Source organism: Sinorhizobium chiapasense (assembly GCF_036488675.1).
Lineage (GTDB): Bacteria > Pseudomonadota > Alphaproteobacteria > Rhizobiales > Rhizobiaceae > Sinorhizobium > Sinorhizobium chiapasense.
On record NZ_CP133148.1, the window covers coordinates 343,836 to 401,506 of the forward strand.

A 57,671-nucleotide genomic window follows, 5' to 3' on the forward strand; every position below is an offset into this window, starting at 1 on the left:
AGCCGCTGCCTCTACGAACTGACGATGCTCCACCGTGATGCCATTCCCGGCGAAATCTCGCCGGCCTTCGTTTCGCAGACGCGCCATTTGCGCAACAAGCTGCAGATCAATTCCCAGAAGGTCGAGGCGCATCTGGAGGCGGTGCGTTCCGTGGTCGATCTTCTCAAGACGGCTGCCCAGGATGCCGACGCGGATGGCATCTACACCGAAGCGCAGTTCCGCTATAGCGATTTCTGATGTTGAAGCTCGTTCTCACCGGGGTCTGGGTCTTAGCCGTTACGCTCGGATCCGTCTATTTCTCGATGCAATACGCTTCCGCGCCTGTCGTGTCGGAGGCCGACGCCGACAGACGTGCATCCGAGGAATACGTACCGGGAGAGATCATCACTGTCCCGGTCATCAAGGAAGGGGCGGTGCAGGGATATTTCCTTGCGAAGCTGTCCTTTTCGGCCACCAAGGAAGGCATTGTGAAGCTGCACGCACCGCTTCGACAGGTCGTGACGGATGAGCTTTATGACATGCTCGTCGGCTCGAAGTTCGTGGACCTCGCCGACACCGGATCGTTCGATCTGCCGACCTTCAAGGTCGCGGTGAAGGACGGCCTGAACAAGAAGCTCGGCAATGAGGTGATCACCGAGGTTCTGGTGGAACAGCTCGAATATCTCACCAAGGATGATGTCGAACGCGTCGCCAACAGCCAGAACAGGCCATACCAAAAGCCGGTTCCCGTCGTGGACAAGAATGGCAACATCGCCGCGGACAAGATTCCCGAAGGGGCGGTGAAGGCGAACAGCAGCAGCGCTCATTGACCGGTGCTACAGCGCCGCGCGTCCAATCGGACGTGCTAGAGCAATTCCAGGAAAAGTGTGTAACGGTTTTCCGTCCGGAATTGCGTAATTTCAAAGAGTTAGATCATTTCACTGTTTCAAAGAAACAATGAAATGATCTAAGGTCGCTGTAGCACTTTGAATTGCTGCATGATTTTGTCCTTAAATCGATTCTGATCTAAGGAATCATGCAGTAGCGGCGTTTGCGAGCCGGCATTCAGGTGACGTTACGCGTCCGGTCTTGCGCCTCGGCGGAGCCGATCTTCGCCGTCAGCCGGCCGACGGCGACATAAAGCGGATAGAGGCTTGCAGCGGCAAGTCCAGTCTCCGCCCAAAGTTTGAGGCCGACCGGCAGAGAGGTGGCGATGAGCGCAAGCGATTTGCCGAGCGATTTCAACCGTCCGGAGAATGTCGGATCGCGCTGATGCTCCAGGAGTGCCGAGATCGCGCCGTTCTCAAGGCTGCGGGTGCGGATCCACGACCTTGTCGTGTGATAAGCGGGAACCGTTTCCGTGACCCAGGCCTCCGTTGCCCAGGCAAATGTGAACCCCTTCGCCTTGCATCGATCGAAGAAATCCGCGTCGCCCACTCCGACGACATTGAGCGTCGGATCCAGAAACGGCTGGGCCATCCCATCGAGCGCCGGCCGAGCTATGAGGACGTTGCCTGCCGAATAGAGGATCGGTACCGGTCCGCTCTCATTGTAAGGAGGCGTGAAAACGGGGTGCCGCTTCCACTTCTGTTCGCGCGGATCCTCGAAGACGGGCAGTTGCGGCCCGCCGACGATATCCGCCCGATGAGTTTCCTGGGCCGCAATGAGGCAATCGAGCCATTCCGGAGCGGCAACTTCATCGTCGTAGATGATGGCGAGCGCGCGGAGGTTGGGATAGAGATCAAGCGCCGCCGCCCATCCGGCGTTGCACGCATGGGCATGTCCGCGGTGGCGAACGACGACAACGGCGGAATCGGACGGATGTCCGAGAAGGAAACTTTTCGCCGCCTCCGCGCCGGTGAGCCCATCGGCGTCATTCTCCACCACGATCGTCGCGGAGGGAACGTCAGGCCGTTGCGAAACGATGGTTTTCAGCGTGGTGACGATGTGACCGGGGCGGCGGAAGGTCGGCACGACGACCACAAGTTCGATATCCGCCGCATCTTCCCGCTCGGCCTGGAAATAGACGGTGATGTCCTGACCGTTCGGCGTCATCTTGAGACCCGTGCGCGCAGATAGCCGGCAAGCACTACAGCAAAACTTCCTAAACAGATGTTGAATCCGGAAAACGGCTTTTGAATGAGAGCCTTAAACGCCGTTTCACTGCAAGCGGCTAAAATGAGAAAAATAGTCTCTCATCCCATGTGGCAACATGTTTCCGATACCGGTCTTTTCATTGAATGCCGTTTCACGCATTGCCGCTATTACATCCAAGCGGATCGCTGCCGGCGCGCCGCCTCGCGATTTCGGTTGGGCCGATGCCTTGGCTTTCGCGGACACGGTCGTCTCCCGGCCCACGTGGCATGCGATCGTGACCGAGCGCATGTTTCCGACCAATCGGGATGCCATGGCCTTCGTGCCCGCACTACTGACCTATATCGAGAAGCCGATGCGTGTCGCGCTGATCGGATCGCACCGTCATATCGCGGAGCACGCTGCCGAGGATTTCCGCCGCCACGCGCCCTGGCACCAGTTTATCGCTGCCGGTGGTTTCTCCGGTGAGGCGAACGCCCTCGATAAAGTGCGCGCGCTTGAGCCCGATATTCTTCTCGTGGCGGTCGAGAGTTCGAAACAGGAGAAATGGGTCGATCGATATATTGCTCCCGAGCACGGCCGGCTCGTCATCACCGTCGGTGATTTTGCCACTCGGGAATTTTCTCGCACGCCCGCTCTCCATCGCTCGCTCGAGCGGCTCTATCGGCGCCTGGCCGAGGCAGGGCGGCGGCGCACCTACCACGCTTTTCGGTGGAGGCCGATGGAGCGTGGTCGCGATCTCGCCAAGGCTTACGGGCCGCCGACACATTTCGAACCGCATGCGTATCGCGGCGGTCGCGGCATCTCGCGCGAATGAACCCCAGCTTTGCCGGATGATCGTCGGCGAAAGCTGCTCTCGCCGGTGGGGCGGGTCCCTCCGACGTTGCAGGCGGGGCGGATCCCGATCTTTCAGCGATGCAAGGAAATGCGACACTCGTTCGCCGGATTGCCGTTCCGGCTTCGTCGGCTCTTGCATTTATGCGTTTGGAACAGCATAGGGCGCATGCAGGCAATCGCTTGATGCCGTGCGAACTAGAGTGTGCCGCGTGAAGGACAAGCCGGGAGATACGCCGTGACGACTGTGATTGATGGCAAGGCCGTTGCCGCTTCGGTCATCGAAACCGTGAAATCCGCCACAAAGACGCTGGAGGCGGAAACCGGCGTGCGCGCCGGGCTCGCGGTGGTGATCGTCGGAGACGATCCGGCAAGCCACACCTATGTATCGGCGAAGAGCAAGATGGCCAAGGAATGCGGGTTCCTTTCGGTCCAGCACACGCTGCCGCAGGAGACATCGCAGGAGGAACTGGCGGCGCTCGTCGCCGAGCTCAACGCGGACGCTTCGATCCACGGCATTCTCGTGCAACTACCGCTGCCGAAGCATCTTCGCTCGGAGCCGATCATCCAGTCCATCCTCCCTGAAAAGGATGTCGACGGCTTGCATGTCGTCAATGCGGGCAAGATCGCGACCGGAGATCTCGAAGGCGGGCTCGTGTCGTGCACGCCCGCCGGGGCCATGGTGTTCGTGCGCCGCACACATGGCGAAGATCTTTCGGGATTGAACGCCGTCGTCATCGGCCGTTCGAACCTCTTCGGCAAGCCGATGGCGGCACTGCTTCTTGCCGCCAACGCGACCGTAACCACGGCGCATTCGCGCACGAAGGATCTGCCTGCCGTTTGCCGCAATGCCGACATTCTGGTTGCCGCTGTGGGCCGCCCGGAAATGGTCAAGGCCGATTGGGTGAAGCCCGGTGCGACGGTGATCGACGTCGGCATCAATCGCGTCCCGGCGCCGGAACGCGGTGAGGGCAAGACAAAGCTTGTCGGCGACGTTGCCTTTGAGGAATGCGCCAAGGTCGCGAGCGTGATCACGCCGGTCCCCGGTGGTGTCGGGCCGATGACCATTGCCATGCTGATGGCGAACACGATCATTGCCGCCTGCCGCAAGGCCGGCCGCAAGCCGCCGAAATTCTGAGACGATATGGGTGGGACGGCCCTCTGCCGCCCGCACTTCGATTACGATTTGCCTGGTGCAGGCCCCGTCGAGGCGCGAACGATCAGTTCTGCGTGCCAAAGCTCCTGATCGGGGTAGGTGCCGCGTTCCAGGATGCCGCCAATCAGCCGGCAGGCGACGCGGGCGCCGGCGGCCCTCAGGGACGAGCGCGTCGTCGTCAGCGGTACGCTGAAATTTTCCGGCTTCAGCATCGGCAAAACATCGTCGTGAGCGATGATCGAGATGTCCGTGCCGACCGTGAGGCCGGCTTGATTGATCGCGCGCACGGCGCCGAGTGCCAGAACGGTACTCGAGCAGAGAACGGCTGTCGGCGGATTCGGTTGCATCAGGAAGCGCTGCATGCTGCGATAACCGTATCCATCCGTCATGACCGAGTGGTGGACCAATGTTTCGTCGAGATCGAGACCCCACTCCTTGAGCGCGCGCATCACACCCTTTTTCCGGCGAATGGCGAAGGCCAGGTGCTCCTGCCCGTTGATAAGCGCGATCCGCCGATGGCCGAGCTGGATGAGAAGCCTCGTCGCCTCGTAGAAGGCGGCGGTGTTGTCTATGTCGAGGAACGGATAATCCTTCGAGCCGCCGATCGATCGGCCATGCACGATAAAAGGGATAGACAGCGACTTCAGCATGGCGATGCGCGGGTCATTGGCGCGCATATGGGCAAGAAAGAGGCCGTCGACATTGCCGCTGGCCGCCAGCCGTCGGAACGTCGACTCTTCGTCCTCGGGCGCGCTTGGGTTCAGCACGAAATGAAAATCATGCTTGACGGCCTCTTCGGCGAGACCAGCGAGAAATTCGCCGAAATGAATGTCCGATCCGATGCCGGATGCAATCGGCATCACGAGGCCGATGGAGTAGGCCTTGCCGGTCGCGAGCCGCTGCGCGGCACGGTTCGGCCTGTAGCCCGTCTCACGTACCGCTTTCAGAACTCGCTGACGCGTCTTGGCGTTGACTTCCGGGTAGCCGTTGAGTGCTCGGCTGACCGTCGTCTGCGACAGGCCGAGCAGCTCTGCTAGCTGCTTAAGTTTGACCGGCATGGCCTTCTCCCAAAGCGCTTTGGATACCCCTTTCATTTAGGTTGTTCCGGTCAGCGCCCCCAATGTCATCTATCACCCGTTCCATGCCGGAAAAAGCCGAAAACCGCGCTTTCGCGCTGCAAAATGTTGATGCATAGCAATATCCACACCGCCTTGAGGCGAGTGGAAGGAAAGCGCTTGACTCTTCGTCCGCGGCGATGATTTCTTAGCGAACTCAAAGCGCTTTGAATTTGCGCGTAGATGATCCGCCCGCGGCGCAACGTCCGGGTTCATGTTGGGAGGACGATAACGTGAAGAGATCATTCCTGATGGGCGTGGCTGCGCTCGCCCTGGTAGTGGGGGCTGCCGATGCTGCCGAGCTGAAATTCAAGCCCGGCGAAGATTCCAAGTTCAATTGGGCGAGCTTCGAGGAGTTCAAGAAGGGCCACGACCTCAAGGGGCAGACGCTGACGATCTTCGGCCCCTGGCGCGGCGAGGACGAGGCGCTCTTCAAGAGCGTCTATGCTTACTTCGTCGAGGCGACCGGCGTTGACCTCAAGTATTCGTCCTCCGAGAACTACGAGCAGCAGATCGTCATCGACACGCAAGCCGGCAGCCCGCCGGATGTCGCGATCCTGCCGCAGCCGGGCCTCATCGCCGACCTCGCCTCGAAGGGCTATCTGACGCCGCTCGGCGACGAAACCAAGCAATGGTTGCTCGACAACTATGCCGCGGGTCAATCCTGGGTCGACCTCTCCACCTACAGCGGCAAGGACGGCAAACCGGCGCTCTATGCATTCCCCTACAAGATCGACGTGAAGTCGCTGGTCTGGTACGTGCCGGAAAACTTCGAAGACGCCGGCTACGAAGTGCCGAAGACCATGGAAGAGCTGAAGGCGCTGACCGACAAGATCGCCGCCGACGGTCAAAAGCCATGGTGCATCGGTTTGGGTTCGGGCGGTGCGACCGGCTGGCCGGCGACCGACTGGGTCGAGGACCTGATGCTGCGCACGCAGCCGGCCGACGTCTACGACAAGTGGGTCAAGAACGAGATTCCGTTTACCGATCCGGCGGTCACCGGCGCATTGGACGAGTTCGGCTGGTTCGCGCGCAATGACAAGTTCGTGGACGGCGGTGCTGCGGCCGTGGCCTCCGCCGACTTCCGCGACAGCCCGAAGGGCCTCTTCGCCTCGCCGCCGAAGTGCTACCTGCACCACCAGGCTTCGTTCATTCCGTCCTTCTTCCCCGAGGGCACGGTGATCGGCGAGGACGCCGACTTCTTCTACATGCCTCCCTATGAGAGCAAGAAAGACCTCGGCAATCCGGTGCTGGGTGCTGGCACGCTTGCGATGATCACCAAGGATACCCCGGCCGCACGCGCCTTCATCGAGTTCCTGCAGACGCCGATCGCGCATGAGGTCTGGATGGCGCAGACGAGCTTCCTGACGCCTTACAAGAGCGTCAACGTTGAGACCTACGGCAATCCGCCGCTGAAGAAGCAGGGCGAGATCCTGCTCAATGCGACGACCTTCCGTTTCGACGGGTCCGACCTGATGCCGGGCAAGATCGGTGCAGGCGCTTTCTGGACAGGCATGGTCGATTACGTAGGCGGCAAATCGTCCGCCGACGTCGCAGCCGGCGTGCAGAAGGCGTGGGACGCCATCAAGTAGGACTAAAATTGACGGCGGGCGATGCTTATCTCGTCCGCCGCTCCTTCATTTCCGGATTGCCTCAGCAATCGGGTAATCCCAATCAAGAGCGGTAGCCGCCATCACGTGATGCGCCTGGAGCATCCTGCTCGGGAGCGCGTTTAAGGGGAGGGATGTGTCATGCAGCAGCTACTCGCTGCCCTTTTGACGATGATTGCCGGTGTCCTGGCCTGCGCGGCCTATTTCTGGGGCACCAATTTCATTCTCGACTGGATTTTCCCATCGAAGGGCCTCTCCGGCAAGGCCGCATCCCGCAACCTGCGCATCACCAACGCCATCCGGCCTTGGCTGTTTCTGGCGCCGGCGCTGTTCGCGCTGACGATTTATCTCCTCTATCCGGTCATCGAATCCGTGTGGCTCAGCTTTCATGACCGCGGCGGCCAGAATTTCGTTGGCGCGCGCAACTACGGCTGGATGATCAACGACGGGGAATTCCGCCAGTCGATCTTCAACAATTTCCTCTGGCTGCTCGTCGTGCCTGCGCTGTCCACCTTCTTCGGTCTGGTGATTGCCGCGCTCACCGATCGCATCTGGTGGGGCAATATCGCCAAGACGCTGATCTTCATGCCGATGGCGATCTCCTTCGTCGGCGCGGCCGTCATCTGGAAGTTCATCTATGACTACCGTGCGGAGGGGGCGGAGCAGATCGGGCTCCTGAATGCTATCGTCGTCGCCTTCGGCGGCGCGCCGCAGGCCTGGATCACGCTGCCCTTCTGGAACAATTTCTTCCTCATGGTCATCCTCATCTGGATCCAGACCGGATTTGCGATGGTCATCCTCTCTGCGGCACTGCGCGGCATACCGGAGGAGACCATCGAGGCCGCGGTGATCGACGGGGCCAATGGCTGGCAGATCTTCTTCAAGATCATGGTGCCGCAGATCTGGGGCACGATCGCCGTCGTCTGGACCACCATCACGATCCTGGTGCTCAAGGTTTTCGACATCGTCCTGGCGATGACGAACGGGCAATGGCAGAGCCAGGTGCTTGCCAACCTCATGTTCGACTGGATGTTCCGCGGCGGCGGAGACTTCGGTCGCGGCGCGTCGATCGCCGTGGTGATCATGGTCCTCGTCATCCCGATCATGATCTGGAACATCCGCAACGCGACCAAGGAAATGAGGAGCCACTGAGATGAACCCAGCCACGCGCTCCCCGCTGATGTGGGCGGTCCATCTCTCGGTGCTTCTGCTCGTCGCTCTCTGGACGATGCCGACCGCCGGCCTGCTGATCTCGTCGCTGCGCGACAAGGACCAGCTCGCCGTTTCCGGATGGTGGACGGCTCTTGCCACGTCTTCACGCAATGATGTCGCGCGCGCTCCGTCGGCCGACAGCCAGGTCGAACGGGACGGCAAGTTCGTCATCTCGGGTAACGTTCTTGCCGGTCAGGCCGGGCAGATATCGGCCTTCGGCTTCTCCAGTCGCGAACCGGCGGCGTTCAAGGCCGGTGAGACCGCTGATCTGAACGGCGGCGAGAAGCTGACAGTGCAGGCGGACGGCAGTTTCGAAATCGTCTCCGATACCAGGATGGAAGGCTCGCGCGGCCAGCGCATCTTCTTCACCGCCGCGGCACCACCGCGTTTCACCCTCGACAACTACAAAGAGGTGCTGAGTGCGGAGGGCATCAGTGCGTCCTTCATCAACTCGCTGACGGTTGCCGTTCCATCGACGGTTATCCCGATTCTGATCGCTGCTTTTGCAGCCTATGCCCTGGCCTGGATGCCTTTTCCCGGGCGCGCAATCCTGATCGCCGTGGTTGTCGGGCTGCTGGTCGTGCCGCTGCAGATGTCGCTCATTCCGCTCTTGAAGCTCTACAACGGCGTTGGCGCATTCTTCGGCGTTCCGGCCAAGACCTATATGGGCATCTGGCTTGCCCACACCGGGTTCGGCCTGCCGCTGGCGATCTATCTCTTGCGCAATTATATGGCGGGCCTGCCGCGCGAGATCATGGAATCCGCGCGCGTCGACGGCGCCAGCGATTTTGACATCTTCGTCAAGATCATTCTGCCTTTATCGTTCCCGGCGCTCGCCTCCTTTGCGATCTTTCAGTTCCTCTGGACCTGGAACGATCTCCTGGTCGCGATCGTCTTCCTCGGCACCGGCCAGGATCAACTCGTGCTGACGGGGCGGCTGGTCAACCTGCTCGGCTCTCGCGGCGGCAACTGGGAAATCCTCACCGCCTCCGCCTTCATTACCATCGTCGTTCCTCTGATCGTCTTCTTCGCTCTGCAGCGCTATCTCGTGCGCGGTCTGCTCGCGGGATCGGTCAAGGGCGGCTGACAGATTTCAGGACAAGGATCTCTTACACGAATGAACATGACCGAAACGGCCGGCTCCATCCTCAGGCCCGACAAGGACTGGTGGCGTGGAGCGGTGATCTACCAGATTTACCCGCGCTCCTTTCAGGACACGAACGGCGATGGCATCGGCGACCTGAACGGGATCACCGCCCGGTTGCCGTATGTCGCGGCGCTCGGCGTCGATGCGATCTGGATTTCGCCCTTCTTCACCTCGCCGATGAAGGACTTCGGCTACGACGTTTCCAACTACAGGGATGTCGATCCGATCTTCGGCAAGCTCGAGGATTTCGATGCACTGATTGCCGAGGCGCACCGGCTCGGCCTGCGGGTCATGATCGATCTCGTCCTGTCGCACACGTCTGATCGGCATCCATGGTTCGTCGAAAGCCGGTCGAGCCGTAGCAATGCGAAGGCCGATTGGTACGTCTGGGCCGATTCAAAGCCCGACGGAGCACCGCCGAATAACTGGCTCTCGATCTTCGGCGGCTCGGCCTGGGCCTGGGATCCGACGCGGCAGCAATATTACCTGCACAACTTTCTGACCTCGCAACCGGACCTCAACCTGCACAATGCGCAGGTGCAGGAGGCCCTGCTTGCTGTCGAACGCTTCTGGCTCGAGCGCGGCGTCGACGGCTTCCGCCTCGACACCATCAACTTCTATTTCCACGACAAGCAGCTGCGCGACAATCCGTCCTTGGCGCCGGAGCGGCGCAATGCCTCGACGGCGCCGGCCGTCAATCCGTACAATTACCAGGAACACCTCTACGACAAGAACCAGCCGGAAAACCTCGAATTCCTCAAGCGCTTCCGGGCGGTGATGGACGAATTTCCAGCGATCGCCGCCGTGGGCGAAGTTGGCGACAGCCAGCGCGGGCTTGAGATCGCCGGCGAATACACGTCCGGCGGCGACAAGATGCACATGTGCTATGCCTTCGAGTTTCTGGCTCCGGATCCCCTGGCGCCGGACCGCGTGGCCGAGGTGCTGCTCGATTTCCAGAAGGCGGCGCCCGAAGGCTGGGCCTGCTGGGCGTTCTCCAATCACGACGTCGTCAGGCACGCCAGCCGCTGGGCTGACGGCGTCAGCGACTACGGCGCTCACGCCAAGTTGCTGGCAAGCCTTTTGATGTCGCTGCGAGGCTCGCTTTGCATCTATCAGGGCGAGGAACTGGCGCTGCCAGAAGCGGAGCTAGCCTACGAAGATCTCCAGGATCCTTACGGCATCCAGTTCTGGCCCGACTTCAAGGGCCGCGATGGCTGCCGCACGCCCATGGTATGGGAGAGCATGCCGGACGGCGGGTTCAGCGACACCAGGCCGTGGCTGCCGGTTCCCGAGAACCACCTGGCTCAGGCCGTCGCCGTTCAGGAGGCCGATCCGGCCTCGGTGATGCAGCATTACCGTCGCTTCCTGCACTTCAGGAAGGGGTATCCGGCCCTTGCAAAGGGCGCGATCGAGTTTTTCGAGACTGAGGCGCCGCTTCTTGGTTTCCTGCGCACCCAGGGCAATGAGAAACTGCTTTGCCTGTTCAATATGAGCGAAGGTCTCGCGACCGCGGTGTTGCCGAGCGAACGACTAGAAGCGCTCGAAGGCCATGGTTTCGTTTCGGAGATCAAGGACGACAAGGTCAATCTTCCGGCTTGGGGCGCGTTCTTCGCGCGTCTCGCCTGAGCCTCTTCAAGCGAAATGGATACCAGTTCGAATGAAGAGAGTGCATTATGAAGAAAGAGCGAGGGGAGGGATGCGATGACAGGCCTGCTGCTTAAAGATATCCGCAAGTCCTATGGGGCCGTTGATGTCATTCACGGCATCAACCTCGACATCAAGCAGGGTGAGTTCATCGTTTTCGTCGGACCGTCAGGCTGCGGGAAATCGACGCTGCTGAGGATGATCGCCGGCCTCGAGGCGATAACTGGCGGCGACATGTTCATCGACGGCGACCGGGTGAACGATGTGCCGCCATCGAAGCGCGGCATCGCCATGGTGTTCCAGTCCTACGCGCTCTACCCGCACATGACGGTTTACGACAACATGGCTTTCGGCATGCGGATAGCCAAGGAGTCGAAGGAGGAGATCGACCGCCGTGTGCGCTCGGCGGCGGAAATCCTCCAGCTCACGAAATATCTCGACCGCTTGCCAAAGGCGCTCTCCGGCGGCCAGCGCCAGCGCGTCGCGATCGGTCGGGCGATTTGCCGAAATCCCAAGGTCTTCCTCTTCGACGAGCCGCTTTCCAACCTCGATGCTGCCCTGCGCGTCGCCACGCGGATCGAGATCGCCAAGCTCAATGAGCAGATGGCCGATACGACAATGATCTATGTTACCCACGACCAGGTGGAGGCGATGACGCTAGCCGACCGCATCGTCGTGCTTTCTGCAGGCCATATCGAGCAGGTCGGCGCGCCGCTCGACCTTTATGAGCGCCCGGCGAACCTATTTGTCGCCCGCTTCATCGGTTCGCCGGCGATGAACGTCATCCCTTCGACGATCTCGGCCACAGGCGCGCAGACGACTGTGACACTCGCAGGCGGCAAGTCGGTGACGCTCGACATCGCCACGAACGCCTCCGAGAACGGAAAGAAGGCGAGCTTCGGCGTGCGGCCGGAAGACCTCCAGGCGACGCAGTCCGAGGATTTCCTGTTCGAAGGAACGGTTTCGATCGTCGAGGCGCTCGGTGAAGTGACGCTGCTCTATATCGAGGGACTGGTCGAAAACGAGCCGCTCATCGCTAAGATCCCCGGCATTCCGCAGGTCAACCGGGGAGACAAGGTGCACTTCACTGCAGACAAGGCGAGGCTTCACCTCTTCGATGCCGAAGGACGGAGCTATCGCGCCTAGAGCGGGATGAGGAAAAGTGTGTGCGGTTTTCCGCCCGCAGGCTGCATCACCGGATGTGCGTGCAATCTGAGAAATAGCGCGCTCTCTTCTCCATCTCAGTTAGATGGATTTAACCATTTCTCACCCGTCCGGCGCTGTCGGACGGGTTTTCCACATGCGTTTGGCAAGCCAAACTCTCTGTTAAATTTCATGGGTTAGCGTGGCCGCAGATTGAAATGCGAAAGGCGAATTCGATGAGCGGCGCGGCCCCCGTGGTGCACCAGCACTTCCTCAACAAGGAAGAGTCCTTCATGTACGATCGGGAAGCGAATTTCCCAATGGAGGACACTCGCAACGAGGCGCGCATCGAATTCACCGAGAAGGGCATGCAGCACCTCTCGTCTCGCCGCTGCGAGATCATCAAGCTTTCCAAAAGCAGTGCACTCATCGGCATCATGACGCAGTTCCAACTGCCGCGGAACTTCTATCTTGATATCCCGAGTGCACGCATCCCCCTGATCGGCTGCCTGCTCAAGCGCGTCCACGGCAACAATATCATCGAAGCTCGCTTCCTGCGGCTTTTGACCGATCGCGATCTGAACCGGATTTTCGTCTACAGCATGCATCCGAACCACCGCAACCGCACGCTCGATATCTACCGCTGAAACCGAAAAAAGTGCGCCGCGTCTTGCGCTCGTGTGGGCATTGCGCTCCGTCTTGACGGGGCTGGCTGCGTCGTCGAGACTCGCGCTGTGGTGACTGTAGATCGAGAGAACCGCTGTGCAGCGACCCTATCGCCTTTCCTGTCATTGCGGCGACATCTGTGTCGAGGTCGACGCGGAACTATCGCGATTGGTCGAATGCAATTGCTCGACGTGCCGGCGTTCCGGTTTCCTGCATTGGAAGGTGGATGCCGCCGCTATCAGGCTGATCACTGAAAAGCGCCGCCTGTCGACTTACATCTGGCGCGGCATCACCGAAGGCCATCACTTCTGCCCGACATGTGGCACCGCGATCCTGCGAAGCGGCTATCCGGGCGACCGCGTTTCGCTCAACGCCCGCTGCATTGAGGGCGTGGATGTGTTCACGCTCGAGATCGAGCGTTACGACGGGCGAAACGATATGCCCCCCGGTCCGCTTCCGTAGCCGGACCGGCCAGAATTTGGGCGGCCCGGAGCGTCCGTCTGCTCACTGGAAGAGGACACTTGCCCCATGATCGGCCGCGCCCGCGATCCGGCGGAACGGCGCGAAAAGCTCGCGGCCCATGCCGAATTCGTTGTCCGAGAGGTCGATATGGGCCGGCACGCGCGTTTTCAATGCAATGTCTTCGACCAATACCTCGATCGTTCCGGCAATCGCGTCGATGCGGACGATGTCACCTTCCTGGATGCGCGCGATCGGCCCGCCGTCCTTCGCTTCCGGCGTCACATGGATGGCTGCCGGGACCTTGCCGGACGCGCCCGACATGCGGCCGTCGGTCAAGATGGCGACCTTCTGGCCGCGGTCCTGCAGGATGCCGAGCACGGTCGTCAGCTTGTGCAGCTCCGGCATGCCGTTGGCCTTGGGTCCCTGGAAGCGCACCACGGCGACGAAATCGCCCTCCAGCTTGCCCGCCTTGAAAGCGGCGTTGAGCTCGGCCTGATAGTGAAAGATCTTCGCGGGCGCTTCGATGACATGGCGATCCGGCTTGACGGCCGAAATCTTGATAACCGCCTTGCCGAGATTGCCGGCGAGCATCTTCAGCCCTCCGGTGTGCTGGAACGGTTGTTCGATCGTTGTCAGCACCTTCGGATCGGCGCTCTCTTTCGGCGCTGGCTCGCGGTGGACGCCGCCGTTGGCGCCGAGCTTGACGTCGATGGCGTAGGCGTCGAGGCCCTGGCCGAACACCGTCCGAACGTCGTCGTGCAGCATTCCGCTCTTGAGCAGTTGGCCGATCAGGAAGCCCATGCCGCCGGCGGCGTGGAAATGGTTCACGTCCGCGAGCCCGTTCGGATAGACGCGTGCCAGCAGCGGCACGATGTCGGAAAGCTCGGAGATGTCCTGCCAGGTGAGCAGGATGCCCGCGGCGCGCGCCATGGCAACGAGATGCATGGTGTGATTGGTCGAGCCGCCCGTCGCGTGCAGGCCGACGACGCCGTTGACGATCGATCGCTCGTCGATCATTTCGCCGGCAGGGGTGAACTCGTTGCCCATGGCGGTGATGGCGAGCGCCCGTTTTGCAGCCTCCTTCGTCAGCGCGTCGCGCAGCGGCGTGCCGGGATTGATGAAGGAGGCACCCGGCAGATGAAAGCCCATGATCTCCATCAGCATCTGGTTGGAGTTGGCGGTGCCGTAGAAGGTGCAGGTGCCGGGGCCGTGATAGGACTTGGATTCCGCCTCGAGCAATTCGTCGCGACCAACCTTGCCCTCGGCGAAGAGCTGGCGGACGCGCGCCTTTTCGTCATTCGGCAACCCCGTCGTCATCGGCCCGGCGGGAATGAAGACTGCGGGCAAATGGCCGAAGGTCAGAGCTGCGATGACGAGCCCAGGGACGATCTTGTCGCAGACGCCGAGATAGACAGCGGAGTCGAACATGTTGTGCGAGAGCCCGACGCCGGCGGCCATCGCGATCAGGTCGCGCGAGAAGAGCGACAACTCCATGCCGGGCTGGCCCTGGGTGACGCCGTCGCACATCGCCGGCACGCCGCCGGCGACTTGCGCCACGCCGCCCGCCTCGCGAGCCGCCTCCCGGATCAGTGCCGGGTAGGTCTCAAAGGGCTGATGCGCCGAGAGCATGTCGTTGTAGGAGGTAATGATGCCGAGATTGGGGACGCGGTCACCCGCGAGCGCCGTCTTCTCGGCGGGGGAACAGACGGCAAACCCGTGTGCGAGGTTGCCGCAGCCGAGCACGCTGCGATGCGGCCCGTTTGCCGCGGCGCTGCGGACGCGACCGAGATAGGCGTCGCGCTGGGGTTTGGAACGCTCGACGATGCGGGCGGTGATGGCGGCAACGCGGGAATCGGCGGACATGATACATCCTATTCCGGAGCCTTGAAGGCTCCTGTCTTCATCCTGTCATCGGTCTACAGCGGCCGGGCGGCACCGCATCGGCGGCTGTAACAGTTTGAATTGTTGCGTAATTTAACACCCCAGTTCGATCGCGAAATGGGGATAAATCACTCAACACGACCTGCGCACTCGACAGAACGCGCAAGGAAAGCTCTGGTTCGGGCCTCTATCTACCTTGGCGGGCGTTCCCCGAAGGGAGCACTCGCCGTGTTACGGCGCCCAGTAGATCTGCAGCGGCGATGTTGCGCGCCGCAACATGGCGCGGATCGGCATCTCCGCCTCATCGCCGGGCGCCTCCGCTCGGGCAAGAACCTCCTTCTTGCCGTCACCTTCGATATGCAGGACGAGCAGCCCGGCGTCCTCGAGGCTGGAAAAGGTAAATGTCAGCCGCGTTTCGCCCGCGCCGTCCGCTTCCATGGTGATCACGCCGCGTGGCGTCGCCGGATCGATCGCCTCTTTAAGACGCGTCCCTCCCGGGAAGAACGAGGCGGTGTGCCCGTCCGTTCCCATCCCGAGAACAACGACATCGAAGGGCGCACCGACCGCGGCAACCGACTGGCTCGCCATGGCCGCTGCTTCCTCGGCGGTCGCCGCGGCATGATAGAGCGGCACAAAATGCGCCTTAGCCGCCTTGTTTCGCAGGAGGTTCTGAGCGACGAGGCCGTGGTTGGAGCGTTCGTTTTCCGGCCGCACGAACCGTTCGTCGACAAGGGTGACGGTCACTTTCGTCCAGTCGAGTTCACGCTGCGACAGGGCCTGGAAGAACGCCTTTGGTGTCGATCCGCCGGACACCGCTATGCTCGCGGCGCCGCGAGCTTCGATGGCCGCGGCGAGCTTGGCGCTGACGGCGTCCGCGAGCCCTTCCGCCAGGACAGCTCCATTCTCAAATGTGTGCACGGTGGTGTTCATGAGCCGGTCCTAGATTGTATCGTTCCAGGTGCGGCCGTCGCGCTCGATCAGTGCGATCGACTGGCTCGGGCCCCAGGTACCTGCCGTGTAGCCCTGCACTTGTTGTCCGGTCGTTTCCCACGCTTTGAGGATAGGGTCGACCCATTGCCAGGCGGCTTCCACTTCGTCGCGGCGCACGAACAGTGTCTGGTTGTTGCGGACGACATCGAGCAGCAGCCGTTCATAGGCATCGGCGTTGCGCACGGCGAAGGCTTCCGCGAAGCTCATGTCGAGCGGGACGTTTCGGAGGCGCATGCCGCCCGGTCCCGGGTCCTTGATCATAAGCGATTGCTTGACGCCTTCGTTCGGCTGGAGGCGGATCATCAGCTGGTTCGCCGATATGCGTCCGGCACTGTGATCGAAGATCGAGTGGGGGATCTGCTTGAAGGTGATGACGATCTCTGACATGCGCCCCGCCATGCGCTTGCCGGTGCGAATATAGAAGGGCACGCCGGCCCAGCGCCAGTTGCTGACTTCGGCCTTGATCGCGACGAAGGTTTCCGTGTTGGAAACGCCGCCTTCGAGCTCCTCGAGATATCCCTTTACCGGACCGCCCGCAGATGCGCCTGCACGATATTGGCCGCGCACCGTCACCTGCTCGACATTGGCCGCGGTGATCGGCTTCAGAGCGCGAAGCACCTTGAGCTTTTCGTCGCGCACGGCTTCCGCGTCCATCGAGGTCGGCGCTTCCATGGCGACGAAACAGACGAGTTGCAGGATGTGGTTCTGCACCATGTCGCGGAGCGCACCGGCCTTGTCGTAATAGCCGGCGCGGTTTTCGAGGCCGACGGATTCCGAAACGGTGATCTGCACATGGTCGATATGCGCCGAGTTCCACAGCGGCTCGTAAAGCGCATTGGCAAAGCGCAGGGCCATGAGGTTTTGCACCGTCTCCTTGCCGAGGTAGTGATCGATGCGGAAGATCTGCTCTTCACGAAACACCCGGCCGATCGTGTCATTGAGTTCCGTCGCCGTGGCGAGGTCGCGTCCGATCGGTTTTTCGACGACGATCCGGGTGTTCTTGGTGATGAGCTTGTGGTCGCGAATCTTTTCCGAAATATCGCCGAAGATTGCCGGGCCGACGGCGAGATAGAAGGCGCGGATGCGATCCTTTCCCTCTTCGAGGATTTTCTTCAGTTCGTCCCAGCCCTGATCGGATTTGGCGTCGACCGAGATGTAATAAAGCCGGGCCGTGAACTTCGCCACTTCGGCTTCGTTGAATTCGCCCTGTTTCAGATGCTCCTTCAAGGCGTCGGTCGCGAACGTGCGGTATTCCTCGTGGGTCAGTGCCGCGCGTGACGCGCCGATGATTCGCGTCGGCTCGCTGAATTGACCTTCGATCTGCCGGTGATAGAGCGCGGGCAGAAGTTTGCGCTCCGCAAGATCGCCGGTGCCCCCGAACACCACATAGTCAAACGGGTCGACGGGAATGATCTGGCTGCTCATGGGATATCTCGATCTCGTTCAGGTCAGGGGTGGTATAATCTAATCGATTTAAAAACGCTAGGGTGCGGCGCAACAAAATGCGTCCGCACGCGGCATTTTAGAGCCGGTCGCGCAAAGCATACCAGCTGAGCGCGAGGAACAGGAGCGCCGAGCGGAATCGCATTCCGCCCGGGAAAGCAGGTATTTTCAAGGCCTTGAGAAGATCCAGCTCCGTCTGTTTCCCCAGCACAAGGTCAGCATAGAGCTTGCCGCAATAGTTGGACAGCATGACGCCATGCCCGGAATAGCCGCCGATGCTCGTGACCCCCGGCATGACCTCGCGGCAGAAGGGCTGGCGCGGCATGGTGATGCCGACCGAACCTCCCCAGGCGTGGGTGATCTCGACGTTGGCGAGTGCCGGATAGATCTCGCTGATCTGACGGCGGATGTGGCTGGAAATGTCGCGTGGATTGTCGGCCGTATAGGCTTCGCGCCCCCCGAAGAGCAGCCGTCCGTCTTTCGATTTGCGGAAATAGCGCACGACGAAACGGGAATCGTCGACCGATTCGCCGCCGGGCAGCACATCGGGATGGTCGGAGAGAATCTTGGTCGCGCCGATAAACGAGCGGATGGGCATGACGTGGCTGGCGGTTACAGGCTCGAGGTTGCCGATATAGGCATTGCAGGCGATCAGCGCCCGGTCGGCGGTGATCGTGCCGCGATCGGTGTCGATGACGATCGCGCCGCCCTTTTTTTCGATCTTCAGCGCCTTCGTCTGTTCGTGGAGGCTGGCGCCGGTACGGGCCGCCTGCGTCGCGAGGCCCATAAGCAATTTCATCGGGTGGATGTGCCCGGTGCCGGTGTCGCGGATGCCGAAGTGATAATGGTCCGATCCGAGCCGGCTTGCGGTCTCGTCCCGTTCCATGAAGGAGAGGTGCGGATATCCGAAACGCTCCGCCATCGCCTCGACATGGCGACGGTAGTCCGTCTCGAGACCTTTCTTGTGGCCGACGGAAAGCTGACCGGGGACGAACTCGATGTCGATTCCGTGTTCGCCGGCGAAGCCCAGCACGTAGCGCTTGGCGTTTTCCGCCATCTCGAACAGCAGCTTGGCACGTTCGTGGCCAAGCGCTTCCTCGGTATCCTCCGCCCAGGCGCGCTGTCCTGTGCCAAACTGGCCGCCGTTGCGACCCGAAGCGCCGTCGCCGAAACGACAGGCGTCGATCACGGTCACGTCTGTTCCGCTTTTCGCGAGATTGTAGGCGGCTTGAAGTCCCGTGTAGCCGCCGCCGACGATGGCGACGCCGGTTTTCCGCGAACCTGCCAGCGCTGGATAGACCGGACGCTCAGGGATCGTCGCCTCATACCAGGAAATTCCGGGCGAGATCGGGCTTTGCCAGGGCATGAGGGCGCCTTTCGGTCAGACGTTCAGAAGCAGGAATTCGCGTTCCCACGGACTGATGACCTGCATGAAGGTCTCGAATTCGCCACGCTTCACGCCGGCGTAGATGGCGACGAACTCAGGTGTGAACACATCGGCGAGCGAGGGCGCCGATTCGAGCAGCGAAACCGCTTCCAGCAGACCGCGCGGCAGGTCGATCGCGCCTTCGTTGGCCGTGTCCTCTGTCGGTGGCGTGGGCTGCAGGTCTTCGATGATGCCGAGATAGCCGCAGCCGAGCGAGGCCGCGAGCGCCAGATAGGGATTGGCATCCGAACTCGGCAGGCGGTTCTCGATGCGTCGCGCGGCCGCGTCCGAGACGGGGATGCGGAACGCCGTCGTCCGGTTGTCATAACCCCAGGCGGTGTTCACCGGTGCTGACATGTCGGGCGTCAGCCGCCGGTACGAGTTCACGTAGGGCGCCATCATCGCCATAGTTTTCGGCACGTAGTGCTGCATGCCGCCGATGAAGGAGAAGAATTCCTTCGATGGCGACCCGTTCGCATTCGAGAAGAGGTTGCGACCGGTGTTGATCTCGACGACCGACTGGTGAATGTGCATCGCCGAGCCGGGTTGGCCCTGCATCGGCTTCGCCATGAAGGTCGCATAGATGCCGTGCTTCAGTGCGGCTTCGCGAATTGTGCGCTTGAACAGGAAGACCTGATCGGCAAGCTCGATCGGGTCGCCATGCCTGAGGTTGATTTCGAGCTGTGCCGGCCCCTCTTCATGAATGAGGGTGTCGATCTCGAGGCCCTGCTTTTCCGAGAAATGGTAGATGTCATCGATCAGTTCGTCGAATTCGTTGATGCCGGCGATCGAATAGCCCTGGCCGCCGAGGATCGAGCGGCCGGAGCGTCCCTTCGGCGGGCGGAGCGGATAGTCCGGGTCGTCGTTCTGGGCGACAAGGTAGAATTCGATCTCGGGCGCGACGACCGGCTTCCATCCCTTCTGGCGATAGAGGTCGACGACGCGCTTCAAGACGTTACGCGGCGTATAGTTGATCTGCTCGCCCTGCGAGCCGACGATGTCGCAGATGACCTGCGCCGTCGGGTCGGTCTCCCAAGGAACAATCGAAAGGGTTGAAAGATCGGGCAGCAGCTTGATGTCGCTGTCGCGCGAATCGTAACGGAACTGGCCGGTCTCGTCGGGATATTCGCCAGAAATCGTATGACGGTAGATCGCCGAAGGCAGAGCAAGCGAGGTGTTCGAGGTGAACTTGGAGGTGGGCATCATCTTGCCGCGCGGTACGCCGGCAAGGTCGGGCGTGATGCACTCGATGTCCTCAATGCCGCGAATCCTAAGCCAGTCGACCGCTTCCTTCCAGGTCTTCACGCCTCGCGGCGAGTGCAGGGCGGCTGGTATTTTCGAACTCTTGCTGATCTTTGCTGCTTGCTGGGCGACACTTCTCTTGGAGGGCATAAATCACCGGTTTTGGCTTCGGATAGCGCATCATAACCGGAGTTTGGCGATTGGCTAGAGCAGCGCGACGGATCACGATTGACTTTTGGTTCTGCCATCGGAAAGGAAAGCTGAAACGCAAAAAGGGTCTTCCGTGGCAGAAAAACACGATGTGGTGATCATTGGCGCAGGTGCCGCCGGCATGATGTGCGCGATCGAGGCGGGAAAACGCGGACGCCGTGTGCTCGTGCTCGACCATGCCAAGGCACCCGGCGAGAAGATCCGCATCTCCGGCGGCGGTCGCTGCAACTTCACCAATATTCACGCCGGACCGAAGAACTTCCTCTCCGAGAATCCGCATTTCTGCAAGTCGGCGCTGGCGCGTTACCGGCCGCAGGATTTCGTCGCGCTCGTCGAGCAACACGGCATTACATGGCACGAGAAGACGCTTGGCCAGCTCTTCTGCGATCATTCGGCGAAGGACATCATCCGTATGCTGCTTGCCGAGATGCAGGAGGCGGGCGTGGCGCTGCGGCTTGCAACGGCGATCTCGGCGATCGAGAGAGTCGCATCCGGATTCCGCGTGACGACGGATGAGGGTGCCGTCGAGGCCGCGTCACTGGTGGTCGCGAGCGGCGGCAAGTCGATTCCGAAAATGGGTGCCACGGGTTTTGCCTATAGGACCGCCGAACAGTTCGGCCTGCCGATTGTCGAAACGCGGCCTGCGCTGGTTCCGTTGACCCTCGATCCGGCGCAACTTGATAAGATCGGCGAACTGGCGGGCGTTGCGGCCGATGCCGAGGCGCGCTGCGGCAAGGCCGCCTTCCGCGAAGCGGTGTTGCTCACCCACCGCGGCTTGAGCGGACCCGCCATCCTGCAGATCTCCTCCTATTGGCGGGAGGGCGCGGAGATCGTCCTGCGGCTGATGCCGGATATCGATATCGCGTCCATTCTCAAGGGGATGCGCCGAACGAACGGGCGCCAGGCCGCGCATACCGCCTTAGCCGACATCCTGCCGCGACGGCTGGCGCATTTCTTCGCGGAAGAAGCAAAGCTGGCGGGGCGGATGCTCGCCGACCTTTCGGACAAGGCCATCGACGCAGTGTCGGCTTCCATCCAGAACTGGACGCTGAAGCCCGCCGGGTCGGAAGGTTACAGGACCGCCGAAGTTACTCTCGGCGGGGTCGATACCCGTGCGCTCGATTCCCGGACGATGCAGGCGAGGGAAGTTCCGGGACTTTATTTCATCGGCGAATGCGTCGATGTCACCGGATGGCTCGGCGGCTACAATTTCCAATGGGCCTGGGCCTCCGGTTTCGCCGCCGGTCAAGAGGTGTGACCACACGGAAGAATTGGTGATTTGCCTTTTCAGCCATTGTTAACGGAAATGGCTGAACCTGAATTTATGGCTGCATAGCCTGCACAGGACTGGGGGCGGTCCCTAAACGGAAACCACACTGTTTCCATTTCATGGACTTTCCTTGGCCGCAGGATGAATGCACCATGATGTGCATGGTAGCCGGGTTGGCTGCCAGCAATTCAAGGGTTACAGCGTCCTTTGCGGTCGGAAAAACGCGCGGCGCTGTAGGACAAGGACAGGATGCCATGACCCACTCACGCCGTCCCCGCGCTGTTGCGATCGCCCGCACCGAGCAGGGCCACCTGCACCACGAGCTGATTGCTTTCGGTGCTGTTATCGCTCTCTTTCTCGTTGTGACTTTCGCGACGTTCGCCGCGTTCTGAATGCAAGTCAGGAAGGCGGAAGCGCCTTCCCAGGTGAGCGAGTTCACCTGATCCAAATTGCGGTGCCTGTGATCCGGGCGAAACCGCATGGCCGTTGTCGCAAAATCGTCCTCGCCCTATCGCCGCGTCATAACCGCCGGCCGCTTATACAAATCTTAATCGTTCAAATTGACTATGGCGCCCAAGTGAGTCCCGTCAGGGCCTCGCTGCCCGCACACGGGTAGCGCGGGCTCCGCAATGATTGCCGGCGGACTGGCGGCGTGCGCCGCATGTTTCCCGAAAAACATCAGCCTGTTTGCGCATCGGGTGGCCTGTTCCTCCACAAGCAATCGCTTGGGGCGGTACGCCGGGCCATCGGGGGAAGCGAAACGCGAGCTGCGAGCCAAGGTGTTTTCAATGTTCATTGATAGAGTTCTTGCCCGGTTCAAGATTCAGACGAAGGTTCTGTTCTTCATCCTGCCGTTTGTCGTCAGCATCTCGGCTGTCGGCATTACCGGCCTCTACGCATCGGGTCTGCTGCAGGGGCGCATGGAGATTTCAAACAGCGTCCTGCAGACGCTGAGCGGCTTCAAGGACGTCTATGCCGGGATGAACAATTTCCTGTACAGGACGACCGAGGAAAGCCGCGATGCGGTTCGCGCGACGATCGCCGCGCAGAAGGACATCCTCGCTGAGACCGCCGCGCAGGTTGCCGGCCAGAACGGACAGGACGAGCTGACCGCTGCGATCGCTGCGACCGGCGATATCGAAGCGCGTATCGAGGGTCTTTGGACGTTGCATGTCGGCGAGCAGGAACTGCGCGCGGCTACGGCGGCCAATCTGGAGCGCCTGGTGGCCGAACAATCGAAGATCAATGAAGAGACGAACCGGCTGCAATATGCCGTGCGCAAGGACGAGAACGCGGCGAAGACGATGCTCCGGAACGCCGAAAAGCTCCTTCGCGCCAGCCGCTTCTTCACGGAGTTTGGCACCGAGGTCGCCAAGGCGACCACGGTCGAAGAGAAGCTGAAGGAGGTCAAGGATCGCTTCCCGGCGATCGGCCGCACGCAGCGCGAGATCTTCACCCTGCTGCCGAAGGGCGAAAAGTCTCTCGCCGACACGGTGAATTCAGCATCGAGCGAGATCGGCTCCCTGATCAAGGCCCCGGTCGGACCAGAAACCCTGGGCAACATTTCGAAATACGTCGATCGCTTCCGTACCGCGAGCTTCCGCCTCGAAGCCGCCTCCGTCGGCAAGATGCGCGAGGCTACCCAGATCTTCAGCGAGCTGGACGAAAAGATTGCGAGCACCGAATCTGTGCTGACCGCGACACGCCGGCTTTCCACGTCGATCACCGACATTCAGATCGCCGCGGCGGCCTTCCTCGGCACCACGACCGAGGAAAATCGCAAGAGGCTCCTGGATAAGTTCCTTGCTGTTCAGGCAAATTTGACAACGCTGCGTGGCGTCGCGAACGGGATGAGCTTCTTCGATACCACGGCGGATGCGCTCCTTCCGATCCTCGACGTGATGAAGAAGGATGGTGTTGCGTTGGTCGCGAGTTCCGAAAAGCGCAATTCCGAGTTCAATGCTGCCGGTGAATCGATCAATGAGATCTGGGGCGATCTGACCGAGTTCGCGGAGCAGCAGAAAGTCGCAGCCGGTACCGAACGGGACGAAGCGAACCAGATCTCCGTTGCTGCGACGGTCGGCGGCGTCATCATCGCATTGCTCGCAGGCATCGCGCTGACCCTGACGCTGAAGAAACCGATCGGACAGATCACCGCCGCCATGCGCCGCCTTGCCGACGGCATGCTCGATACGGCGATCGACGGCGATGCGCGGCGCGACGAAATCGGCGACATGGCGCGCGCCCTCGGCGTGTTCAAGGAAAACGCCCTTTCCAAGGTGCGCATCGAGGCGGAAAGCGAAGAGCAGCGCGCTCGTGCCGAAGCGGAACGCAGCCGGAACGACGCCGAAAAACGCGAGCTGGACCAGCAGATCGATCTTGCCGTCAGCGAACTCGCCGCTGGCCTCGGGCGTCTGGCGCAAGGCGACCTCTCGCACCAGATCGAGGTGCCTTTCCACGGGCGGCTCGAGCAGTTGCGCACGGACTTCAACGGATCGCTCATCCGGCTTCAGGATACTCTGGCCCAGATCCGGTCGAACGCCCAGGCGATCCAGCAGAGCGGCGCGGACATGCATCAATCCGCCGACTCGCTCTCCAAGCGCACCGAAGCTCAGGCGGCTTCGCTCGAGGAGACCGCGGCCGCGGTCGACCAGATCACTGTGACGGTGCGTTCCTCGGCAGAGCGGGCGCATGAGGCGAACCTCGCCGTTTCACAGACCAAGAAGAGCGCCGACAGCTCGGCGACCGTCGTCACCAATGCCATCGCCGCGATGGGACGCATCGAAGAGGCTTCACGCCAGATCGAGCAGATCATCGAGGTCATCGACGACATCGCCTTCCAGACCAACCTGCTGGCGTTGAACGCCGGCATTGAGGCGGCACGCGCCGGCGAGGCGGGCAAGGGCTTTGCCGTCGTCGCGCAGGAGGTCCGGGAGCTGGCGCAGCGGTCCGCCGAGGCGGCTCGGGAAATCAAGGGACTCATCAACAAGTCGACTGAAGAGGTCAATTCGGGCTCTCATCTCGTCAAGGAGACCGGCGCAGTCCTTGCCTCGATCAGCGCTCAGATCGTCTCGGTCAGCCAGCATGTGGACATGATCGCAACGGCAAGCCGCGACCAGGCAGCGGCGCTGAACGAGGTCAACGGCTCCGTCAACCAGATGGATCAGATGACCCAGCAGAATGCCTCGATGGTCGAGGAAGCGACGGCCACCAGCCGCGCACTCGCAAGCCAGGCGGATACGCTGATGATGCTCGTCGAGCAATTCCGGCTGGAGCCGGAAGTGGCGACCGGCCAGACCTACCGCGCCGCCTGAGCGGCAGCGACCAGCCGCGGCGGGCTTGCTCGCTTACGGTAATGCAAGGACTGAATGCCGTGCGCTCGACCGGGCGCACGGCATTGTCAATTGGGGTCGCCGCGGTGCGAAGCTCAAACGGGGCCGCAGTCCGAGCGGCGCTTTTTCGGCGGCGACTTCCGGGCGATTGCGGAAATCAGGCGGCCCACGAGGGTCTTGCGCGGCGGCCGGAGCGGCTCGAAGGCCTCGTCCCAGCGGCGATTCTTGGAAAGCATGTCGAATAGATAGGCCATTGCCATCAGGTCCATGGTGATGCTCCTCGTTTTCGGGCATCCCCTCTTTTATGCACTCAAAACTGTTTTACATACGGCCTAATTCCCCATATGTCTTTCACGTATGAAAAACATGGACTGGGACATCTACCGCTGTTTCATGACCGTGGCGCGCGCCGGCGGCCTGACCGGTGCGGCGCAGGCTACCGGCTTGAGTCCAGCAACCATTGGCCGCCGGATGCTGGAGATCGAGGAGCGTACAGGGCGTTCGCTCTTCGTGCGCAGCCAAACCGGATACGTGCTGACCGCCGACGGGCGCCTCCTGTTCGAGCAATTGCAGGAAATGGAGGCGGCGGCACGCAAGGTCGAGAGCTGGCAGAAGGAAGGCGAGGGGATGCCGCTCGTGCGTATCGCGGCCGGAACATGGAACGCGTGGCTGATCGCGGAAAATTTTCCGGCGATCTGCACCGAGCGCGACGCCTTTGCCATATCGCTTTCGATCGGGGAGGCAAGGGCGAATCTTGCCTACCGCGAGAGCGATATCGGCTTGCGCGCCTTCCAGCCGGACGAGACCTATCTGGCGTCGCGGCTGATCGGCGACGTGGCCTATGCGGCCTATCGGCAGAAAAATGCGCCGGGCGGCGGGCCCGAGCGCTGGGTTGCGGTCGCCGAGGAAGAGGCGATCTCTGCCTATCTGCGCTGGCCGCACGACCAGGCGGCCGGCCGGATCGTTGCGACGGTTGGTCGGCCCCGCTCCTTGCTCGATCTCGCGCGCGCCGGGGCCGGAAGTGCGGTGTTGCCCTGCTTCGTCGGCGATCTCGATCCGCTGCTCGAGCGCGCGGGCGAGGAAATAGAGCCGCTTCGACATCGGCAATGGATCGTCATGAACAACGAGGACCGGCACAGGCGGGAAATCCGCACTGTCGTCGATCGGATGACACGACTGCTGCGCAGCCACGTGGACCTGTTTGCCGGCAAGCGCCCGCGGCGGACCTCGTCCGCATAGGACGGAAAGGACCACCGGCCGATTTACCGTCGGCCGGTGGTTTGTTCATGGGAAGGAAGAGCTTTCTCGTCAGCGACCGCGAACGACGGCGACGGGGATCTGCCGTCTGCGGGACAGAAGCTCGTGCCAGTACCCGCCCGAAAGCGTGAGGATGAACGCGATTGCCGTAAGCGCTAACATCACTTCCGTCCTTGTGTGACGATGACCGGAATGAGCAGGTCGCCCCAGTTGCCTTCGCCGCCGTGATGGCGTGCCGAGCGCACGAGCTCGACCGAAACGCCGGCATCGACGGCCTTCATGACCGACTGATTGAGCCGATGCAGGTCGTTCGCGACCATGCGGATCGCCGCCTGCTGGTCAGGGGTCATGGCCGACGACTGTTCCTCGGCCCGTTCCTTGACGCGTGTCTGTACTGTCATTGACGTTGCTCCTTTGGAGGTTAGAGCCGGATGCGGGCACTCCGCTTTCGGTTCGAGGTTCTGTTGTTTCCGGGACGCGCGACGGGCAGGGATGCCGCGCGCCCCGGCCTTTCAATCCGCGTCCTTCATTCTGCCGCCGGGCGGAACTGGTCGTGCTCGGTCGATTCCTTCATGGCGGTGGTCGACGACTGGCCGCCGGTGATCGCCAACGACACAGCATCGAAGTAGCCGGTGCCGACTTCGCGCTGGTGTTTGGTTGCAGTGTAGCCGTTGGCCTCTGCTGCGAATTCCGCTTCCTGCAGTTCCGAATAGGCGGCCATCTGCCGATCCTTGTAGCCGCGCGCCAGCTCGAACATGCCGTAGTTCAGCTGATGGAAGCCGGCGAGCGTGATGAACTGGAACTTGTAGCCCATCGCGCCGAGCTCGCGCTGGAACTTGGCGATCGTCGCGTCGTCGAGGTTCTTCTTCCAGTTGAACGATGGAGAGCAATTATAGGCGAGCAGCTTGCCCGGATGCGCGTTGTGTACGCCTTCGGCGAATTTGCGCGCCTGCTCCAGATCAGGCTTCGAGGTTTCGCACCAGATGAGGTCGCAATGCGGCGCATAGGCGATCGCGCGCGCGATGCAGGGCTCGATGCCGCTCCTTACCTGATAGAAACCCTCCACCGTGCGGCCGGCATCGTAGTCGACGAAGGGCCTGTCGCGCTCGTCGATATCCGAGGTCAGGAGCTTTGCCGCTTCCGCATCGGTGCGGGCGATGACGAGCGTTGGTGTTCCCATGACGTCGGCCGCAAGCCGCGCTGCGTTCAAGTTGCGGATATGCGCGGCGGTCGGGATCAGCACCTTGCCGCCGAGATGGCCGCATTTCTTTTCCGAAGCAAGTTGATCCTCATAGTGGACACCTGCCGCACCAGCTTCGATGAAGGCCTTCATGATCTCGAAGGCGTTCAACGGCCCGCCGAAACCCGCTTCGGCGTCGGCGACGATCGGCGCGAACCAGGTCTCGACAGAAAGCCCGTTTCCTTCCGAGGTCTCGATCTGATCGGCGCGCTGCAGGGTGCGATTGATGCGTTTCGCCAATTCCGGTGCGGCATTGGCCGGATAAAGCGACTGATCCGGATACATCGCCGAAGCCGTGTTGGCGTCTGCGGCGACCTGCCAGCCGGAGAGATAGATCGCCTTCAGGCCGGCGCGAACCATCTGCATCGCCTGGTTGCCCGAGAGCGCGCCGAGCGCATTGACGAAATCCTCATCGTGGATGAGCTTCCACAGGCGGTTGGCACCCATCTCGGCAAAAGAATAACGGATTTCCACCGATCCCCGCAGCCGCTTCACATCTTCGGCGGTATAGGGTCGCTGGATACCGTCGAAACGTCCCCGCGGTGCGCCGGGAACCAGTTTGTAAAAATCAGTCATCCTGTCCTCCTCGTAAAAACCGATAGCTCTTCGACTTTGGTCTTACGCCAGTTTTGGTCGTAAGTTCATGTGACATTTTTTACATTGCAGTGCATGAGAAGGCTATGGAATTCGCAGAATTGGCCGATTCAAAAGGGTTATCTTGTCTTGTGTTTGACAGTAGAAATCGGTAAAATTGTAAAAGTTGTCAAAGCGATCGCGGTGCCGGATTTGTAAAGGGAGTTACAAATGGCCGAAAACAAGATCTTCGCCGGGCCGCGCGTCAGACGTATCCGCAATGGTCTTCAGTTGACGCAGACGGCGATGGCGGAGGCGCTCGGCATCTCACCCTCCTACCTGAACCTCATCGAGCGCAATCAGCGGCCGCTGACGGTGCAGCTGCTCCTCAAGCTGTCCTCGGTCTACAAGGTGGACCTCGACGAGCTGCAGGGAGAAACCGGTAGTGGTCTGGCACACTTGCGCGAGGTCTTCGCCGATCCGCTCCTGGCCGGCGAACTGCCCGGCGACCAGGAACTGATCGAAATCGCCGAAGCGGCGCCCAACGCCTCCGGCGGCATCGTCAAGCTCTACCGCGCCTATCGCGAGCAGGCGTCACGCCTGAAGGATCTCGCCGATCTCCTGGCGGGACAGGGGCACATGGCGGCGCTTTCGGGCACCCGGCTGCCGATCGATGAGATGCGCGAGGCGTTCGAGGCGCGGCCCAATCATTTCGCGCGGATCGAGGAGGCAATGGAGGCGTTTCATGCCGCGCTTTCGCCCGGAGACGATCTCACGGGAGCGCTGAAGGGCTGGCTCAAGAAGGAGCATGGCCTCGTCGTCAGAACGCTGCCGGTGCACGCCATGCCGAACCTGCGCCGCCGGTTCGACCGGCACTCGATGCGGCTCTTTATATCCGAACGCCTGTCACCTTTCGACCAGACGCGGGAAATCGCCATGGAAGTGGCGTCGATCGCCTGCCACGAGGCGATCGACGCCGAGCTGGAGCAATTCCGCTTCTCGACCGCCGAGGCGCGCCGCATCGGTCGCTTCGAACTCGCGCGCTATGCCGCCCATGCCTTGATGATGCCCTATCAAGCGTTTCTAGCCGCGGCGCAGCGCGCGAAATACGACATCGATATCTTGCGATCCCGCTTTCAGGTGTCCTTCGAACAGGCGGCCAATCGACTGACGATGTTGCAGCGCCCCGGCGCCGCGGGCATCCCGTTTTTCCTTATGGAGATCGATAATGCCGGCCATCGGCTGCGCCGTGCGGGCGCGCTTGGCTTTCCTGGTGCGCGTTTCGGCGGCGCCTGTCCGAAGCTCAATATCCATGCCGCCTTCGCCGTGCCCGGGCAGGTTCTCGTCGACCGCGTCGAAATGCCGGAGGGCAGCGAATTCCTTGTCGTTTCGCGGACGCTCGACGGACCGCAAGCGGGCTTCCAGGAGCGGGTGAGGCGCACGGCACTGCTTATCGGCTGCGATGCCGGCTTCGCGGAGGAAGTCGTCTACGGTGCGTCGAGAATGCCGGCAGTCCCTGTTGGCGCAGCCTGCCGCCTCTGCGAGCGGCAAGGCTGTCTGGCGCGCGCAGAACCACCTGTCACCCGCCCGCTTGGCCTGGACGAGATGGCGACGGGCCTCAGCGTTTTCGACTTTCAATAGCCGGTCAGTAACTCGCCGGATGCTGATTGGGCAACAGCGGTGCCCCGGGCGCGAAGCATTCCGCGGCGAGGCCGGTGGTATAGCCACGTGTAATGTGGGCCTTCGCCGCATAGGTCTTGTTTCGCATCAGGATAGCGTGCAGATCCGGCAGATTGTAGTAGGGCACGCCGGGATAGAGGTGGTGCTCGAGGTGGTAGTTGATGTTGTGGGGGGCGAAGAAAAGCTTCTCCCAGGCATGCGGATAGACGGTGCGTGAGCTCGTCAGTTCGTCGCCGTAATCCATGCTGCCAAAATGTTCGGCGACGCTGCGCACGTAAAGAAACAGGCAGAAAAAGGTGAAGAAGGGCACGAGCCAGTAGAGCACGAATTCGCGCCAGATGCCGAGGATCGTGAAAACGACCGCTGCCGAAAGGTAGAAGCCAAGCCTTAGCGCCTTGTAGGCCGGTGTCGAGCGATCCGTCGTCGAGATCCTCTTGGCCATGTGAATAAGGTCGCGGATCGAATTCACCGCGACGAGGTAGCCGAGCAGTTGCGCAATACCGCGTGCCAGTTTCTGCGGGAAGGTAAACTGTGTGAGGTCGCGCTTTGCCACCCAGTCCGGGTCGTCATCCGTATTGGCGTGCTGGTGGTGGGCAAGGTGGTTCTGGCGATAGCCGTCAACTGTCGCCAGCACCGGCCAGGCCAGCAGAATGTCACTCATCCAGTCGCTGAGCTTGCGATCGCGAATGATGCGGTAGTGGGCAGCCTCGTGCACCATGCAGCCCAAGGCGTGCATTCGCCCGGCGATCACAGCGATGGCGATCACGTAGACGAGGATATTGTCGGTGTATTCGCTGACGGCGATCGCCGCCGCGATGACGGCCCAGTCCGTGGCGATTGCCGTTAGTGATTTTCTCGGCTGCAGGACCGAAAGGCGCTTCAATTCCCTCGGGTCGATCCTGCGGTTTCGCTCGCTCATAACGTGGTCCGGACGCTGATACACAACCGTCGGCAAACTCGCACTTCCACTAAGGTTAATCAATCGTAAACGCGGCCCGTGAGTCGGCATGTTTGTACGATGGTTAACGCGTGGCTCGTCCCCGATTGGCACAGTGTTCCCGAGCCCCATGTCATAAGTGCCCGTTTTCGCTTGCGCTTGCCAAAGTGCATTAGGCACGGGATCGTGCCTGAAACCCGAGCGAAAGCGCTTGAGGTTGGCGAGAAAGATGCCTAACCTCCCCGTCGGGCCGACTGGGACCGCACGGGTTGGCGGGTCCGGCCGAGAACCGACAATAATGAGGGAACTGAATGTCCAAAATCGTGATCGCAACACTGGCAGCCGCGGCGCTCGCGGGATCGACCATGCTCGCCTCCGCGCAGGAGCGGGTCGTCAATGTCTATAACTGGTCGGATTATATCGACAGCAGCATTCTCGAGGACTTCACCAAAGAGACCGGCATCAAGGTGGTCTACGACGTCTTCGATTCCAACGAAATCCTGGAGACGAAACTGCTCGCCGGCGGCTCCGGCTATGACGTCGTGGTGCCGACGGCCTATTTCCTGCAGCGCCAGATCGCGGCCGGCGTGTTCCAGAAGCTCGACAAGTCGAAGCTCCCGAACCTGCCGAATATGTGGAACGTTATCATGGAGCGTACGGCGAAGTACGATCCCGGCAACGAATATGCCGTAGACTACATGTGGGGCACGACCGGCATCGGCTACAATGTCGACAAGATGAAGGAGATCCTGGGCACGGACGAGAAGCCGAACTGGGACGTCATCTTCAAGCCTGAAATAGCCGCGAAATTCAAGGATTGCGGCATTCATCTCCTCGACTCGCCGACCGATATCGTTCCTTCCGCACTTGCCTATCTGGGCCTCAATCCCGACAGCCACGAGGCGGCCGATCTTGAAAAGGCGGCCGAGTTGCTGACGAGCATCCGTCCCTATGTGCGCAAGTTCCACTCGTCCGAATACATCAATGCGCTCGCAAACGGCGATATCTGCCTCGCTGTCGGCTTCTCCGGCGATATCTTCCAGGCGCGGGACCGTGCTGCGGAGGCGAAAGCCGGTGTGACGGTCGATTATTCAATCCCGGCGCAGGGCGCGCAGATGTGGTTCGACATGCTGGCGCTTCCCGCCGATGCGCCGCATGTTGCCGAAGCGCACGAGTTCATCAACTACATGATGAAACCGGAGGTCATTGCCAAGGCCTCGAACTATGTCTTCTACGCCAACGGCAACAAGGCTTCTCAGCAGTTCCTCGACAAGGAAGTCTTGGAAGACACGGCTATCTATCCGTCGGACGAGGTGATGCAGAAGCTGTTCACCATCACGCCGTTCGAGCCCAAGGAGCAGCGGGTGTTGACCCGGCTCTGGACCAAGGTCGTCACTGGCCAGTAAGAGCGGAAACGAATTGCCCGGCCCCAAGATCCGGGCAATTTTTTTGGAGCGGGACGAGGAAGGACGAGTTGTTGTTCGCCCGTCTTCCGCTCGGCGTAAGATTGCAGTGGGCGCCTGCCGCGTGTTTCCTTAGATCGAGCCCGATATAAGGATGAAAGCATGCAGCAATTCAAAGTGCTACAGCGTCCTTTGCGCGTCTGGTAAGGCGCGCGGCGCTGTAGGTCAGGACTGTGCGCCCATCGGCTGTGTCATTCGGGGATAGATGATGAAGTCTCTAGGCAGTATCCGGCGGTCCTTCGCCCCATGGGCGGATCCGGCCTCCAAACCATTCATTTCCTTCAAGAACGTAACCAAGAAGTTCGGAGACTTCACCGCCGTCGACGACCTTTCGCTGAACATTTACACCCGGGAGTTCTTCGCCCTTCTGGGTGCCTCGGGCTGCGGAAAATCGACGTTGCTGCGCATGCTTGCCGGTTTCGAGCAGCCGACGTCGGGCGAGATCATTCTCGACGGCCAGAATCTCGCGGGCATTCCGCCGTATCGGCGACCGGTCAACATGATGTTCCAGTCCTACGCGCTATTTCCTCATATGACCGTCGAAAGCAACATCGCCTTCGGTCTGAAGCAGGACGGCATGCCGAAGCCGGACATTGCCGAGCGCGTTGCGCAGATGCTGAAGCTCGTCAAGCTCGAGAAATTCGCCAAGCGCAAGCCGCACCAGCTTTCCGGCGGCCAGCGCCAGCGCGTGGCGCTCGCCCGCTCGCTTGCCAAGCGCCCGAAGGTGCTGTTGCTCGACGAGCCGCTGGGCGCCCTCGACAAGAAGCTGCGCGAGGAAACCCAATTCGAGCTGATGGACCTGCAGCAGGAACTAGGCCTGACCTTCGTCATCGTCACGCATGACCAGGAAGAGGCCATGACCATGGCCGACCGCATCGCCGTCATGAGCCACGGCAAGGTCATTCAGGTGGCGACGCCGGCGGAAATCTATGAAGCGCCGAATTCGCGCTTCGTCGCGGACTTCATCGGCGACGTGAACATTTTCGACGGCACGGTTGCCGCTGCGGAAGAGGGCAGGGTTCGCGTCGAGACGGCGGGCGGCGTTCCGATCCGGATGGCCTCGTCGGCGAAGCTGTCGACGGGAGCCAGGGCTGCCGTTGCGGTTCGGCCGGAAAAGATCCGGGTCACCCGGCAGGCGCCTGCCCACGCGCCGCTCAACGCAGCCGAAGGTGAGATCTGGGACATCGGCTATCTGGGCGACATGACCGTCTTCCACATTCGTCTGAAGGACGGCAAGGTCATCAAGGCATCGTCGCTGAATGCCGTGCGCGCCGTCGAGGATCCGCTTGGCTATGACCAGCAGGTGTGGATCTCGTTCAGCGAAGACGCGGGCGTGGTGTTGAAGGATTGAAGCCATGGCAAAAATTGCGTCAGCCTTCGTCAGCCGTCTGGTCATCATCGTTCCCTATGCCTGGCTGCTCTTTTTCTTTCTCATTCCCTTTTTCATCGTCTTCCGCATCTCGCTTTCGCAGACGGCAGTTGCCATGCCGCCCTATACGCCGGTCTTCGATCTGGCCGACGGCCTTTCGGGCATCCTCGAAGGAATGCGCGAGTTCTCCCTCGACAACTATGTCTGGTTGACCGAGGACGTACTCTATTTCAACGCCTATATTTCGAGCCTCATCATCGCCGCCGTTTCCACTTTCCTGACGCTTTTGATCGGCTATCCGATCGCCTACGGAATGGCGCAGGCGCCGCGTTCCGTCCGTCCGACACTGTTGATGCTCGTGATCCTGCCCTTCTGGACGAGCTTCCTGATCCGGGTCTACGCCTGGATCGCGATCCTGAAACCGGAAGGTCTGCTCAATCAGTTCCTGATTACCATTGGCGTCATCGATCAACCGCTCATCATCCTCAACACCAACTGGGCGATCTACATCGGCATCGTCTACTCCTATCTCCCCTTCATGGTGCTGCCGATTTATTCGGCACTCGAGAAGATGGATCAGACGCTGACGGAGGCGGCTCAGGACCTCGGCTGTACGCCGATCACCGCCTTCTGGCGGGTGACGTTCCCGCTGTCGCTTGCGGGCGTCGTGGCCGGCTGCCTGCTGGTCTTCATTCCGGCGGTCGGCGAGTTCGTCATCCCGGACCTGCTTGGTGGATCGGAAACTCTCATGATCGGCAAGACCCTTTGGAACGAATTCAATGCCAACCGCGACTGGCCCGTTTCCTCGGCGGTCGCCACGCTCCTCCTGCTTATCCTGGTTCTCCCGATCGTCTATTTCCAGAATGTGCAGGCAAAAGCCGACAGCGAGGGGAGATAGACGATGGAAAAGTGGTCGCGCTTCAACATCGTCTCCATCGTCCTCGGCTTCGGCTTCCTTTACCTGCCGATCGTGCTTCTGGTGATTTTCTCGTTCAACGAGTCCAAGCTCGTCACCGTCTGGGCCGGCTTTTCGACGCGATGGTACGGCCAGCTCTGGCACAACCAGGCCCTGCTTGATGCTGCCTGGGTGACCATTCGCGTCGCGCTGCTGTCGGCGACTGTCGCGACGGTGCTTGGAACGCTGGCGGCGATCGCGCTCGTGCGCTACACCCGCTTTCGCGGCCGGGTGCTGTTCTCTGGCATGGTCTACGCGCCGCTGGTGATGCCGGAGGTGATCACCGGCCTGTCACTGTTGCTGCTGTTCGTCGCCATTGGGTTCGATCGCGGCTTCTGGACGATCACGCTCGCCCATATCACTTTCACCATGTGCTTTGTCGCCGTGGTGGTTCAGTCGCGTCTCTTGAGCTTCGACCAGTCGATCGAGGAGGCGGCGCTCGATCTCGGCGCGACGCCGGTCAGGACGTTCTTCGAAATCACGCTGCCGGTGATTGCGCCAGCGGTCTTTTCCGGCTGGGTGCTTGCCTTCACCCTGTCGCTCGACGATCTGGTGATTTCGAGCTTCACGACGGGGCCGGGTGCCACCACCCTGCCCATGAAGATCTATAGCCAGGTGCGCCTCGGGGTGACGCCGGAAATCAACGCGATCTGCACGATCCTGATCGGCGTCGTCGCGTTCGGGGTGCTCGTCGCCTCGATCGTGACGAAGCGTCGGGAGGTGCAGCGGGAGAGGGACGAGCGCGCTGCATTTGCCGTGGTAGGCTGACCGCCCGAAGCGGGATGAGGAAAAATGTATCCCGCCCTACATCGCCCGAGCGTCTATCAGACGCACCTATTGCGGCTCAACGAGGACGGAGAGCGGCGAGATGACCGCATTCGGCCAGGACCCACCGACGAAGAAGCGCAGCGGTTGGTTGATCGTCTCCGTGTTTTCCAGCATTCCGGCAAGCGCGAGGCTTCCCGTGCGGTTAGGGATGACGCCGGTAACTGACAAGCTACCTGACGGTCCGGCAAAATTCGCTCGGTTCAGCCGGGCCACGCCGCCGCCGAAGGTGGCGTCAATCTCGGCCGCCTGGAAGTCGAACACCCCGGCACTCGCCTGCGAGAGAGAAAAGAATTCCCCCCTTCGGATGAGATCGATGAAGGCATTCGCATCGAATCCGGCGAGGCTGCCATTTGCCAGCGAGAAAGTCAGGCTGCCCGAAAGATCGGCAGCGCTGGTCGCCCAGACGGCTTGGTCCGTCGCAAGGTCGAGAGTGAGCGTGCCCCTGCCGCTCGGCGTCGGGCCCTTCAGACCGAAACTGTTAAGTACGGCGGCGAAGTCGGCATCCTTGAGGCTCATCTGCAGCCTACCGCCATGTTCCAACCCCTTGTCCGAGAGCACCAGGCGGCCGCTGAGAACACCGTTTGCGTAGGTACTGTCGCCGATGTCGAGCGATGCCCGGTTGCGATTGATGATGACACCGGCCGCTACGTCGGTGAGACGCAGCGGACCGACGAGTACTTCCTGCGATGAAAGCCGCACATCTGCGCGCCAAGCGCCGGTCAGGTTCTCCGCCACCCGCCATTGTGGGGCGCTTGCGTCCGCTGGCTTCGCAGTCGGGAGACTGAGGCCGTTGAGATCGATGCTGTCGAAGGCGAGCGTTCCCTCGATACGCGGCGTGTCGCCGGCCGGGAAGGCGACGTCCAGGACGCCGGTCGCGGTGGCGCCACCCATCGCAAGTTGCAACTCATCGAGCTTGAGCGTCGTTTCGCCGGTCGCCACCATGGCATCGATGCTGAAGGCACCTGCGGGAAGCACTGCCGACGAACCGCCCCGATACCAGGCAAGAAGCGCTGACAGCGAGGGGGCGGATGCCTGCAGATGGCCGGAGGCAAAGGGATACATAGAAAGATTGCCGATACCTTCGAAGGAGAAGGTCAAAGGGGTGGAGGTCAGCGAGGTCCTGAGCGACGCATTGCCGCCGGCAAAGAGGGCCAGCGGTTGGTCGCAGATCAACGCCCAGTCAATAGCCTCGCCGCCGATGGTCGTCGAAAGCTGTGCGCTGATGCGCTCGGCAAAGGACGGCCATTTGACAGTTCCGGAAATGGCCGGAACGTCGATGTTCAGGCCACCGCCGGCCATTTGGTCGAGGATCCGCACCCGCCCGTTTTCGATCGTTATGTCGCCGAAGGGTGTATCCTCACCGGTCGTCGTCTCGGTGAGGCTCAGCCAGTGCGGCCGTTTCCAGTTGACCGTTCCGTCGGCGGCGCGCTCGATGGTGACGACCGGATCGACGAATCGGATATCGTCCAGCACCGGATCGCCGCGAAGGGCTGCGAGCAAGCTGAAGGATGCGGTGATGCGGCCGACATGGGCAAGCAGGCGCGGGTTTGGCTCGTTCGATTCGATGGTTGCGGAGGGTAGAGTAATTTCAGGCTCCGGCCAGAACCGGACCTCGGGTTCGCCGCCAATCCTGCTTTTACCGCCCGACCAGGCATCGAGCATCCGTTCCATCGTCGCGCGGGCATCCGTCGTCGAAATGACCAGCGGCAGCGCGGCGTTGTAGGCGACGGCGAGGCCGACGCCGACCGCGGCGGACCAGACGAGGTGGCGCCGGCCGATCCGCGACCAGAGGCCGGAACTGCGCAATATCTGCAGGATTTGTCTCGTCATTTCGGTTGGGTTGCCGTTGCCTCTCGGGTCAAGCCGTCTGGATAGGCCTTCGGCCTGGAGAAAGCAAATCCGACTGGCATGGAAATGTCGTCATCGCGATGCCGAACCTGGCGCGTGCTGTTTATTTTGCGTTGCAGCATGGTATAGAAACACGCAGAGGAGTGGAGGAGAGCATGCAAGCAGATCGACCTTTGTGGGTTCCTAGTGCCGAGGTTCTCGAGCGAAGCCCGATGGCGCAATTCATGGCGTGGTGCGGGCAACGTTTCGACCGGAATTTTGCCGACTACGACTCTTTCCATGACTGGTCCGTGGCCGAGCGAGGTGACTTCTGGACCGCGGTCTGGGACTATTGCGGGGTCGTCGGCGACCGCGGGGAGAGAGCGCTTATCAATGGCGAGCGAATGCTTGATGCCCGCTTCTTTCCCGACGCAACGCTGAATTTCGCCGAGAACCTGCTGCGCAAGAGCGGCGATGGCCTCGCGGTGGTCTTTCGGGGTGAGGACAAGGTCGCCTGTCGCCTTTCCTGGGATGATTTGCGCGCCCTGGTGTCGCGCCTGCAGCAGGCAATGAAGGCCAAGGGCATCGGCAAGGGGGACCGCGTCGCTGCGATGATGCCGAACATGCCCGAGACAATCGCATTGATGCTGGCGACCGCTTCGATCGGCGCCATCTGGTCGTCCTGCTCGCCCGATTTCGGCGAGCAGGGTGTTCTCGACCGCTTCGGTCAGATCGGCCCGAAACTGTTCATCGCCTGCGACGGCTATTGGTACAACGGCAAGAGGCAGGACGTCGCCGGTAAGGTGGGCGCCGTCGCCGCCACGCTGGGCGTGCCGACCGTCATTGTTCCTTATGCGGGTGATAGCGCCTCGGTGGCAGCGGCGACCGAAGGCGGCGTCACGCTGGCCGATTTCATTGCCCCCTTCGAGGTCAAACCGCTGGCGTTCGAGCAGCTGCCATTCAGCCATCCGCTCTATATTCTGTTTTCCTCCGGTACCACCGGCGTGCCGAAATGCATCGTGCATTCTGCAGGCGGAACGTTGCTGCAGCACCTCAAGGAACACCGCTTCCACTGCGGCTTGAAGGAAGGCGAGAGGCTCTTCTACTTCACCACGTGCGGCTGGATGATGTGGAACTGGCTGGCATCGGGTCTGGCGGCAGGAGCCACGCTCTGCCTCTTCGACGGCTCGCCCTTCTATCCGGACGGCAATGTCCTCTTCGACTATGCGGCGGAGGAACGGTTCGCGATCTTCGGCACGTCGGCGAAATATATCGACGCCGTGCGCAAGGGTGGCTTCACGCCGGTGAGCACGCACGACCTGTCGGCGCTCCGTCTGTTGACGTCCACCGGTTCGCCGCTTTCTCCGGAAGGTTTTTCTTTCGTCTACGAAGGCATCAAGTCGGACATCCAACTTGCCTCGATCTCTGGCGGCACTGACATCGTATCCTGCTTTGTGCTCGGCAATCCCCTGAAGCCGGTCTGGCGCGGCGAAATCCAGGGCCCCGGCCTGGGGCTTGCCATGGATGTCTGGAACGACGAGGGCCAATCCGTGCGCGGCGAGAAAGGGGAACTCGTTTGCACCAGGGCCTTTCCTTCGATGCCCATCATGTTCTGGAACGACCCCGAGGGCGCCAAGTACCGCGCGGCCTATTTCGAGCGTTTCGACAACGTCTGGTGTCACGGCGATTTTGCCGAATGGACGCCGCATGGCGGCATCATCATTCATGGGCGTTCCGATGCCACGCTCAATCCGGGTGGCGTGCGGATCGGCACGGCGGAGATCTATAACCAGGTCGAGCAGATGGAGGAGGTCGCCGAGGCCCTCTGCATCGGCCAGGATTGGGAGGATGATGTACGGGTCATCCTCTTCGTCCGGCTGGCGCCGGGAGCCGAATTGACCGACGAACTGACAAAGGTCATCAAAAACCGCATCCGCGCCGGTGCTTCGCCGCGTCACGTGCCGGCGAAGATCATTGCCGTCGCCGATATTCCGCGGACCAAATCGGGCAAGATCGTCGAGCTTGCGGTTCGCGACGTCGTGCATGGCCGGCCGGTCAAGAACAAGGAAGCGCTCGCGAACCCCGAGGCGCTAGACCTGTTTGCCGGGCTCGATGCATTGAAAAGCTGATTATTTGAGCGGAACGGCGGCTTCTGCGCCTTGCCGCCTTCCGATCGCCAGTCATGCGGTCGCGCGTTAACCAGTTCGCGTCCCGCGAATTAACCAAATCATCGGAGTTGCGCGCGACTGCCTAAGATTGTTGGATAAAAAAGTAAGATCTTGTTTACATTTGGGGGTGCATGGTCGAACCAACTTGAGGCCGACCAGTCAAGGGCCGGTGCCGCAGCAGCGATGTTGCTGCAGACATGATGTCACCTTTTCTCGAGCATTTGTTGGTTAGCATTGACTTCAGAGGCGGCTTTCGGCTGCCTCTTTTTTTGTCTGTTTTGTCTGCGAGCGGCCGGCTTCCGCTGTGACGGTTAGAACAACGCAACTCCGGACGGAAAACCGTTACACACTTTTCCTGGAATTGCTTCAGAGCGCCGTGCGTTCAAGTGAACGCACAAAGGACGCTCTAGCACTTTGATTCTAGAGCATCTTATCCGCTTTCAGTGATTCCCCTTGAAAGCGGGATGCTCTAGGGACGGCGTTCCAGCGATCTCGACACCAGGATCACCGGGATCATGCCGGCGATGACGATGATCATCGCCGCGACGGAGGCGTCTTCGACCTTGGCGCGCGAGGCGTCCTCGTAGACCAGAGTAGCAAGCGTGTTGAAGTTGAACGGTCTCAGCATGATGGTCGCCGAGAGTTCCTTCATCGTCTCGATGAAAACGAGCAGGGCCGCCGTCAGCACCGCCGGTCGCATCATCGGCAGGAGCACTGTTCGCAGCGTCTGGCCGCTCGTGCGTCCAAGTGCGCGCGCCGCCATGTCGAGATGCGGCGACAATTTCTGGAAACCGGCCTCGAGCGTGCCTTCCGCCATCGTAAGGAAGCGGACGGTGCAGGCGTAGACGATGGCAAAGCCGGTGCCGCTCATCAGCAGGCCGGTCGAAATTCCGAACGTATCTCTCATCTGCGCATCGACGGCGTTATCGAGCGCTGCCAGCGGAAAGAGCACGCCGATCGCGAGAACCGTGCCGGGCACACCATAGCCGAAGGAGGCCAATCGGCCGGCTGCTTCCGTGGTGCGCGAACGCCCGGTGCGGGCGGCATAGGCAAGCACAAATCCCAGAAGCACCGCGACGAGCGCTGTCAGGGCGGAAACCAGAATGCTGTGCAAGAGCGCATTCAGAAGGCGCGGGGCCAAAAACTGATCCATGCGGTTCAGCGCGTAATTTCCGAGAATAAAGAAGGGAACGCCGAAGCCGGAGAGCACCGGCAGCAGGCAGGCGATCGTTGCCGCCCATTTTTTCCAGCCCGACAGTGTAAGCCTGGCAAGATCGTGGACGGCGGCCGTTGTCTTCTGGCTGGAGAAGCGCTGCCTGCGACGGGCGGCGCGCTCGACCATCATCAGGGCGACGACGAAGAGCAGCATGATACAGGCAATCTGTGCGGCGCCAGCCAGGCTGCCGCGGTTAAGCCAGGTATCGAAGATCGAGAAGGTCAGCGTCTGGACGCCCAGGAACTCGACCGCACCGATGTCGTTAAGCGTTTCCATGGCGACGAGCGTCAGGCCGATCATGATGGCAGGCCGCGCCATCGGGATCTGGATCCGGAAGAACACCTTGAGCGGGCCGGCGCCGAGCGTGCGCGCCACGTCCGCGGCCGCGCGCCCCTGCATCAGGAACATCGAGCGGCAGGCGAGATAGATATAGGGATAGAGCACCGAGCTCAGCACGAGCACCGCGCCGCCGAGCGAGCGCACGTCCGGAAACCAGTAGTCCCGGCTCGTCTGGAAGCCGAAGATGAGCCGGATCAACCCCTGGACCGGACCGGTGAAGGTGAGAAGTTCGCCGAATGCGTAGGCCGCGAGGTAGGCGGGTATCGCGAGTGGCAGTACGAGCGCGGCAGAAAGGAAGCGGCGCAGCGGAAACTCGCAACTCGCCACCAGCCATGCAGTCAGGATACCGATAAAAGCTGTTGCCGCACCCGTAAGCGCGACGAGCAGCAGCGTTCGCCCCGTCGCGCGCGGGATGACGTTCTCGATAAGATGCGGCCAATCGGCGCTGCCGCCGGAAACGGCAAGCCAGCCAATCGCGAGCATCGGCATCAGCACGATCGCCGAGGCGAGCACGGCCCAGATTGCGAGCAACGGATGACCAAGGCCCGTCCCGGAGCGGGCATAGCGTCTTCTGAGGCTCTTGGATGTGGACTGCAAGCGATCGGTTCCGAGGCGAAGCGGCAAGGTGGCGACTGCCGGAACCGGCAAACTGGCTCCCGCGAGTCAACATTTCCTTACAGCATTCGTGCTCAGTTCGCCAAGACGCGTTGCGATGGGAAGGAAATTTCGACAAGCGTGCCTTCGTTCGGCGTGGAGTTGATCGAAAACTGTGCGCGGTTCGCCTCGGTCATCGCCTTGGTCAGCGGCAGTCCGAGGCCGGTGCCGTCGCCGCGCTTGCGCCCGCCGGTCGTCACCTGACGGAAGGGCTTCATCGCCTGGTCGAGCTCGCTGCGTGTCATGCCGATCCCGGTGTCGCGGATCCGCAGGATGACGCTTCCATTCCCCTCGTAGGACGTAGACACGACGATCTGGCCGCCGGACGGGGTGAAGCGGATGGCGTTCGCGAGAATATTGAGTGCGATCTGCTTGATGGACCGGCCGTCCGCGACGACCGCCGGAACGGACGCCGAGAGCGAGGTGCGGATGATCACGCGCTGGCTGTTGGCCTGTGGTTGCACCAGCGACACCGCTTCGGAAACCGCATCGTTGATATCCACGGCACTGAAATCGAGGTCCATCTCGCCAGCCTCGATCTTCGAGATGTCGAGCAGATCGTTGACGATGTCGAGGACGTGCCTGCCGGAGCGGCCGATATCCCCGGCATATTCGATGTAACGGGGATGGCCGACCGGGCCGAAATGCTCGCTTGCCATCATGTCGGAAAAACCGATGATGGCGTTCAGCGGCGTGCGGATCTCGTGGCTTACCCTCGCCAGGAACTCCGTCTTGTGCGCGTTGGCCGTTTCGGCGGCGCGCTTGGCATTCCGCAGTTCCTCCTCGGTCCGCTTCCATTGCGTGATGTCGCGGATGACGGCACAGTAACCGTTGGACGAAGAAAGCCGTCCGATGGTCATGAACAGCGGGATGAAGCCTCCATTCGCCTCGCGGCCGATCACTTCGCGGCCGTCGTTGAGCACGCTCGCGACGCCATGGCCGGCAAGACCCTGCAGATAGTCGAGCACCGCTTTCTGGCTCTCATGGGCGAAGAGCGCGGCGAAGGGTTTTCCGCGGATCTCGTCTTCGTCGTAGTTGAAGAGCGCACTTGCCGAACCGTTCATCGTCCGCACGTCGCCTTCCTGCCCGAGGATGACGACGCCGTCGGTCGCAGTCTCCAGGATGGAGCGAAGCTCGTCGATTTCCATCCGCAGGCGGCTTGCTTCGCCCGCAGTTCCATCGCCATCGCGTGTCGCTTGTGCGCCGTCGCTCCCGTTTGCCGGGGCGAGCGCAAGCATGAGCGCGCTTTTCCCCTCCCATCGGATCGAATGAAGATGCGCGTTCACCGATGCAAGTTGGCCGTTCTGGCGGATCAGCGTCATCGTTCCGTCCGGCTCATCGACGATGTCGCCGCCGTGGGCGAAGAGCGCGTCAAGGCCGCCTTCCCGCGAGAAGCTCTCAAGATCGCTATATCCCGTCAGCTGGAGGAACTCCGGGTTGGCATGCAGCAATTCGTCGCCGTAGTGCACGAGAAGACCGACAGGCAGGCGGTCGAGGATCTCGCTGCTCATTCCCACGGCCGGGCGCGGGGTAGGAAGCGTTTCATCGTCGGCTGGAGGTGCTTCCTGAGCGACGGTCGCTTTCGTCTCATCTGCCTCTTCGGTATCGGGGGCGGCGCTCGAGGGCGGCTCCTTTGTCGGCTTTGTCGGCGCCGATTCAGAGGCCGGTTCCTCGATGTCCTCGCTCTCCCCGCGTGTTCCGAAATGTTCGCCGAGTTGCCTTGCAATTTCGCGAAAGGCGGCTTGTTCGCCCCGCGTCAGCGTCCCGGCCGTCCCCGGCCTGCGCTCGTCGAGGTCCACAATCTTGCCGGACGATGGGCGCTCGGGCGCGTCCACGACGCGCAGTGCCGGACGCTCGCCGTGGAAGGGATCTTCTGGCTCGGCCGAAACCGTTGCGGAGTCGAAGTCCACCCATTCCTCGTCGCGATCGGGCGCCTCGTCGTCGGCCGCGACGTCGGAACCAGGTCCTGCTCCGGTCTCTGTCCGCTCTCCATGAGCGATGGTCTCGTCCTCGCTCTCCGGTGGCAGGGCAGCCGGCCGAGGCTCAGCGGTGCGACCGAGCTCCATTCCTCTGGCCCTCTCGTCGATGACCGCGTCTGCGACTCGGACGATCCCGAAGCCGCGAAAGCCGTCGAATTCCCGAGACCGTGAATAGGTGGGAAGCGCGGCGAGGTCGACGGGCACCTTCAGGCTCGTTCCCTCGACCGGCCAAAGAATCGTCTTGCCCGACCAGGTGTCGCGCCGGCGCAGGAGCTCGTTGATCCGATGGTCCGGGTCGAGACCATAGCGCTGCGCGAGATCGGCAAATGTCTCGCCGATCACATCGGCAGCCTTGGGACCGACGGCCGAGGCAAACTCCTCCGAGATCTCGCTGAACCGCCCCTCCGCGTCTATTTTCCATACGAAGCGGACGGCACGACCGCCGGGCGTGAATGCAAAGCCGGGAGCATGGGTCTCGCCGGCATCGTCGCGCTTTGCGGCTGGCTCGGTTGCTCCGGCAGGCTCATCGGGATTGGCAGGCTCCGCGGCGGCCGATGTCGTTTCGTCCGGCCCAAGCGCCAATTCACCTTGATCGTCCGGCGCGCCCGCACCGTCATTCGCATCCTGCTCCGCATCCGCCGGCACCGTCGCCGTGTCCGGGAGTCCCGGGCGAGGCGGCTCCTCCATCGCCGGCAGGTCGTCGGCGGCAGGTTGGTCGAGGCTTTCTGTCGGCGACGGCAGATTGTCGTCCGTTCCTTCCGATGCCGCTTCGGAATCGAGATCCTCGAAGACGGCTTCCACCGCGAACAGAAGGTGCAGGGTCGGGTGGTCGGATATCTTGCCGATCGCAGCGGGAAGCTCGCCCTTCCTGGTCAGGACCGGGCGCTTGATCAACCGGTCTCTATCGCGCGCAACGTCCGAAACGAGTGTGCGGCGAACCTCCTCCGACAGACCCAGTTCATCGAAACCGGAAGACTGCGCAAGGATCGCGCCGTCGCCGTCGAGCACGGCCATATGCGTGTCCGGTCCGTCGAGCCCCGCGATCATCCGGGCGGCGCGCTCCTCGGTCGTCAAGGCCTTCCCGTTATGAGGGGTGGTGAAGAGCACCGCATCTTCGCCCGGGCGGATGCGGATCAGTTCCACGGACGCATTCAAGGGCAGGCGCCTGAAGCCGGCGGATATCCGAACCAGCAATTGCCGGCGGTCGCCGACCGCTGAGAGCTGCGTCGCTGCTGTACGCAGCTGGCGAAGCGAGAGATCGTTCGGATCGAGAGCAGCATCGATGAAATCGTAGACGGATGCGATGCCGAACAGGCTCGCGCCCTGGTCGTTGGCCCACAAGACGCGACCGAGATCCCTCGAAAACAGGACAGACGCATCCCCCTTGGCAAAATGATCGCGCACCCGTGCGTGCACGGCAATGTCGATGAAGGGATACTGTCTCTCGGGCATGGGCAGGCCTATTGACGGATCGCTTGCGCGTTAACAGTCTATTAATACCCGGCCCGTCCGCGAGGGTCCAGCAATGGCGCGCCGTCGACAACGCCTTTTGCCGCGCAAGGTTAATAGGCCTCAGGTTAATGAGCCTCGATTTGTGCAATGCACAATTTTTGTTGCAATGCACAACGAAATCGTTTATATAATGGGCAGCAACCAACCGGCGCCTCTGAAGAGGGCCACACCAAGGAGCGCTTACCATGGCTACCAAGAAGACCGACGATGCATTTTCCCTTTCCTCCTTCGACCCGGCCAAGTTTGCCGACAGCTTCCGCGAATTCGCCGAAAAGGGCGCCACGCAGTCGAAGGAAGCTTATGCCAAGATGAAGACCGCTGCCGAAGAAGCGACCAAGGCCGTGGAAGCGACGCTTGAAAACGCTCAGACCGGCACCGTCGAACTCGGTCTCAAGGCCATCGATGCGCTGCGCACCAATGCCGAAAATTCCCTTTCGCACATGGAATCGCTGCTCGGCGTGAAGTCGCTTTCGGAACTGGTCGAACTCCAGACCGCCTTCATCCGTAAGCAGGCCGAACTTGCCGTCGAGCAGGCGAAGACCATGCAGGACGCGACGAAGAAGGTCGCCGAAAACGTTGCCAAGCCGGGCAAGGACGCCGCTGAAAAGGCGATGTCGAACCTCAAGAAGGCCTGATCGGCTGCTGCATGATTCCTCAGATCGGAATCGATTTGAGGACAAAATCATGCAGCGATTGAAAGTGCTACAGCGACCTTTGCGCGTCTCAAAAGACGCGTGGCGCGCCTCACATCATCAGAAAGACCGGGTGGCTTGCCATCCGGTCTTTTTGCAGGATAATCACAAGTTAAGGCTTGCAAATCAGCGGCAGTGCCCGTATGTGAGCCGCCAAGCGACACATGTCGCATTCCAAGTGCGGTTGTAGCTCAGTTGGTTAGAGCGCAGGTTTGTGGCACCTGAGGTCGGTGGTTCGAGACCACCCAACCGTACCATTTCTTTCCAAGCCCACATTATTCAATAAATCAACGGTTTGAATGCCGTCCTCCCTGCCTCAAAAAGTACCGTCAAATCGCGTGAAAATCGGGGTGTTATGAAGGCCCATAACATTCCCATAACATTTCTTCAGTGTTGACAATAAAGAACGGAACGGGATCGGAGGCGTCTCATCGCCTGTGCGACTCGCAAATGTCAGGTCGACATCACCCTGATTCTCGTTCAAACATCGCAGGGCTGAGGACCTGCCGACCCCGGCACGGCTGCGGCTGCTCTCGCGGGCGTGACGGTAAGTTGGGGACGGATACCGGCCGACAGCGATGATGACGAGCTAACGGTGGAAAAGGCTCCAGTCGAACCCAAGGTCGATCCGCGCGCCGAAACCAATCAATTGCTCAAAGGAATCAAGACTGCTGTCTGGGCATTGTTCGGCGTCGTGGCGGCGGCCGCCATACTTCACCTCCGGTGAGCAACGGCGATGCCGAACTCGTGGACCTTACTCAAAGACAAGCGCTGTCCCGCATGTAACCGACGACGACCGCGCCGTGCGAGGGTATCGATTGATCGACACCTTGACTCTTTTGGCAAGGAGAACAAGATAGGAATAAATTCTCAGGGCGGCAATGAAGTTCCAACTCGACAATGAAGCACCGAAGCAGCATAGACCTTGCAGACCCCGTGCAAGACGACTGGGGACCACTCGAGCACATCTATGCGGTGGAAGTCTGGACCGATATGCCGGAGTCTGGAGGCGAGCGTCTGGAGACCATTTCGCGAGCTACCGATTTCCAGGTGTCGATTGCCGCCTATAGGGCCGCTATGAGGCAGCGGCCAGGGAAGGCGATCATTCACCTCAACGGCCGGCACAGGATGTCATGCCAAACCGCCCCGGACCCACCGCTCCCTCTCGGGGTCGGCCGACCAGGCGGCGGGATCGGCCGTATCCAGACCACAGCAGTCACGAAGAGACCGCCTCAGGCTTTCCGAACTCGAGGAGTGGTATCTGCTCGGGGGCAGGTGTTCGAAGTGCAGACACCAGGGCTGGCTTGATCACAGTGCCATCGGTCGCCGCTTTGGGAAGAACGTAATCCTCGTGTCTCTCATGCCGAGGCTCCGCTGCACCGCATGCGGAAACAGGCATAGGAACACCCTGTGCGCAGGCAAGATCAAACGGCGAGCGATTACAGCGCTGAGTAGATCGCCCACGCAGTACCTCCGAGGACGGCCGCCGCCGCGATAAGCGTGAAGTACGCCTCAAGATACGGTCGCTTCCGCTCTTTCCAGGCTTTCATCCGGCGGGCGTTTGACTTCCTGACGAGATCGCCTGGATCGTCTTCCGGGATAGGCTGCATGACAGGTGGCGAATCCTGGTTGAGGTCGATCCAATGCTCGATAATTTTGGGATGCTTCAACTTCAAGATTCGTTCGCCCGGTTTCGCCCTGCCTCCGTTAACGGTTCGATCGCCAAAATCAAGCAGTAGGCTTGAATTCGCAACCTATCCGCGTCATGTGTGATGAAGACAACTTCGTTGACGGAGGCATCACATGGCTAATTTCGGCAATCCCGCGTTTGGCGCTGCCATGGGCAACGCGGGCGGAATGGCTCTCATCGCGGCCGGAGCGGTAGGCCTCGCATCTGCTATCGGCGACGGGCTCGCGGCCGCGGCTGAAGCCCGCTACCAGGGGCGCTACAATGATGCCCTAACGACGGCTATCAATCATGCCGGGGAAATGGAAGCCATGGCCCGCAAGGCTATGGAGCTGCTGGCCGAACTCGAAGCGGAAAACCATCGTCTCCGCGCCGCATGCCGCCAGCGCCAGGAGGTCATCGACCTCCTGAAGGCCAAGGCGCGCGCATAATGTCGGATATCAGTGAAAAAGAATGGCAGCGCATCCGGCAGCATTACGGCGATCTCGCGTATGAGCATCCGGAGATGCATAGCATGATGCTCGATCTCCTCGATACGGACGCCCTCGACAAGGCGCTCGGGACGGATGAGCCGCGCACGAACTTCAAACGCAGCGTGTTAGGAGCATACGCTGACGGCCGTCTCTCTGAGCAGCAAGCTATCGACGCACTCGACCCGAGGGATTCCGCGGAGCTGCTCGTCGCGCTCGGAGATGCCGGGCTACCGATGCCGCAGCCATCGGCAGCCGAAGTCCGCGGGCAGGCAGAGACCGTTGCAAGGTTCTTTCTCGAAAACCGGGAAGCCAAGGTCTCCGAGGTTCTGGAAATCGTATCGAGAGCGCCGGACGTTACGGCCGATCCTGATGACGAACTGAAATGAAAATGGCCCTCGACGACATTGAGCAAGCCATTCGCACACTGATTCGACAAGTCGACGAGCTCGCGGTGCGGATGACTGACCAACTCGCGGCTTTCGGTAGGCTGCAAGGTGAGCGGACGGCATTGCTTGGCGACCTCAACGCGCTCCACCGCGAAAACCGGGCTGCCGCTGGACGCATGAGAGCGCGGCTCGAGCACATTGCGGATGGCATCGATGCGATCCGCAATGCCCTCATACTGACATCCTGAAAACTCGGGACTGCTCGGATTTGAGCATTCTCGACCTGACTTTCCAGAGCATGCGTTCCTCGGCCGTCACTTGCTTCGGCGCAAGCTCGGCCGCCGAAGCCCGCGGCTTGATAACCGGAACACCGTGGATTCCGTGATCGCGAGCTTCGACAAACTTCCTGACGGCTCCGAGTCCTGCCTGCGCCAGAGCGCGCAATTCGTTGTCGTCCATGGTGAGCAGGGTCGCTCGTACGTCCGCCTTCAGTCCGCCCAAGTCGATTGTCGTGCGCGCATGTGCCGGAGCCTTGGCGTACTTGATGACGCTGGAAACGCCGTCGCGATCCTGATCGTGAACAGCGGCCCGCCGCGCACGTGCCTCCTCGAACTCGTCGAGGATCTGGCTCGCGCTGACATCTGGTTTGTAATCCGAGTTTGGCATGCCGCCTGCGCCGCTACCGAACACCAGACTGAACGGCCAGCGGACCAACTGCTCGGTCCAGCGCAGGACGCCCAGCGTTCCGCGCCATAGGCTTGCCAATGCAGCTGCAATCGCTTTCAACATTCTATGCTCTCTCCGCCTCTGTTGTTGCAGACAGATTGTTGTCGTGTCGGCGGCAAGCAACAAATCGTCGGGGAGTTGCGTCAAGAACTGATCCATCCCCTGCTGAAAAACGCGTCGTTGGCCATATGGCGACTGGGTCAGCTGACCACATCCATGCTAGGTAGAAACATGAACATTTCAACGCCGCTATTTCTGCCATCGTCCGATACGTACATCGATCTCTGTAGGACCCTGAGGGATATTCACCTCGCAGGTGATCTCACCGATGATGTCGATCTGCTGCGGATGAAGGACCGCGGGGTAGGGCACACGTGGGAAAACCTCGTAAATGAGAAGCGCGTCGTCGTCCTTGCCGAAGCCGGGGCGGGCAAAACCTGGGAAATAAGGGAATTAGCGCGGAAGCTCAGAGACGAGGGCCGGGAAGCATTTTTTATCAGGCTCGAACTTATACCGCACAATTTCGATATCTCTTTCGAGGAAGGGATGTACGCACGCTTTCAGGCGTGGCTCAGTGGACAAGACGAGGGTTGGCTGCTTTTGGATTCGGTTGACGAGTCTCGGCTACGCGACCCCGGGGACTTCGAAATTGCTGTCCGCAGGCTGTCGAGCGTCCTCGGCCCCGCGAAAGTTCGCTCGCACATCGTGCTTACGAGCCGGGTCGGCGCGTGGCGCCCCAAGACCGATCTTTCACTTTGCAGTACGCACCTGCCGCATCCATCGCCCGCGGCGGTCGCTGTGGGTACGGGTTCCGTTAGCCCCGAACCGGACATCGACCTGGATTCCGACGATGATCTGGACGGCTACAACGAGCTCTTCGATGATGTTGTCCCGACAAAACAGGCCAGCCCCGCCGATCAGAACGCTACTGCGGGCTTTCGTATTCTCAGCCTTGAGGACCTCGACACGTCCCAAGTTAGGCTCTTCCTTACGGCGCGTGATGTCGAAGATGCGGATGCCTTCATCAGGGAGGTCGATCGTCGCGACGCGCAAGCCTTCACGGCGAGGCCGCAGGATCTCGACGAGGTAGTCGACTTCTGGCGCGCGAACGGCCGCATCGGTTCTCATCTGGAAATGATGAGAGCCTCGCTTTCGCGAAGGCTTGCCGAACACGACCAGCGGCGGGCGGATGTCCAAGGCCTTAGCGAGGAACGCGCGCGGGCCGGGGCCCGCTCACTGGCCGCAGCGGCGACACTCACCGGAGTCCCGGTGATCCGGGTCCCTGACGGCAACAGCAGCAGCGGCGGTATTCCGGCGTCGGCTATCCTGCGAGACTGGGGCGCGGCGGAAATCACGGCCTTGCTGCAGCTTCCCGTTTTCGACGGGGCGATCTACGGGACGGTCCGGTTTCATCATCGTTCGGTGCGAGAATACCTTGCCGCTGAATGGTTCGCTGACCTTCTGGGGAGAGCTCCGTCCAGACTTGGATTGGAGCAACTGTTCTTCCGTAAACAGTACGGTATCGAAATCCTGACCCCGATCCTTCGTCCGGTCTTGCCGTGGCTGGTGCTCCTCGACGAAGGCATCTGCGTGAAGGTACTCAACGTGTGCCCCGACGCGGCTTTGGAAGGGGGAGATCCGAGCCAGTTACCCGTGAACGACCGCAGGAAGATCCTGGCTGCGGTATGCGAGCAGCTTGCCTCCGGGACAGGATCACGCTCCGGCCCCGATTTCGAAGCGGTCCAACGTTTCGCTAGCGACGACATCGCCGACGATGTTCGCTCCCTTCTGAACCAGTATCGAGATCACGAGGAAGTTGCTCCGTTTCTTCTGAGGATGGTCTGGATTGGACGTCTGCGGGTGGTCATTCCGGAAGTTTTGCAATTCGCGACTAACCCGACACCGTCGGGCTATCGGCGGTTGACAGCTCTTCGGGCGCTTAACGCGATCGGGCTCGAGGAAGAGATTGCTCACGTCCGCGAGGCGCTTCTCGTGGAAGGCCAGATCGATCGCAAGCTGCTTTCTGAGTTGGTATCGGAACTTCCGTCCACGAGGCCGGCGGTCACCTGGCTACTGGCCGCAGTCGAAGCGACCGCGCCGAAGGTCAAATTTCACACTGATGATCTGACACGACAACTGACCTTGTTCGTGAAGCGCAGCGCACCCGGAGAATGCCGCGATTTAGTCATCGGGTTTGAGCGGCTTTTGAGCCGGCCGCCCTTTGTGGAGCGGATCTACAACGAAGTATCTCAAACGTTCGAGTGGCTTTTGACGCCCGCTGCCGCTGCCGTGCGGCAGTTGGCGGAGAGCCGTGATCCGGCATCGCTTTCAACGCCCAGCTTATCCGTGATTCGCCGTGTTAGCGGAGCCATTGCCTTCCAAAGCGACGAAGTACGCGACGGGGCGTACAAGCTCGACGCTCTCGTTGTCGCGTGGCCGGATCTAAACCGCGCCCAGTTCTGGTACGATGTCGGACAGATGCGCGGGGCTATGGCGAACAGAAGTCGCGGGCAGTTGATTGACTGGTGGCTAGCAAAAAATGTCGGAGCTCCGTGGATATTCGGCGTAGACGACTTCGACTTTGCCATCGACGCGATGAGTTCGAGAGATCTAATGGATGATCGTCTCGTCGGTCTTTCGCTTGCGTTCGAGATATACGCCTCGAACGGTCGGCCGAGGCGGTGGCTCACCATGATGAAGCGAGCCGCGGCAGTTCAACCGGAACTCGCTGCGCGGCTCAGCACCTTCTTGCATCCACCCCACAACCCGGAGGCGGCCAGGTACCGGGCGAACGAGCGCCAACGGGTCCGCAGGCTCGAAAGGCGAAGGGCGGAGGAGGCGGACAACGAGCAACGCGCGAGGGATTACCTTCAGGCAAACGTCGGCCAGATACGAGCAGATTTGTATGCCGACCCGACACTTGTACCGCGATCTCGCGCTGTTCGATATCTCTTCGACAAGACGCAAGAGTCTAACCGGGAAAGCGGATATTGGTCCGACGGCAACTGGCGCTCGCTCATAGAGTCTTTCGGCGGCGATGTTGCAGTGTTCTTCAAGGATATGGCCCTTGGTCACTGGAGAAACAACACGCCGATACTGTGCTCGGAGGGCGCACCCGCCCACGAAACTCCCTTCGTCATCATCCTCGGCCTTGCAGGTCTTGCGATTGAAGCCGTGGAATCGCCGGAGAACTTCGTGCGTTTATCTCCCCCGGAGGTCGAAACCGCATGTCGACACGCACTATGGGAACTAAACGGCTTTCCGACCTGGCTGTCGATAGTTTATCGACACAACATCCACGCGGTAACAGCGCTTTTTCTGAATGAGATCCGGTACGAACTCACGCTGCTGCCTTCCGGCGATAGGAGTAACGATGTACTGCGAAGAGTGAGTTCTTCCGGCGAATGGGCATGGGACACCCTCGCACCACCGCTGGCCGAGTTGATCGCGGAAGCCGAACCGGCAGACGCTCGTGCGCTCGGAAAGATCCTCAAGATTCTTAGAGGATCCTCGTTGTCCGACGGCCAACTGGCTCACATGGCGAGATTACGGTGCATCGAACTGCGGGGAGGGACTCACCCGGCCTTGTGGTTCGCTATGTGGATCGGCCTTGAGGGGAGTGTCGCTGTCGAAGCACTTTCGTCGCACCTTTCGGAACTAGGTGAGGAAGCGGCCACGAATCTGGCGATGGAAATCGCGGTCAACTTGTTCGGAAGTCGTTTCGATCACGATCCGGTTGCTAGAGACGGCGTTCGCGAGCCGTCCACTATGCGAAAGCTGCACGAGGTTTTCTCCAAGTACATACGACGAGCCGATGACATAAACCGCGCGAATTCTGGCGTCTACAGCCCCGGGCTCAGGGATAACGCGCAGGATGCAAGAGACAGCATTCTCAACTCTCTTGAAGAGACGCCCGGAAAAGACGCCTTCCTCGCAATCCGGGAGATCGTGCGGAGCCAGCCGGATCGACCCTGGTTACAACGGCTAGTGATAGAGAAAGCCGAGAGGGCAGGCGACATCGAGCGCTTCACCGCCGAAGAAATCCCGCCGCTGGCGGAGAACTTCGAACGGCTTCCGCGAAGCCCGCGGCAACTCGGAGATACCGCGGTTCTCCGGCTGGGACAGCTCAAGGAGAGAGTAGAGGTCAAGGGAGATATTGGCGTCGAAGCTTTAGACATTGACGATGTATCGGGTGTGACCGCGTTGCTGGAAGCGCACCTACGTGGTCGTGCCCTGGGTACATATTCTCTGCTTTCGACCACTGATGACCGGCGTGGGGCAACCATTTCGCTGCACGGCGTAGGGTATAACGGCTGCCAGCCCGCCATCGCTTTGCTTCCAAACCTCGTCAACGGAAAGAAAACCGATTTAGCGTCGTCGATTTCCGTTCTCGCGGACAACAGTTCCTCGCGCACGGGGGTCGTCGCCGTTTTCAACCTCGCGAAATCAAAAGGCTGGCATTGGCCGTGGTTGGCGCGACCAGACATTTCGAAGGCCGTTTCCACCATTAAAGCCGAGTGGGAAAAGCTCGAACCGGGGCTGGAGAACCTGGACGATGTCGGGATCGTCGGCATCGACCTGACAAAAGTGGCGCTCCCGGAGAACCGCAAGCGCGATGCGCTCGACCGGATGCTGGACTTCCTGAGGTGGTACACCGGCACGACTCTCATGAAGATCGGCGCAGCAATCGTGGCGTCGGGCCTTGGGACAATCACAGGGGTGCTGCAGTTCGTCATAGAGTGGGCCGTGGCTTATTTCTGGGAGATAAAGCTCGATATACCCGAGCAGGCGTCTTGGATCGGCTGGGCACTTCTGGCTATTGGCCTTGCCGTCGCGTTCTACGGTCACCATCAGCGTCCCACCCGCTGACCTGCCGCGCCGCGCAATATGGGGGGCATCGCCTCTCCGTCAACCCTCACCGAAGGAAGCAGTGGGCGACTTTGGCCAGCACTGATTGCCGGCCGTTAAACCGGTTTCGAAGGAGCATAACGAGACCGGGGGAAATCATCAAAAAGCCTCGCTTCACCTGAAAGTGTGAGCGCTACTGCCGAGGCGACAGGATATCTGTTTCTGATTTCCGATAAGGAATGTTATCGGAACTCAGCAGCGGACCGAGGCATCATAGCGTTTTGAACGTAAGGCCTCGTAGCTACAAACAAGCTACATTGAAAGCTCCCTTTCCATGGTCTTGTCAGCAAACTAGCAGCACTTGGTTGCGCCGACACGAATGCCCCAGAATTGACGGCGCTTAAATCCAGTCTTCCGCATAAGCGGTCGTGGGACATTGCCCGGAAAGCGCCAGCACCGGAAATGCCGGATGCTTTCCGAATGGCAGCGCAGGGTGGAGGCTGTGTGAAAACACCCGCGCATGATAGCCTACCTCGAGTTGAGCGGGAGATTCGGCATGGCGGGTTTCATCGAGGGGAAGGACCGCCGAGAACAGTCGTTCTTGCCGGAATGCCTCGATGACTATGTCGCCGAAGACAACCCAGTCCGCGTTGTCGATGTCTTCATTGACGAACTGGACTGGAGCGGATTGGGCTTTGCAGCGCCAGCGGCGACAGGGCGGCCGGGCTATAACCCCGCGACGATGCTGAAGCTCTACCTCTATGGCTACCTCAACCAGGTGCAGTCGAGCCGACGACTGGAGCGCGAGGCGGGCCGCAACATCGAGCTGATGTGGCTGACGGGCAAGCTGGCTCCCGACTTCAAGACGATCGCTGATTTCCGGCGTGATAACGGTGAGGCGATCCGCGCCATCTGCCGCCAGTTCGTCGTGCTCTGCCGGCAGATCGGCCTCCTTGCCGGTGGCACAGTTGCGGTGGACGGCAGTCGCTTCAAGGCCGTGAACACGCGCGATAAGAACTTTACGTCCGGCGCGATCCGCCGCCGCATGGAGCAGATCGATGCCAGCATCGAGCGCTACCTGGCCCTGCTTGACACGGCCGATCGTCAGGAGGACGAGGTGGCGGAGATGCGCAGGGATCGCCTGACGGAGCGCCTCGAACGCCTGCGCCAGCAAATGCGCGATCTGAAAGCGATGGAGCGCGCCATCGAGGCAGCACCCGACCGCCAGGTCTCGCTGACCGATCCCGATGCTCGCGCCATGGCCACCAACGGCAAGGGCACCGGCCTTGTCGGCTACAACCTCCAGGCGGCGGTGGACACGAAGCATCATCTGGTCGTGGCGCATGAGGTCACCAATGTCGGTCACGACCGCACCCAACTCGCCAGCATGGGCCAGCAAGCGAAGGAGGCGACCGGCGCGGATGAGCTGACCGTGCTGGCCGATCGCGGCTACTTCTCGGGCGAGGAAGTGCTGGCCTGCGATGCGGCGGGCATAAAGGCCATCGTGCCGAAGTCGCTCACCTCAAGCGGCCTGAAGCGTGGCTTCTTCGGCAAGCAGGACTTCGTCTTCGACGCCGACCGGGATCTGTATGTTTGTCCGGCCGGACAGGAACTGACCAGAGGCAGGATCCGATCGGATCGCGAGTGCGACGTCATCTTCTATCGCCATCTGACCGCCTGTTCGAGCTGCGAACTGAAGTCCCGCTGTACGCCCGAGAAGCTTCGGCGCATCCGGCGCTGGGAGCATGAGCAGGTGATCGACGCCATGCAGGCCAGGCTCGACCGCATGCCCGATGCCATGCGGGTGCGGCGGCAAACGGTCGAGCATGTCTTCGGGACCATCAAGGACTGGATGGGCCGAGGCCACTTCCTCACCCGGCGGCTCCCCAACGTCGGAACCGAGATGAGCCTCCATGTCCTCGCCTACAACCTCAAACGGGCGATCGCCATTCTCGGAGTACCGATGTTGATGAAGGCAATGAGGGCGTGAGCCCCTCAGACCGTCTGCGCGCCACCCAGATCCACGGCAGCAGGCGTTTCCACACAGCCTCGGTGGGAAACAGCCATTCGGCGTCGTTCCGCCGACGGGCTTAATAGCGCAATTGCAGACATTTGTACGCAAATTCTGCGGCCCGGTTGTCCCCGCGTCATCTTAGCTCTCGGTCACATCGCAACGGAAGATTTTGTTCCCCATTGATGCCGAAGCCTCTCTTTTTCGGCATCAAAGACGAAAATGAAGCAAGCCGTGTTTCGCAAAATAACCAGTTATCCGTGAAGGAATATTTGCACTTAGCCGCGTAGTTGAAGGGAACCAGAGATATTTGGTGATCGTGGTCATGCGCGCACCCCTGTAGCCAGAGAAGGCCGAAGTATGTCTCCTAAGTTGAAGCACCGGAAACGGGTGTACGGCATCGCTCGTCGACGGCGGGCGTATCGATCACCCGCACCTGAGGCGATCACAACGGATAGCGACCCGTGCTCCGTTTCGAGCGACAGAAACAGAGACCGCTTCGGGGCCCCATGAAAAACACCCGGCGGTAACGGTGAACGGCTGTGCGTCAAAATAGCCGCCCCTTTTACGCTCTTCGGGCGTGGTAATTTGACGCCATGAGCGGGGACGGGCACCTACAGCGCCGTGGGTCGTTTGAGAGGTACTAGACTAAGGTCGTCGTAGCACTTTGAAGTGCGGCATGTTCTAATCCTTGAATTCGCTCGCATTGATTGAAACGTACGGCCAAGGTCGTCACAGCGGGTGTCTCGGTCCTCACGCCTGGGCGAGATGGCCACAAATTTGAAGGACGGAAAGCATCCAGTAGTGATGTTGCAGCCGCCACCCCCTCGTCGCCAGGCTTACGGCGTCCGTCCGGGTCACGCAAAGTTACAAGGGCGGCAGTCATTTTGGGGCGTTAGAGAATTTGCTAGTCTCCGCGTACGCGCGGCGATACGTTGTGGTTGCAAAGCGGAATCTGGTCGCCGCGCTTCGCGCGAACTTTTCCAGTCAGAAGCGCGTGGCGACTGCTGTCGGGAGCTTGCCTTCCACCATGCCTACGGACTCGCGCAATGCTCAAGGTCGGTTGACGGCATTGTCCCACAAAGGGGCGGCGCGATCGATTCGTGTCAGAGTGGCAGCCAAGCAGTCGGAAATTCTGGTAAGCCTGGTGGAAGCAGGCGTGCAGGGCTTTCGCGGCGCTGATGCGCCGCCAGCGAAGGGTTTTGTTGCGGCCGTTCCGCTGCCCAATCGGGAGCAGGCAGGAGCGGCTGGTTCGGTAGTTGGACAAGAACAATCAGGGATTTACATCGCCGTTTCCGACGATCTGCCGCGGGTTTCCAGCGTGTGCTGCCAAGGCTTGCGCTACCTGCTGTTTTATTTTCCAACGGCCGCATTGCAGGTGATCGCACTGGAGTGCGGCTACGATTTCACGAGTGACCTCGGTTCCGCACCATTCGTCAGGACCAGTGACGATACCTTCTACCGACTTGCTTCCGCGCTCGAGGTGGCTTTTGCCCAAACTCAGGAGACTGCGAAACTGTTCGTGGACAGTGTCACGCGAGCCGCCGCGGTACATTTGGTAGCCAGCTTTGGCCGCAAGAGGGACGTCACGGCGTCAAAAGGCGGGCTCGCCCCATGGCAAGTGAAACGCGCCCGGGAGATGCTCGAGGCGAACTTGCAAAGGAGCGTTCCATTTTCTCAGATCGCCGCCGAATGTCGGCTCTCGGCACGCCACTTTTCCCGGGCCTTCAGTCAATCGATGGGCATGCCGCCGCAGCGTTGGCTGATCAAACATCGCGTGGAGACGGCCAAGCGGCTTCTGCGCAATCCTGACCTTTCGTTGCCGGCGGTCGCCAAGGAAGCGGGCTTCGCCGACCAGAGCCATCTGACACGAGTATTTTCCGAATGGGTTGGAGAGAGCCCAGGGTCGTGGCGGCGATCGAATATGGAGGCGCCGGCACCGCATGGTGAGGCAGGCTGACGGGAACGGCGTAGAGCATCACAATCGCTGAAGGA

Annotated in this window: 45 protein-coding genes and 1 tRNA gene (1 of these 46 only partly in view); 30 read left to right on the plus strand and 16 right to left on the minus strand. The window is 61.1% G+C overall.

Features of this window, described 5'->3' with window-relative positions:
• Positions 1 to 237, plus strand: the 3' portion of a protein-coding gene (locus tag RB548_RS01585; RefSeq protein WP_280660104.1) for a hypothetical protein. It extends 132 nt beyond the left edge of the window; only the last 237 of its 369 coding nucleotides appear in the window; the start codon falls outside the window, past its left edge; its stop codon occupies positions 235 to 237.
• Positions 237 to 809 (plus strand): hypothetical protein, encoded by a 573-nt coding sequence (locus RB548_RS01590; protein WP_331373317.1) that lies wholly within the window; start codon positions 237 to 239, stop codon positions 807 to 809. Before RB548_RS01585 ends, RB548_RS01590 begins: the two co-directional genes overlap by 1 nt.
• A 235-nt stretch (positions 810 to 1,044) precedes the next feature.
• Here RB548_RS01590 and RB548_RS01595 read toward each other — a convergent pair whose 3' ends face one another.
• Complete coding sequence (locus RB548_RS01595; RefSeq protein WP_331373318.1) at positions 1,045 to 2,034, minus strand: glycosyltransferase; 990 nt, start codon at positions 2,032 to 2,034, stop codon at positions 1,045 to 1,047.
• A gap of 157 nt (positions 2,035 to 2,191) precedes the next feature.
• Here RB548_RS01595 and RB548_RS01600 point away from each other — a divergent pair, with 157 nt between their 5' ends.
• Positions 2,192 to 2,890 carry a WecB/TagA/CpsF family glycosyltransferase gene (locus tag RB548_RS01600; RefSeq protein WP_331373319.1) on the plus strand — a complete coding sequence of 233 codons (699 nt, stop codon included), beginning with the start codon at positions 2,192 to 2,194 and terminating at the stop codon, positions 2,888 to 2,890.
• A 255-nt stretch (positions 2,891 to 3,145) separates the two neighbouring features.
• On the plus strand, positions 3,146 to 4,045 hold the full coding sequence (folD, locus tag RB548_RS01605; protein ID WP_331373320.1) for a bifunctional methylenetetrahydrofolate dehydrogenase/methenyltetrahydrofolate cyclohydrolase FolD: 900 nt from the start codon (positions 3,146 to 3,148) through the stop codon (positions 4,043 to 4,045).
• 41 nt (positions 4,046 to 4,086) lie between these two features.
• On the opposite strand, the gene RB548_RS01610 is transcribed toward folD, so the two are convergent.
• On the minus strand, positions 4,087 to 5,121 hold the full coding sequence (locus RB548_RS01610) for a substrate-binding domain-containing protein (RefSeq protein ID WP_331373321.1): 1,035 nt from the start codon (positions 5,119 to 5,121) through the stop codon (positions 4,087 to 4,089).
• 290 nt (positions 5,122 to 5,411) lie between these two features.
• On the opposite strand from RB548_RS01610, the gene RB548_RS01615 reads away from it, so the two are divergent.
• The 7 genes from RB548_RS01615 to RB548_RS01645 all read left to right on the plus strand — a co-directional run bounded on the left by RB548_RS01615 (position 5,412) and on the right by RB548_RS01645 (position 13,062).
• On the plus strand, positions 5,412 to 6,770 hold the full coding sequence (locus RB548_RS01615) for an ABC transporter substrate-binding protein (RefSeq protein ID WP_331373322.1): 1,359 nt from the start codon (positions 5,412 to 5,414) through the stop codon (positions 6,768 to 6,770).
• A 159-nt stretch (positions 6,771 to 6,929) separates the two neighbouring features.
• Positions 6,930 to 7,940 carry a carbohydrate ABC transporter permease gene (locus RB548_RS01620; protein ID WP_331373323.1) on the plus strand — a complete coding sequence of 337 codons (1,011 nt, stop codon included), beginning with the start codon at positions 6,930 to 6,932 and terminating at the stop codon, positions 7,938 to 7,940.
• 1 nt (position 7,941) lies between these two features.
• Entirely contained in the window at positions 7,942 to 9,087 is a 1,146-nt protein-coding gene (locus tag RB548_RS01625; RefSeq protein WP_331373324.1) for a carbohydrate ABC transporter permease, read from the plus strand.
• A 30-nt stretch (positions 9,088 to 9,117) separates the two neighbouring features.
• Positions 9,118 to 10,773, plus strand: coding sequence for a beta-galactosidase BglA (bglA, locus tag RB548_RS01630; protein WP_331373325.1), 1,656 nt, complete (start codon positions 9,118 to 9,120; stop codon positions 10,771 to 10,773).
• Positions 10,774 to 10,848: 75 nt separating this feature from the next.
• Positions 10,849 to 11,937, plus strand: a complete 1,089-nt coding sequence (locus RB548_RS01635) for an ABC transporter ATP-binding protein (RefSeq protein WP_331373326.1) — start codon at positions 10,849 to 10,851, stop codon at positions 11,935 to 11,937.
• Positions 11,938 to 12,170: 233 nt separating this feature from the next.
• A complete protein-coding gene (locus tag RB548_RS01640) occupies positions 12,171 to 12,581 on the plus strand; it encodes a hypothetical protein (RefSeq protein ID WP_331373327.1) in 411 nt (136 codons plus the stop codon).
• Positions 12,582 to 12,696: 115 nt separating this feature from the next.
• Positions 12,697 to 13,062, plus strand: coding sequence for a GFA family protein (locus RB548_RS01645; protein WP_331373328.1), 366 nt, complete (start codon positions 12,697 to 12,699; stop codon positions 13,060 to 13,062).
• A 42-nt stretch (positions 13,063 to 13,104) separates the two neighbouring features.
• Here the strand turns inward: RB548_RS01645 and edd are convergent, their stop codons facing one another.
• The 5 genes from edd to RB548_RS01670 form a co-directional block, all read right to left on the minus strand.
• Positions 13,105 to 14,925: a phosphogluconate dehydratase gene (gene edd, locus RB548_RS01650; RefSeq protein WP_331373329.1), complete on the minus strand. Its 1,821-nt coding sequence runs from the start codon at positions 14,923 to 14,925 to the stop codon at positions 13,105 to 13,107.
• A 249-nt stretch (positions 14,926 to 15,174) separates the two neighbouring features.
• Positions 15,175 to 15,873, minus strand: coding sequence for a 6-phosphogluconolactonase (gene pgl / locus RB548_RS01655; protein WP_331373330.1), 699 nt, complete (start codon positions 15,871 to 15,873; stop codon positions 15,175 to 15,177).
• Between the two features lie 9 nt (positions 15,874 to 15,882).
• Positions 15,883 to 17,358, minus strand: coding sequence for a glucose-6-phosphate dehydrogenase (zwf, locus tag RB548_RS01660; RefSeq protein WP_331373331.1), 1,476 nt, complete (start codon positions 17,356 to 17,358; stop codon positions 15,883 to 15,885).
• Positions 17,359 to 17,455: 97 nt separating this feature from the next.
• The gene (locus RB548_RS01665) at positions 17,456 to 18,742 is read right to left on the minus strand and encodes an NAD(P)/FAD-dependent oxidoreductase (protein ID WP_331373332.1); all 1,287 of its coding nucleotides are present in this window, start codon (positions 18,740 to 18,742) and stop codon (positions 17,456 to 17,458) included.
• A gap of 15 nt (positions 18,743 to 18,757) precedes the next feature.
• A complete protein-coding gene (locus RB548_RS01670; protein ID WP_331373333.1) occupies positions 18,758 to 20,194 on the minus strand; it encodes a glutamine synthetase family protein in 1,437 nt (478 codons plus the stop codon).
• A 133-nt stretch (positions 20,195 to 20,327) separates the two neighbouring features.
• On the opposite strand from RB548_RS01670, the gene RB548_RS01675 reads away from it, so the two are divergent.
• From RB548_RS01675 to RB548_RS01685, 3 genes are all read left to right on the plus strand, one after another.
• Positions 20,328 to 21,512, plus strand: coding sequence for a BaiN/RdsA family NAD(P)/FAD-dependent oxidoreductase (locus RB548_RS01675; protein WP_331373334.1), 1,185 nt, complete (start codon positions 20,328 to 20,330; stop codon positions 21,510 to 21,512).
• Between the two features lie 266 nt (positions 21,513 to 21,778).
• Positions 21,779 to 21,916 (plus strand): hypothetical protein, encoded by a 138-nt coding sequence (locus RB548_RS01680; protein ID WP_331373335.1) that lies wholly within the window; start codon positions 21,779 to 21,781, stop codon positions 21,914 to 21,916.
• Positions 21,917 to 22,312: 396 nt separating this feature from the next.
• A complete protein-coding gene (locus tag RB548_RS01685; protein ID WP_331373336.1) occupies positions 22,313 to 24,838 on the plus strand; it encodes a methyl-accepting chemotaxis protein in 2,526 nt (841 codons plus the stop codon).
• A 113-nt stretch (positions 24,839 to 24,951) separates the two neighbouring features.
• On the opposite strand, the gene RB548_RS01690 is transcribed toward RB548_RS01685, so the two are convergent.
• On the minus strand, positions 24,952 to 25,125 hold the full coding sequence (locus RB548_RS01690; protein WP_331373337.1) for a hypothetical protein: 174 nt from the start codon (positions 25,123 to 25,125) through the stop codon (positions 24,952 to 24,954).
• A gap of 88 nt (positions 25,126 to 25,213) precedes the next feature.
• Here RB548_RS01690 and RB548_RS01695 point away from each other — a divergent pair, with 88 nt between their 5' ends.
• Positions 25,214 to 26,095 carry a LysR family transcriptional regulator gene (locus RB548_RS01695; RefSeq protein WP_331373338.1) on the plus strand — a complete coding sequence of 294 codons (882 nt, stop codon included), beginning with the start codon at positions 25,214 to 25,216 and terminating at the stop codon, positions 26,093 to 26,095.
• A 179-nt stretch (positions 26,096 to 26,274) separates the two neighbouring features.
• On the opposite strand, the gene RB548_RS01700 is transcribed toward RB548_RS01695, so the two are convergent.
• Together RB548_RS01700 and aceA are read right to left on the minus strand one after the other, a co-directional pair.
• Complete coding sequence (locus tag RB548_RS01700; protein ID WP_331373339.1) at positions 26,275 to 26,514, minus strand: SMc00767 family acetate metabolism repressor; 240 nt, start codon at positions 26,512 to 26,514, stop codon at positions 26,275 to 26,277.
• Between the two features lie 125 nt (positions 26,515 to 26,639).
• Positions 26,640 to 27,929, minus strand: coding sequence for an isocitrate lyase (gene aceA / locus RB548_RS01705; protein WP_331373340.1), 1,290 nt, complete (start codon positions 27,927 to 27,929; stop codon positions 26,640 to 26,642).
• A 228-nt stretch (positions 27,930 to 28,157) separates the two neighbouring features.
• Here aceA and RB548_RS01710 point away from each other — a divergent pair, with 228 nt between their 5' ends.
• Positions 28,158 to 29,567 carry a helix-turn-helix domain-containing protein gene (locus RB548_RS01710; protein ID WP_331373341.1) on the plus strand — a complete coding sequence of 470 codons (1,410 nt, stop codon included), beginning with the start codon at positions 28,158 to 28,160 and terminating at the stop codon, positions 29,565 to 29,567.
• A gap of 4 nt (positions 29,568 to 29,571) precedes the next feature.
• Here RB548_RS01710 and RB548_RS01715 read toward each other — a convergent pair whose 3' ends face one another.
• Positions 29,572 to 30,525, minus strand: a complete 954-nt coding sequence (locus tag RB548_RS01715; protein ID WP_331373342.1) for a fatty acid desaturase family protein — start codon at positions 30,523 to 30,525, stop codon at positions 29,572 to 29,574.
• 329 nt (positions 30,526 to 30,854) lie between these two features.
• On the opposite strand from RB548_RS01715, the gene RB548_RS01720 reads away from it, so the two are divergent.
• From RB548_RS01720 to RB548_RS01735, 4 genes are all read left to right on the plus strand, one after another.
• Positions 30,855 to 31,949 carry a polyamine ABC transporter substrate-binding protein gene (locus RB548_RS01720; RefSeq protein ID WP_331373343.1) on the plus strand — a complete coding sequence of 365 codons (1,095 nt, stop codon included), beginning with the start codon at positions 30,855 to 30,857 and terminating at the stop codon, positions 31,947 to 31,949.
• A 265-nt stretch (positions 31,950 to 32,214) separates the two neighbouring features.
• Positions 32,215 to 33,357 (plus strand): ABC transporter ATP-binding protein, encoded by a 1,143-nt coding sequence (locus tag RB548_RS01725; RefSeq protein ID WP_331375046.1) that lies wholly within the window; start codon positions 32,215 to 32,217, stop codon positions 33,355 to 33,357.
• A gap of 4 nt (positions 33,358 to 33,361) precedes the next feature.
• On the plus strand, positions 33,362 to 34,273 hold the full coding sequence (locus tag RB548_RS01730; protein WP_331373344.1) for an ABC transporter permease subunit: 912 nt from the start codon (positions 33,362 to 33,364) through the stop codon (positions 34,271 to 34,273).
• Between the two features lie 3 nt (positions 34,274 to 34,276).
• The gene (locus RB548_RS01735) at positions 34,277 to 35,098 is read left to right on the plus strand and encodes an ABC transporter permease subunit (RefSeq protein ID WP_331373345.1); all 822 of its coding nucleotides are present in this window, start codon (positions 34,277 to 34,279) and stop codon (positions 35,096 to 35,098) included.
• Between the two features lie 66 nt (positions 35,099 to 35,164).
• On the opposite strand, the gene RB548_RS01740 is transcribed toward RB548_RS01735, so the two are convergent.
• The gene (locus tag RB548_RS01740; protein ID WP_331373346.1) at positions 35,165 to 36,988 is read right to left on the minus strand and encodes an AsmA family protein; all 1,824 of its coding nucleotides are present in this window, start codon (positions 36,986 to 36,988) and stop codon (positions 35,165 to 35,167) included.
• Between the two features lie 173 nt (positions 36,989 to 37,161).
• Between RB548_RS01740 and RB548_RS01745 the strand changes: the two genes are divergently transcribed.
• The gene (locus RB548_RS01745) at positions 37,162 to 39,114 is read left to right on the plus strand and encodes an acetoacetate--CoA ligase (protein WP_331373347.1); all 1,953 of its coding nucleotides are present in this window, start codon (positions 37,162 to 37,164) and stop codon (positions 39,112 to 39,114) included.
• A 508-nt stretch (positions 39,115 to 39,622) separates the two neighbouring features.
• On the opposite strand, the gene RB548_RS01750 is transcribed toward RB548_RS01745, so the two are convergent.
• Positions 39,623 to 41,305 (minus strand): ABC transporter permease, encoded by a 1,683-nt coding sequence (locus RB548_RS01750; protein WP_331373348.1) that lies wholly within the window; start codon positions 41,303 to 41,305, stop codon positions 39,623 to 39,625.
• 92 nt (positions 41,306 to 41,397) lie between these two features.
• Complete coding sequence (locus RB548_RS01755; protein ID WP_331373349.1) at positions 41,398 to 44,793, minus strand: PAS domain S-box protein; 3,396 nt, start codon at positions 44,791 to 44,793, stop codon at positions 41,398 to 41,400.
• 245 nt (positions 44,794 to 45,038) lie between these two features.
• Here RB548_RS01755 and RB548_RS01760 point away from each other — a divergent pair, with 245 nt between their 5' ends.
• The 3 genes from RB548_RS01760 (at position 45,039) to RB548_RS01770 (ending at position 46,272) form a co-directional block, all read left to right on the plus strand.
• Positions 45,039 to 45,488 (plus strand): phasin, encoded by a 450-nt coding sequence (locus tag RB548_RS01760; protein ID WP_331373350.1) that lies wholly within the window; start codon positions 45,039 to 45,041, stop codon positions 45,486 to 45,488.
• Positions 45,489 to 45,725: 237 nt separating this feature from the next.
• A tRNA-His gene (locus RB548_RS01765) sits at positions 45,726 to 45,802 on the plus strand.
• A gap of 338 nt (positions 45,803 to 46,140) precedes the next feature.
• Entirely contained in the window at positions 46,141 to 46,272 is a 132-nt protein-coding gene (locus RB548_RS01770) for a hypothetical protein (protein WP_331373351.1), read from the plus strand.
• Positions 46,273 to 46,984: 712 nt separating this feature from the next.
• Here RB548_RS01770 and RB548_RS01775 read toward each other — a convergent pair.
• Positions 46,985 to 47,221: a hypothetical protein gene (locus RB548_RS01775; protein ID WP_331373352.1), complete on the minus strand. Its 237-nt coding sequence runs from the start codon at positions 47,219 to 47,221 to the stop codon at positions 46,985 to 46,987.
• 127 nt (positions 47,222 to 47,348) lie between these two features.
• Between RB548_RS01775 and RB548_RS01780 the strand changes: the two genes are divergently transcribed.
• The 3 genes from RB548_RS01780 to RB548_RS01790 are packed head-to-tail and all read left to right on the plus strand — an operon-like array spanning position 47,349 to position 48,339.
• Positions 47,349 to 47,663 (plus strand): hypothetical protein, encoded by a 315-nt coding sequence (locus RB548_RS01780; RefSeq protein WP_331373353.1) that lies wholly within the window; start codon positions 47,349 to 47,351, stop codon positions 47,661 to 47,663.
• A complete protein-coding gene (locus tag RB548_RS01785) occupies positions 47,663 to 48,091 on the plus strand; it encodes a hypothetical protein (RefSeq protein WP_331373354.1) in 429 nt (142 codons plus the stop codon). The genes RB548_RS01780 and RB548_RS01785 overlap by 1 nt, the downstream gene beginning before the upstream one ends.
• Positions 48,092 to 48,093: 2 nt before the next feature.
• On the plus strand, positions 48,094 to 48,339 hold the full coding sequence (locus RB548_RS01790) for a hypothetical protein (protein WP_331373355.1): 246 nt from the start codon (positions 48,094 to 48,096) through the stop codon (positions 48,337 to 48,339).
• Here RB548_RS01790 and RB548_RS01795 read toward each other — a convergent pair.
• Positions 48,323 to 48,880: a hypothetical protein gene (locus RB548_RS01795; RefSeq protein ID WP_331373356.1), complete on the minus strand. Its 558-nt coding sequence runs from the start codon at positions 48,878 to 48,880 to the stop codon at positions 48,323 to 48,325. The genes RB548_RS01790 and RB548_RS01795 overlap by 17 nt on opposite strands.
• A 168-nt stretch (positions 48,881 to 49,048) precedes the next feature.
• Here RB548_RS01795 and RB548_RS01800 point away from each other — a divergent pair, with 168 nt between their 5' ends.
• From RB548_RS01800 to RB548_RS01810, 3 genes are all read left to right on the plus strand, one after another.
• Positions 49,049 to 53,686: an NACHT domain-containing protein gene (locus tag RB548_RS01800; protein ID WP_331373357.1), complete on the plus strand. Its 4,638-nt coding sequence runs from the start codon at positions 49,049 to 49,051 to the stop codon at positions 53,684 to 53,686.
• A 535-nt stretch (positions 53,687 to 54,221) separates the two neighbouring features.
• Positions 54,222 to 55,655, plus strand: a complete 1,434-nt coding sequence (locus RB548_RS01805) for an IS1182 family transposase (protein WP_331373358.1) — start codon at positions 54,222 to 54,224, stop codon at positions 55,653 to 55,655.
• A 1,132-nt stretch (positions 55,656 to 56,787) separates the two neighbouring features.
• Positions 56,788 to 57,636 (plus strand): helix-turn-helix domain-containing protein, encoded by an 849-nt coding sequence (locus RB548_RS01810; protein ID WP_331373359.1) that lies wholly within the window; start codon positions 56,788 to 56,790, stop codon positions 57,634 to 57,636.
• Positions 57,637 to 57,671: the final 35 nt, after the last annotated feature.

What these genes read in the sequence shown, in the direction of transcription:
- RB548_RS01590 (WP_331373317.1), top strand. Translation starts at nt 237, where the DNA reads ATGTTGAAGCTCGTTCTCACCGGGGTCTGGGTCTTAGCCGTTACGCTC.
- RB548_RS01595 (WP_331373318.1), bottom strand. Translation starts at nt 2,034, where the DNA reads ATGACGCCGAACGGTCAGGACATCACCGTCTATTTCCAGGCCGAGCGG.
- RB548_RS01600 (WP_331373319.1), top strand. Translation starts at nt 2,192, where the DNA reads ATGTTTCCGATACCGGTCTTTTCATTGAATGCCGTTTCACGCATTGCC.
- RB548_RS01610 (WP_331373321.1), bottom strand. Translation starts at nt 5,121, where the DNA reads ATGCCGGTCAAACTTAAGCAGCTAGCAGAGCTGCTCGGCCTGTCGCAG.
- RB548_RS01620 (WP_331373323.1), top strand. Translation starts at nt 6,930, where the DNA reads ATGCAGCAGCTACTCGCTGCCCTTTTGACGATGATTGCCGGTGTCCTG.
- RB548_RS01625 (WP_331373324.1), top strand. Translation starts at nt 7,942, where the DNA reads ATGAACCCAGCCACGCGCTCCCCGCTGATGTGGGCGGTCCATCTCTCG.
- bglA (WP_331373325.1), top strand. Translation starts at nt 9,118, where the DNA reads ATGAACATGACCGAAACGGCCGGCTCCATCCTCAGGCCCGACAAGGAC.
- RB548_RS01635 (WP_331373326.1), top strand. Translation starts at nt 10,849, where the DNA reads ATGACAGGCCTGCTGCTTAAAGATATCCGCAAGTCCTATGGGGCCGTT.
- RB548_RS01640 (WP_331373327.1), top strand. Translation starts at nt 12,171, where the DNA reads ATGAGCGGCGCGGCCCCCGTGGTGCACCAGCACTTCCTCAACAAGGAA.
- edd (WP_331373329.1), bottom strand. Translation starts at nt 14,925, where the DNA reads ATGTCCGCCGATTCCCGCGTTGCCGCCATCACCGCCCGCATCGTCGAG.
- pgl (WP_331373330.1), bottom strand. Translation starts at nt 15,873, where the DNA reads ATGAACACCACCGTGCACACATTTGAGAATGGAGCTGTCCTGGCGGAA.
- zwf (WP_331373331.1), bottom strand. Translation starts at nt 17,358, where the DNA reads ATGAGCAGCCAGATCATTCCCGTCGACCCGTTTGACTATGTGGTGTTC.
- RB548_RS01665 (WP_331373332.1), bottom strand. Translation starts at nt 18,742, where the DNA reads ATGCCCTGGCAAAGCCCGATCTCGCCCGGAATTTCCTGGTATGAGGCG.
- RB548_RS01670 (WP_331373333.1), bottom strand. Translation starts at nt 20,194, where the DNA reads ATGCCCTCCAAGAGAAGTGTCGCCCAGCAAGCAGCAAAGATCAGCAAG.
- RB548_RS01680 (WP_331373335.1), top strand. Translation starts at nt 21,779, where the DNA reads ATGACCCACTCACGCCGTCCCCGCGCTGTTGCGATCGCCCGCACCGAG.
- RB548_RS01685 (WP_331373336.1), top strand. Translation starts at nt 22,313, where the DNA reads ATGTTCATTGATAGAGTTCTTGCCCGGTTCAAGATTCAGACGAAGGTT.
- RB548_RS01690 (WP_331373337.1), bottom strand. Translation starts at nt 25,125, where the DNA reads ATGGACCTGATGGCAATGGCCTATCTATTCGACATGCTTTCCAAGAAT.
- RB548_RS01695 (WP_331373338.1), top strand. Translation starts at nt 25,214, where the DNA reads ATGAAAAACATGGACTGGGACATCTACCGCTGTTTCATGACCGTGGCG.
- RB548_RS01700 (WP_331373339.1), bottom strand. Translation starts at nt 26,514, where the DNA reads ATGACAGTACAGACACGCGTCAAGGAACGGGCCGAGGAACAGTCGTCG.
- aceA (WP_331373340.1), bottom strand. Translation starts at nt 27,929, where the DNA reads ATGACTGATTTTTACAAACTGGTTCCCGGCGCACCGCGGGGACGTTTC.
- RB548_RS01710 (WP_331373341.1), top strand. Translation starts at nt 28,158, where the DNA reads ATGGCCGAAAACAAGATCTTCGCCGGGCCGCGCGTCAGACGTATCCGC.
- RB548_RS01715 (WP_331373342.1), bottom strand. Translation starts at nt 30,525, where the DNA reads ATGAGCGAGCGAAACCGCAGGATCGACCCGAGGGAATTGAAGCGCCTT.
- RB548_RS01720 (WP_331373343.1), top strand. Translation starts at nt 30,855, where the DNA reads ATGTCCAAAATCGTGATCGCAACACTGGCAGCCGCGGCGCTCGCGGGA.
- RB548_RS01725 (WP_331375046.1), top strand. Translation starts at nt 32,215, where the DNA reads ATGAAGTCTCTAGGCAGTATCCGGCGGTCCTTCGCCCCATGGGCGGAT.
- RB548_RS01730 (WP_331373344.1), top strand. Translation starts at nt 33,362, where the DNA reads ATGGCAAAAATTGCGTCAGCCTTCGTCAGCCGTCTGGTCATCATCGTT.
- RB548_RS01735 (WP_331373345.1), top strand. Translation starts at nt 34,277, where the DNA reads ATGGAAAAGTGGTCGCGCTTCAACATCGTCTCCATCGTCCTCGGCTTC.
- RB548_RS01740 (WP_331373346.1), bottom strand. Translation starts at nt 36,988, where the DNA reads ATGACGAGACAAATCCTGCAGATATTGCGCAGTTCCGGCCTCTGGTCG.
- RB548_RS01745 (WP_331373347.1), top strand. Translation starts at nt 37,162, where the DNA reads ATGCAAGCAGATCGACCTTTGTGGGTTCCTAGTGCCGAGGTTCTCGAG.
- RB548_RS01755 (WP_331373349.1), bottom strand. Translation starts at nt 44,793, where the DNA reads ATGCCCGAGAGACAGTATCCCTTCATCGACATTGCCGTGCACGCACGG.
- RB548_RS01760 (WP_331373350.1), top strand. Translation starts at nt 45,039, where the DNA reads ATGGCTACCAAGAAGACCGACGATGCATTTTCCCTTTCCTCCTTCGAC.
- RB548_RS01780 (WP_331373353.1), top strand. Translation starts at nt 47,349, where the DNA reads ATGGCTAATTTCGGCAATCCCGCGTTTGGCGCTGCCATGGGCAACGCG.
- RB548_RS01785 (WP_331373354.1), top strand. Translation starts at nt 47,663, where the DNA reads ATGTCGGATATCAGTGAAAAAGAATGGCAGCGCATCCGGCAGCATTAC.
- RB548_RS01790 (WP_331373355.1), top strand. Translation starts at nt 48,094, where the DNA reads ATGGCCCTCGACGACATTGAGCAAGCCATTCGCACACTGATTCGACAA.
- RB548_RS01795 (WP_331373356.1), bottom strand. Translation starts at nt 48,880, where the DNA reads ATGTTGAAAGCGATTGCAGCTGCATTGGCAAGCCTATGGCGCGGAACG.
- RB548_RS01800 (WP_331373357.1), top strand. Translation starts at nt 49,049, where the DNA reads ATGAACATTTCAACGCCGCTATTTCTGCCATCGTCCGATACGTACATC.
- RB548_RS01805 (WP_331373358.1), top strand. Translation starts at nt 54,222, where the DNA reads ATGGCGGGTTTCATCGAGGGGAAGGACCGCCGAGAACAGTCGTTCTTG.